The sequence below is a fragment of the Edaphobacter sp. FHG110511_03 genome (assembly GCF_059115365.1).
In genome coordinates this window covers 57672-113588 of sequence record NZ_JBZYWL010000007.1, presented here as the reverse complement: position 1 = coordinate 113588, position 55917 = coordinate 57672, and the positions used below count along the sequence as shown (strand labels likewise).

Here is a 55917-nt window from a genome sequence, read left to right as displayed (position 1 = left end):
CGACCGCCTCGGGAATACTGACCAATAGCTTTTCCACGTTGTCTCCTTGAGCGAAAAATATCTAACTTTTGTCGTACTCTATACGAGTACGTGTTGCAATGCAACACAATGTACGCTAGAGTCTTTTCAGGAGAGAAAAGATCATGGCCAGTAAGAAGAAGTTCGCCCCCACATCGCGTTCGGAAACCGTTACGGTCCGACTCGATCCAAAGATTCGCTACATCGCTGAACTGGCCGCAAGGGAGCAGCAGCGCACACTATCGAGCTTCATTGAGTGGGCTGTCAGACAAGCACTAGTAAAAGGCGAAATATTGGAGGAACCCGATTACGGCTCCAACCATGAAGGCAACCGGCAGACGCCGCCCTTATGGGGAGAAGGATTTTGGGATGTCGATGAAGCTGACCGCTTTTTCCTGCTCGCTACTAGGCGCCATGATCTTCTCGATATCACAGAACAGAGGCTTTGGAAGACACTATCCCAGAGCATCATAGAGAAGCATGGGAAGCTAACGATTGGACTATTTCGCGAATATTGGAATTTACCCTCCGAAGCAATTTCCAAGCCGACAACAGAAAAGACGAAAGGTAAGGCGAAATGAGCGAACCGATCACACCATCCGAACCAATCGCAGAGCTTGAAACGCTCAGGACAACGAACGCAGAGCTTGTGAAGAAGAGCGCCACGCGCAAGGCCAGAATTGCCGAGTTGGAAGCATCCATCGCTGAATTGCAAGGCAAGTTTGATACAGCGCAATCAACAATTCACGAATTGACAATTGCCTCACCTGTCAAAGCGCTCGCTGAATCCATCAGCACGGTTCCCGAATTGTTTCTCGAGCAATTCAACAAGTCCTATCGCGTCGAGTCGATCAACGGCGAGCTGACATTGCAAACTACCGATGGGCAGCGTGTCATGAAAGGGGGCAAAGCCGTTCCCTTCGAACGGTCTGCACTGGTTGAGTTGTTGACTGATGAAGCTCATGCACAGGCCAAGGTTTTCCGGTCTATCACCATTGCGAGTCGTGCATCAGGCGCGTCTGGGGGAAACAACGGACGTAGTTCTGATCGCTCGCGAGTTTTTGATAGTTCGATTCCGCTTCCAGGAAATAGCTTTGGCCTGAAGGGAAGATAAACTCGCGTTCCATTTGATACGGGGTGATGGCTTTAGGCTGTCACCCTTTTGCTTTATGAGTTGCGCTTCCAATCAACGCTGGAGCTTGGTCGAGCTGGCTCCATTGCAGGCGTGACGGTCTGAGCAAGAGGAACCCAGGTCGGAGCGGCAGCAAGAGCAGGGGGAACCCACGGAGGCACAGGAGCAGGCGCAGGAAGCGCAGGAGCGGCCTCTACCGTGATGGTCCTAGGACTAGCCGCGTCCATTGCCAGCCTCCTCTGGTGCTCTGCCGCCTTTGCTGCCCATTGATCATCAGTTCCATGATCTGTGACCACCATCACGTTTTGGACTTTCACATCGACATTCACATCAACCGTGCTGCCCTTGCGTGGATCGCGCCATCCATAGAGAGAATTGAGGATAGAAAGCGCTGCGAGGGAATCGCCCTTGGCCATAGCCTTTTCGTACAGCATTTGATGGAGAGCTTGCCGTTGCGCGTCTTTGCCAATTTCAAAGGCATCTTCCAGCAAAGGATATTTCTCAAGCCAATTTTTCAGGGTGTCCTTACTCACGCCAAAATGGGATGCGATTCCCACAAGGGAATGTCCCTTCGTCGCGAGTTCACGGATAGTTTGTGAGGCGTCCGCTGGTGGATTTTTTCTGACTGCTGGCATACTTCACTCCTGATGACAATGAGGGGGATGCGCCGACATCCCCCTCTGGCCGTCCCCTGTACTTGCTGAAGGTCAGGGAAAGTTCTATTTCGAGATCAAGAATGCGAGCGGTACTGCCTTGCGAGCAACCGAACGCGTCCAGTTAGCGGCAGTTGCAAGTTCCGCGATGGTCGGACTCTCACCGGCAACAGAAGCACCTGTAAAGTTTGCGCCCAGGGGATGCAGAGCGACGTTGAGACGTGAGTGAAGAACGCTCTGCCCACCGCCATTTCCGCTGTCAGGCACACGCTGAATTTCTGTTCCGTAGCCGGTACGAGGTTCGGCAATGGCAAAGCCGACAGCGCCCATACCCATCAGAATCGTCGTATAGATGCCAGATGCAGGAGACAGACTGTCATCCAAAATAACGGCCATCCCCTTGTATGTTGCGATCTCGATTCCGTTTTCAGAAGGCTTGAAGAAAGTGATTTCATCATTCTTCAATGCCTCCCCATAGATTGCGGAATGCATCGCGATGGCCTTCACATCGCCCAGGCGGTCGCCAAGGGTGAGTGCCGTATCGATGACAGCATTCCCATTGAACTTCGCTGCGTCTCCCGTGCCAGCGGAGATGTCGTTCACCATATCGCTGCTATTGTTCGCTACGTTGGAATAGAGAACACCTTTGAGAGTTGCGATAAGTCGCTTGTTTAGCTGCTGGTCCCAATATGCGCTTACGCGACTCTGAATGCGTGAAAGAGCATCATCGCCGCTCAGCTCTGATGCAAGCGACATCTCGGACCAACTTTGATGAAGAAACGATTTGCGAACGACCTGCTTTCCGGCCGTGAGCTTCAATGGGGTGCTGAGTACAGCCGGATCATCGCTTGTGATGTCCGCTTCGCTACCGTCAGCCGGATCATTCCAGAAGGGTACGGTGAAGGAGAGCGCACCAGCCTGAAGCTGTGAGGTCATCTCTCCATTGGTGACTGCCACGCCACTCTGAAAGAGTGCAGTATTTGTAAGAGTGTTTTGAACTTGAAAGGCGGTGAATTCCGCAGGAACGATAACATCGGCGATTCTTGTGACTGCCATGGGACTAACCTCGAATCAAAGTGTGTGAATTGATCCAGGTTTGGCCGACTGGCTAAGCCCGCTCGCTACTGCGAGGGTATTCATGAGGCAGGAGCGCGACTGCGCTGCTATGAAATTAACTTATATCTGATCAAATGACAAGGATTGATTACAAGAGAGAATAAAACGCTAGATCTGGGGTGGATCGTTTCGTTCAATGCCAATTGTTGCCGCGATAAACGAGCAGGCAACGTATACATACTCCAAACCAGTCGCGTCGCGGATTTGCCATGAGGCATTTGAAATATCCTGGTCCGGTCCATGGTCGGCTGCATTTCTTATAGCTCCAAGATAGTCGCCAATTTGAATCAGCTTCCTTGGCAGATGTCTCGGATTTGAGAATTTGGTTAGCTTAGAAATAATTCCCGTTGCAGTTCCGAGCGAGACGCCCATGCGACCAGCCATGGCGGTAACGTGCGATTCAACAGCGTTTCCGGCCGCCTGTACCGCTCCGGCACCATCTCGGTTGTTGGCCCTGATGAGAGCATCGGCTAATGGGAGGATTATTGTTTCGCGATAGGAGCTCAATGCAGATTCGGCCACTGGACCTAGCTGATCTCTGATTCGGCCTTCTGCGGCAGTCATGTCGGTGCAGGCAGCAGCAATCTTTTGTAGAGCGTTCAACAGAGATGATGCCTCGAGCTGGTAGTTTCCTCCACCCTCAGGAACAAGGGCTCGCGAATATGTGCCAAGGCTGATCAGAGTGTCTTTCACCTCATCCCGATGAGCTGTGAGAAGACACATTGTTTTGGTGGCCTGCGCTGCGCCTCGTAGATCGGCAGTCGAAAGAAGCCTCTCGCGGAAGATGGTGAAGGGCCTGTAGCTCTCTATCAAGATTCGAAGCACGGCTGCTTTCTGTTCGGGAATTGCTGTGAAGCGACACAGTGGACTAACCGCTAGAAAATCAGTGCCATTCTGTGAAACGAGCCCTAATTCCATGGCCATTTCCAACGCTGCTGTCGCGTTAGCGGGTGTTGTCTCCAAAAACTCTGCAATCTTGTCGAGAGTAGTAGGGCCAGCATTGACCACGATTGCTTCGACTGCACCCACCACGTGTTCAGCGGTTGTCTGTGACGCGAGAGGCATCTGGGTTCTAGCTCTGCAAGCCGTCTTGCGGCGTGGTGGCTTTGGAAGTGTCTTGTGACTTATTAAAATCTTCAATCACTTTTCGGAGTTTCAGTCCCAAGTCCTCGAGATCACCTGGGGTGCACTGAATTGTGACATCGATATTCAGTTGCACACTACCACCGAGCTGACTCGCCACAATTGGTCGGCTGTCACTGATGGATTCTTCAAAGAGGCGACCGGGTAGTCTCTGCTTAAGAAGGGAAAGCGAGCTGGAAACGGAGTCGGTTATCGAAGGAGGCTCGGGCGTCAGTGCCACTAGATTGCCACCGTCTTCCTTTAGCAGCGCAGCGGCTTTCAGAATATCGACGACAGCTCCTGCCCCAGTTGCGACAGTGGGTGTTTTAGGCTGCCCAGCTGAATAGGCAACGTGAGACTCGAGACTCGACTCGTCCATGCCTTTTCTAATGCGAACAGCTGCTACGACCTTTTGTAGGAAATCATTAGCTTCAACGATCGCTTGCCATTTCGTAGCTATCTCATCGGCTAGTTCATGCTGAAGTGCGATTGCTAGCTCAGCACCGGCAGGTGTGATCGCTTTCTTCTTGTCACCTTTTATTACGGCAATAGCTACTAGGAATTTATTGTTGCCGCTTACCCCGGTTTCGTTGATCGCGGTCATCTTCGCTACGTCAGTTAGGCTCGCTTCGCCACCGATTCTTCCGTAACCTTGAATGATCTTGATCAGCTCTTTATACGAAGAGCTGGGCAAAGGAAATCCTGCATCGGGCATCCCGAATTCTCCTAAGTTGCTGCGAATAAACGCTGAACGATAACTACTGTATTTGAATAGACCTAGAATTCAAAAGCGAATCTGAGTCAATCTATGATGACTACGTTATTGGGGTATGCCCCAACTTCATATACGACCTAAGAGGGACGGAGATGCCTCCCGGCGCAAGCCGCTCGCGATCTATTGGGGGGTGGGGGGCTAACGCTTGCTTATTCGACACGTAACTCGACACGTTGCGGCTTGTGGCGGCATGTCATCGAGTAAGTTGTTGATTTTATTTGGCGTCCCCGACGGGATTCGAACCCGTGTTATCGCCGTGAAAGGGCGGTGTCCTGGGCCGGGCTAGACGACGGGGACGTTCAGGAGAGACCGGCGTCTCCATCTCTCATGCTTAACAATATCATTGCTATTTTTGTCGAAGTAACCGCGCCTGATAGCGACATTCTAATGTTGCGAGGCATACTAAAAGTGCGCCCTCAATCAGCATGTCGATCCACATAGCCCGTTATAAATATCTTGACGCTCTTACGACTGCTTTTGTCGTTATCCTGCTCGTATCTAACCTCGTAGCTCAAAAGGTTTGTCGTATTGGGCCCTTCGACGTCAGCGGAGCGATCCTTCTTTTTCCAATTACATATATTTTTGGTGATGTCTTTACCGAAGTCTACGGTTTTGCCGCTTCGCGGAGAGCAATTTGGCTGGGATTCTTTGGAACGGCACTTCTTTACCTGATGGGAACTCTCACGATTGCCTTGCCCCCCGCTCCAGGCTGGCACAACCAGCAGGCCTTTGCGACTGTATTCGGGTTCATCCCCAGGATTCTTGCCGCGAGCCTCGTATCCTTCTGGGCAGGTGAATTTGCGAATTCCTATACGATGGCCAGGTTGAAGCTGCTTACAAACGGTCGCATGCTGTGGACACGTACGATTGGCTCGACAATTGTGGGGCAGGGAGTAGATACGACACTTGTCGTCTTTTTGACCTTCGTCGGGACTGTTCCATTAAAGGTTCTCGGGAATATGATAGCGACGGGTTATATGCTCAAAGTCGGTTACGAGATCCTGGCGACTCCCCTGACCTACGCCGTGATCGGTGGGCTTAAACGCGCCGAGGGAACCGAAGCCTTTGATCGGAATGAGAGCTTTAATCCATTTTCCTTTTCTCAGAGTCTGGATTCTGAAAAATAGGCCCTCCTGATATGATTTTTGCTTCCGCATTCTTTCGCATCTTTCCGGAATCCCGGGCATCTTAAGGGAATTCAAATAGTTAGTGTAGGTTGATATTTTTGAGCATCCTGCGCCACTCAACCTCGTCCAATCTTCCGAGGGTGGCAGTCACGGGAAATGCAGTTGTGCAGTTTTGTGAGGAGAAATACCTTGTCCGAGATCAGATCTTCAAATACTAAGTTCGTTTTTTCGATCGCCGCCTGTGCGATTTTCAGCCTGTCGCTTTCCGGTTGCAAGCATGAAGCCGTTGCTGCTGCTCCTCCGCAGGCAATGCCGGTCAAGGTGGCGTCTGTTACTCTTTCTCCGGTCCCAGCCTCCGATACTTATGTCGCGACGATCAAAGGCAGGCGTTCGGCGACGATGCAGCCACAAGTCGAAGGCAATCTAACCCGGATCTTTGTGAAGTCCGGGGATGTGGTCAAGGTAGGACAGCCATTGATGCAGATTGACCCGTTGAAGCAGTCCGCTGCCGTCCTGTCGCAGCAGGGAACCCAAGCGCAAAAGAAGGCGCTGTACGACTACAACAAGATCCAGGTAGAGCGTCAGAGAAAACTTTATGAGGCTGGTGTGGTCTCGCGCGACGCCTTCGATCAGGCGACCCAGGCCTTTGAAAATTCTAAGGCTGATTATGAGGCGAACTCTGCGCTGACCATTACGCAGCAACAGCAGTTGGGATATTTTCAGATTCGCGCCCCTTTTTCCGGTGTTGTGGGTGATGTTCCTGTCCACGTGGGCGATTTCGTATCTACCACAACGGTCTTGACGACGGTCGACGAGAATGTCGATCTGGAAGCTTACATCTATATTCCGACGGAACGAGCTGCCGAGGTTCGCACCGGGCTTCTAGTGGACATTGTCGATTCGGACGGGAACATTCTTACGAAATCGAAGGTCAACTTTCTTTCGCCCCAGGTGGATAATGGTCTGCAAAGCATCCTCGCGAAGGCACCTATACCGCGTGGAGCCAAGGGATTGCGCACAGAGCAGCTGGTCAAGGCGCGCGTAACCTGGAATACGAATCCTGCCCCCGTGGTTCCGATACTTGCGGTCACCCGCATCGGTGGTCAGAGCTTCGTCTTCGTAGCTGCGCAAAAGGATGGAAAATATGCTGCGCACCAGATTCCAGTCTCCCTTGGGGAGCCGGTCGGCAATAATTACCCCGTCCTGAAGGGTCTTAATCCCGACGATAAGGTCATCATCTCGGGACTTCAGTTCTTGCAGGATGGAGTTCCCGTCCAGCCTCTGGCCTAAGGCTGTATGAGACGCAACGTATCTCTTCGTCAGGCTCTCGGCTAACGGGTACTGCGAAGGCCTTTCGGATTCCCCCGGCGCCAGCCGCACCGGTAAGAGGTTCATCTTGGTAGATTTTTTCATTCGACGCCCGATCTTTGCTACGGTCTGCGCCCTGCTTATTGTTCTTGCCGGCGCTGTCGTCATCCCCACGTTGCCGATTTCACTTTATCCTCAGCTGGCACCGCCTCAGGTCGTCGTTACCAGCAACTACATCGGTGCTAACTCGCAGATTGTAGAGTCTGCCGTTACGATACCGCTCGAGACCGCGATCAACGGTGTCGAGGGCATGCGTTATATGAGCTCGACCAGCTCGAACGATGGAACCTCGTCAATCACGATTACCTTCCAGACGGGATATAACCTGTCCATCGCTGCTGTTGACGTACAGAATCGTGTGGCTTCCGCGCAAGGCCGTCTGCCCGCTACTGTCAATGCGACCGGTATCACCATCACCAAGGCGAACAGTAACTTCGTCTTCGCGGCGGGCTTCGCCGCACGCGATGGCAAATATTCGCAGGAGTTTATCTCCAATTACCTCGACGTTTACGTCAAGGATGCTCTCAAACGTGTTCCGGGCGTCGGCGACGTCATTATTTTTGGCGAGCGCAAGTATGCGATGCGCGTTTGGCTCGATCCGGCCCGCCTGGCTGCTCGCGGCCTTACTGCTCTCGACGTAACGAATGCGCTCTCCGAGCAGAACGTGGAAGTGGCCGCAGGTCAGCTTGGACGTCCTCCTTCGAGTAACACGCAGGAGTATCAGATGGCTGTGCGAGTCGTCGGCCGTCTCTCCGATCCGCAACAGTTTGAAAACATCATCCTGAAAAACTCACCCAACAATGGTGGGTTGGTGTTGCTTCGAGATGTCGGCCATGCCGAAGTCGGGGCGGAAAATTACGATACCAGCCTGAAATTTTCAGGAGGCGACGCGATCGGTGTAGGCGTCCAGCAACTCTCCAACGCGAACGCGCTTCAGGTAGATAAGCAGTGCAAAGCGGTTCTTACGGAGCTCGCCAAATCCTTCCCGCCTGGTCTTGAGTACGTCATTGCCTTCGATACCACGACTGTCGTAGGCGATTCGGTCACCGAGGTCGTCCACACCATCCTGGAAGCGATCATCATCGTTATCGTCGTCATCTTCTTCTTCCTCCAGGACTGGCGAGCGACGATCATTCCGGCAGCGACCATCCCGGTTTCGCTGGTAGGAACCTTCGCCTTTATTAAGATCTTCGGCTTCTCGATCAACTCCCTCACGCTCTTCGGGATTACGCTGGCGACGGGTCTGGTCGTTGACGATGCCATCGTCGTTATTGAGAACGTACAGCGTCATATCCACGAACAGCACTGCGACAGTCATCGCGCTACCTCGGACGCCATGGCCGAGGTGACCAGCGCCGTTATCGCAACTTCACTTGTTCTCATCTCGGTGTTTATTCCGGTCAGCTTCTTTCCCGGAACAACAGGAATTCTGTACAAGCAGTTCTCGCTCACAATCGCGTTCTCTATCGCCATCTCTGCCTTCAATGCGTTGACGCTCTCGCCTGCGCTGGCTGCAATCCTGCTTCGGCCTGAGACCAAGCATGGCGGCCTGCTTGGTCTCTTTGAGAAAGGTCTGCAGAAGGTTATCTCCGGATATGCCTACCTTGTGACCCACGTGGTCAAGCTGCGCGTGATCATGATGCTGCTCTTTGTGGTTGGCCTCGGCGCCACCGCATATATGTACAATCATGTGCCGACAGCCTTTGTTCCCTCCGAAGATCAGAACTACTTCATCAACATCGTGCAGACACCTCCAGGCGCCTCTCTCGCGTATACGACTGAGGTTGCAGATCGTGCGGCGGCAATCATTCGACAGAATGACGATGTCTTTGGCACCTTTTCGGTGATGGGCTTCTCGCTCACAGGCGGTAGCTCCCCGAATTCGGGCATCATCTTCGCTCCTCTCAAACCGATCGATGAGCGCAAGAAAAAAGGACCGGGCCACTCCGCACACGACATCGTAGCCGAAATTGCTCCGAAGCTGTTCCAGGTTCCTGGCGGGATCGTGGCCGCCTTCGAGCCCCCAGCCATTCAAGGTATCGGTTCTGTAGGCGGCTTCCAGTTCATGCTGCAGGATCAGGGCAGGAATTCCTTCGGCGATATCGACCGCATTGCCCATACGATGGTCGCCCAGAGCCGCGATCCGAAGTCCGGGCTCGTCGGCCTCTACACGCCTTACACGTCGAACGATCCTCAGCTCTTCGTCACCATCAATCGCGAAAAGGCAAAAGCCATCGGTGTCCCCCTGGCACAGATTACCTCCGCGCTTGGTACCTACATGGGCTCGAGCTACGTCAATGACTTCGACTTCAACAATCGCTCTTATCGTGTCTACGTCCAGGCTGATCAGAGCTTCCGTCGCAACTCGAAGGATCTGCGTGAGTTCTATGTTCGTTCCGACGGCGGCCAGATGATTCCTCTGGACAATCTCGTCAGCATCACCGAGACCTCCGGCCCGCAGGTGATCTATCACTACAACATCTTCCGCTCCGCCGAGATCGATGGGGCCGCCGCGCCCGGACTCAGTTCAGGGCAGGGCCTGGAGAAGATGCAGGAACTCTTCGAGAAGAACAAGATTCAGGGCATGATGTACTCCTGGACCGGCCTCGCTCTTGAAGAGGTTGAATCCAGTGGAAAGGCCGTCGTCATCTTCGGCCTCGGCCTGCTGGTCGTGTATCTCACACTCTCCGCTCAGTACGAGAGCTGGGTTCTGCCATTCATCATTCTGCTCGCTGTTCCAATGGCCGTTCTCGGCGCGCTTGCCCTGGTCTCAGCGCGTGGACTGGTAGACGACGTCTATGTCCAGATCGGTCTCGTCATGCTGATTGGTCTGTCCGCTAAAAACTCCATTCTTATTGTGGAGTTCGCGGAGCAGCAGATCGAACATGGAAAGGGAGTCATCGAGGCGGCCGTCGTCGCCGCCGAACTTCGACTTCGCCCCATCCTGATGACGTCGATCGCCTTTATTCTCGGTGTGCTACCGCTGTACTTTGCGTCCGGCGCCGGTGCTCTTGGCCGTCACTCGGTTGGTACAGCCATCGTTGGTGGAATGGTGCTCTCCACGGTCCTGAACTTGTTCTTCATTCCGGTTCTGTACGTCGTTGTGAAGAGTATTCTCATCCGTTTCAGCTCAAGACCCAAGTCGCGTCCTGAAGGTTGCGATGACGATGCAACTGCGCTGGAACAGCAACAGGTTACGATCGGTCAATAGTCAAGAGTCGAACTATGCAAAAGGCCTGCCATCACTGGCGGGCCTTTTGCATGGGGGCTTAAAAATCTCTGCATGATTATTCATCCTAAATATGCATAATCATTAGTGTTGACGCGGGTTTCCGCGTGCGCCATGCTCATGCTGGAGAAAACAGTATGAGTACGCAAGCCTTGGATGTAGCTCACCTCATCCCACCCTTGAGCTCGTCGCGCCCGACTTATCTGATGTGCAGACCGCAGTTCTACAGCGTCAACTACATCATCAATCCGTGGATGGCAGGCAATCTCCACGCTACCTCTCAGGGGCGCGCTGCTGCCCAATGGAAGCGTCTTAACGATGCACTCTCCGAGCTTGCAGATATCACACTGGTCGATCCGCAACCCGGCTTGCCGGATATGGTTTTTACGGCGAATGCAGGGCTTGAGCACAATGGCACTGTCGTCCTCAGCAGCTTTTACCATCCCGAACGGCAGGCAGAGGAACAGTACTTCGAGGATTGGTTCCGCAGATCCGGTTATACGGTCGTACGTCTGTCGCGAGACATCCCTTTCGAAGGCGAGGGCGACGCATTGTTTTCTTCAGATGGTTCACGCCTCTGGGCAGGGTACGGAATGCGCAGTACGAAGGAGAGTCATTCCTGTCTTGCGCAGGCGTGGAATGTGGAGGTCGTATCCCTTCGCCTCATCGATCCGCGTTTTTATCATCTCGACACTTGTTTCGCGCCATTGAAGGAGGGACATGTGATGTACTATCCGGGCGCCTTCGACGCCGCCTCCGTGGCCAGAATCGAGGCATTCTATCCCTCTCATAAACGGATCGTAGTCTCGGAGACGGATGCCGTCCGCTTCGCCTGCAATGCCGTCAATGTTGATCGCACCGTTCTGCTCAATGAGATCAGCAGGGAACTGACAGAGCGGTTGGAATCGGCCGGGTTCAACGTTATCCCGCTTGCGCTCGATGAATTTCTCAAGGCGGGAGGTGCGGCAAAATGCCTTGTTATGAGACTTAGTCCACCTATCGCTCCGACGTTTACTGATAAGGTTACAATTTGAGCCGCTGCCTGACAGTATCCATATCCTTCCATGGATCCTTCTTCAACCGCTGCTTCCATTCTGCAAAGTCAGCCACTTGGAACGAAGGCCGCTCGGTCATCTTCTTCAACTCCGCCCAGCTTAGCGGCATCGAAACCGCAGCCCCCGCTCGAGCTCGAGGGGAGTAGGCCGCGACGGAAGTAGCACCGCGCTCGTTTCGCAGGTAATCCAGATAAATCTTCCCCTTGCGCGCTGCCTTCGTCATCTTTGTCAGATATCGGTGCGGTGCGATTCGTTCCATCGCAACTACAAATTGTTGTGCAAACCCTTTGATCTCGGGCCACGCATGTTCTGCCTCGATGGGAGCGACGATGTGAAGTCCTTTTCCTCCTGTGGACTTCACGAAGCTTTCGAGGCCGAGTTTCTTCAACCCATCGCGAACCTCCATCGCCGCATCGGCAACCTCGGTCCACTGCAGCTCTTCATCAGGGTCGAGATCGAAGACCAGCCGATCGGGCTTCTCAAGCTCCTCATTACGGGACCCCCATGGATGCACCTCGAGTACTCCCAGCTGAGCCAGGGCCGCAAGCGCCTCAGCGGTGCCAAGAGTAATGTACGGCTCCACCTTTCCACGCTTGTCGGCGATATCCACGCTGCCAATCCCCTTGGGCAACATCGAGTTCACATGCTTTTGGAAGAAGCATGGCTTTCCCGCGCCCTCAGGGCATCGAACCAGACTCACAGGCCGGTCCACGATATGAGGCAGCATCCATTCCGCCACGGCCCAGTAATAACCCGCGAGCATCTGCTTTGTCATGCCCGACGTCTCATCCAGCACCTTCTGCGGATGGGTCAGGCGAACGGGGGCATGTTCGCCTGTCTCACGACTCTCCTTGCCTGCATTTGAACCCTTGAATGCAGTCGATTCAACTTCATCGCTGCGACGAGTTGTCGCTTTTGAACGCGATCGCCTCGGACCAATGGAGATCTCCTCTTCCTCACGCACGACCTCTTTGGCCGCTTTATCTTCACGCAGTCCAAGAAACGCTGCTTGGCGCACCAGATCGTCTGCTGTCCATGTGGCAAAGCGCACCTGGGCTACCATATCTGGCTTCACCCATCGCGCACCTTTTCCTGCGTCACCGGGAACCTTTTCAAAAGGACTCACCTGCTGTGCAAGTTCCTCGAGCCTGTCGCGCACGAGTCGATGCGTCTTCTGCGTGAATCCCGTCCCGGTCCGGCCAGCATAGATCAATGTGCCATCGCGATAGTAGCCCAATAGAAGTGCCCCCACTCCATGGATCTTGTTGGCTGGAAGCGTATACCCGCCGACGACAAACTCCTGTTCGTGCAGGCACTTCATCTTCAGCCAATCCCCGCTGCGTCCGGAGATGTATTTCCCCGAGGCTCGCTTCGAGACAATTCCCTCAGCCTTCAGCTTGCAGGCTTCGCGCAGAAGTTCTGCACCCCCGGATTCGATATGTTCGCTTATCCGCAGACGATCTCCATCCGCTCCCTGAAGTACATCGCTCAAAAGGTCCTTCCGTTTTTGAAGTGGAAGGTCACGGGGATTCTTTCCCTCCACATGCAGCAGGTCGAATGCAAAATAAGTCAATGCATGTTTCGCGCCTTCCTGCATCGAGGCTTGCAGATCGGCGAAGTTCGTTGTTCCATTCGGTGCGACCACCACCACCTCACCATCCAGCGTCACCTTGTCGATGGGAAGCTTCGCAATCTCATCGGCTAACGCTCGTACCCGGTGGGTCCAATCGAGTCCTGTCCGCGTCAGGATCTGTACCTTCTTTCCGTCCTTCCTCGCCTGCATCCGATAGCCATCGAGCTTGAGTTCGTGCAGCCACCCGGCGCCCGAAGGTGGTGTCTCGCCCATCAACGCAAGCTGTGGCGGAAGAAAGCCAGGCTGCTGCTCTTCAGGAAGCCCCTTCAGCTGCTTTCTAAGGTCGAGCGATGTAGGCTTTGGCTTCGCAGGCTCACTCGTTTTCTCACGAGTCTCTTGGCGAAACCACGCCTGGCTGCCCGAGCGTGTGTCCTTCGAGTTCCACACATGGTCTTCGTTCTTTGCGATCTCTTCGATCGATCGCTTCGTGACTACGCTGTCTGGTTCCGACTCCGTAACCGAAGTCTCATCCTGCTTCCGCTCGAACTCGTCATGCTCTTTGATCAGCAGCCAGTTAGGCTTCTTCTCCTTCGCCCATTTGCCGCCCATCCGGATCAGCGCCCACTTACCCTTGAGTTTTGTCCCATGCAGGATAAGCTTCAGGCTTCCATCACGCAGGCCGGCATCGACATCGGTGTATCCTGCCTGCGGTTCCCATACTCCCTGGTCCCACAGCATCACCGTGCCGCCCCCGTACTGTCCCGATGGAATGATTCCCTCAAAGCCTCCGTACTCCATCGGGTGGTCTTCTACCTGCACAGCCAGGCGCTTGTCGCCGGTAAAGTAGCTTGGCCCCTTGGCAACCGCCCAGCTCTTCAAGACTCCATTCCACCCAAGTCTGAAATCGTAGTGAAGGTGTGAGGCCGCATGCTTCTGCACGCAGAAGAGAAGTCCGCTCGCAGTACGTGTGCTTGTGTGTTTGCCGCTCGGTTCTTCGGTGATGTTGAAGTCGCGCATTGACCGGTAGCGCGCGAGCTGTTCGTCAATCGCGTTCGCAGCCACATCGCCAGCTTCTGTTGTCGGAGTCTTCTTTTCCTCTTTTTTCTTTGCCGCCTTCGCCGGCTTCTTCAAAGCTGCCTTTTTGGAACCCGCCATCGTCGCTCCTGCGTTAGTATCCGCCGAAGTCCCCTTCGCTCAGGCAGGCACTCTCTACGCCGACCGTCGCTTACTCGAAGCCTTTGCCGATTTCACTAACGAAATACCCTTCTTTTCCTTCGATGCAGCTGACTTCACCGAAGTCGATGGCTTCTTCTTGCTTGCAGAGCTCTCCGCAGCTGCGGCGCCACTGCTCACGCTCTTGCGAAGGGCATCCATAAGATTGATGACCTGGCCGCGCCGTGGTGCCTCCACTTCATCCTTCGGAATGGGCGCGTGCTGGACCTTGGCCTCAACCAGCTCCCGCACTGCGGCCTCGTACTGATCCTTGAACTTGCTGGGGTCGAACTTCGCCGCCTTGCGCTTGATCAGCTCCATCGCCAATTCGAGAGAATCTTCGTTGACCGCGACCTTCTTGATGTCCTTGAAATACTCAGCGGGGTCGCGAAGCTCTTCCTGATACCGCATCGTGTAGCCCATCATCCCGCCCAGCTTGTCGTCCTCGTCGGCGGTGACAGCGAAGACATGTTCCCGTCCTCCGAATGCAATCTTTCCAAGCGCTGCCTTCTTCGTCTTCTTCAGAGCAGCGCGCACCACGGCGAACGCCTCAGCCTGCACATCGTCTTCCGGGACGATGAAGTACGGCTTCTCCATGTACTCGGGCTCCAGTTCGTCAATGTCTACAAACTGCGATACCTCGATCGAGTGTTTGGAGGGGACGCGCAACTCCTCCAGCTCCTTGGGCTCGATCGTCACATACTCGCCCTTGCGATACTCATATCCCTTCACGATGTCGTTCTTTTCCAGCGCTGTGGCAGCTTCGCCAGGATTGTCCTCGAGCGCGCTCGCGGCAACCTTCTGGTGGCGCACTCGCTCACCGGTGGCTCGGCTTATCTGATGGAAGCGAATCTCGCTCTTTGCCTCAGTCGCCACAAACAGCTTCACACCGAAAGACACCAGGGAAATCTGTATCTGCCCAGACCAATACGGACGTGCCATTTCATAACCTCACGTTTTTGACGAAGATCGCAGCCCAATCTCCGGAGAGTTCAGGCGAAACCCGCCTGTTTTCATCAGATTCCCAACGATACCCTCAAAGATGCCAAATTTCATACAACATTTTGGGCTTCTGTGACGAACCACCACAAATATGGGGAGTATCTAAACCATCCCCGCTATACGGTGTTTGCAACGCAGCAACCTCGATTCGTCGTCAGCACAAATCAGCGAGTGGAGCCGCGAATGGCCGCCCTTCAGGCAAAACGAAGGACGACCTGACCTGCGCGCGCAAACCGTGTCTCCACAGACGCTCCGGCAGCGGCCAGAGTATTTCCGGTCCAACTCCCGGTTGTGATCCAGTCTCCTTTTTTCAGCCCTTCCGTCCGGCTCGCTCCCTCGTTGGCCAGCCAGGGCAACAAGCGCATCAGGTCGCCGGACGTGTTGGACCCGGTTCGTTCCACTCGCAGTGCGCCATCAATTGAGAGCGATACTGATTCCTTTGCAAAGTCGATGTTTTGCCAATCAGGTACAGGGTCGCCATAGACGAATCCGCCGTGCATCGACATGTCGGCTACAGACGTTAGCTTCGTCGCTTCATCGGGATTGAGGAGTGCGGTTTCGAGAACCTCGATAGCTGGGTGCATACTCGCAATCGCGGCGACGACCTCCTCGCGCGTGTACGACGTCTCTCTCTGGGGCAGATCCGAGCCCAATTTGAAGGCAATCTCCGCCTCTACCCCTCGATACCTGTGAGCGATGCCTCTCAGTCCGCATCCGCTGCTCGTCATCCAGTCCGCGGGCATCGGGGCAAAAGAGGGAGTGGCATCCGGTGTCGGTGCGCCAATCTTCCATCCGCCGATTCGCTCATAAGCCCACGACATCCTATCCTGGATGAAGTAAGCTTCCTCGAGTGTCGTTGGGCGCAGTTCTTTCGGCAGGTCGGCAATTGGTTTGCAAGTTCTACGGGCATCCAGCAGCATATCGGCTGCGCTGATCAGATCCTTTTCTCGGGCACCGGTCATCATGGCACACAGTTTGCTCCATCTTCATGTCTCTATGCAACTTCGTGTCCGGTTAGAGGCTAAAATCCATGCGCTGCGTTACCTTTAGCATTCATACTCGATCTAATGGTTAAGGGTGTTCTTTGTGTGCCGAAGCCCACCCCGGAAGGGAAATATCATGTTGGTCCGCGGCTCCGAAGGTCTTGACTCCACCATTCGCTCCTCTGAGATCACTCCACAGGGTGCCTTTGAGCGCTACCAGCGGCAACGCCGCTTCCTTATCGGTGGAGCGGCGACACTTACCGCAGGAGCTCTAGCTGCCGGCCACATCCCCGGCCTCTTTCTTCCATCCTCTACCGTTCACGCGCAGGCGCTCCCAGCTACCCCCGGTAAATACAACACCACCGAGAATCAGACTCCCCTCGCCAAGGCCTCCCACTACAACAATTTCTACGAGTTTGGAACCGATAAGAGCGACCCTGCCCGAAACGCCCATACCCTCAAAACCCGCCCCTGGACCGTCCAGGTGACCGGTATGGTCAAAAAGCCGCAGACGCTCGACATCGACAACATTCTCAAGTACAGGCCATTGGAGTCACGTGTTTACCGTCATCGCTGTGTCGAGGCATGGTCCATGGTCATTCCCTGGGACGGCTACTCTCTTTCAGAGTTTATTAACTATTGCGAGCCTCTTCCCAGCGCCAAGTTTGTGCAGTTTGTCACGCTCGTCGACAAAAAGCAGATGCCTGATCTTCCCGGTGGCTATGACTGGCCTTACAGTGAGGGGCTCCGCTTGGACGAAGCCATGAATCCACTCGCTCTTCTGACCTTCGGTTGCTATGGGCAGGTCCTTCCCAACCAGAACGGTGCTCCGATTCGCGTCGTTATGCCATGGAAGTATGGCTTCAAAAATGCCAAATCCATCGTCCGCTTCCATTTCACCGACAAGCAGCCGCACACTACCTGGAACGAGATCAACTCGCAGGAATACGGTTTTTACTCCAACGTCAACCCCGAGGTGAGTCATCCTCGTTGGAGTCAGGCGCACGAGCGCCGCATCGACAGCTCCGCTTTCCCGCGCACCATTCCCACACAGATGTTCAACGGATACGCCGACCAGGTGGCAAGCCTCTACAATGGAATGAACCTGAAGCGCTATTACTGATCGCGCAGCCAATCTTCACAATGTCAAAACGCACCATTCTTATCCTTAAAGCTGTCGCGCATCTGCTGTGCTTCGCGCCGTTTTTCTGGCTCATTCGCTTCTATACCTCAGGCGCCCTCGCGCTCGATCCCGATCCTGTCGCCTACATCACGCACTTCACCGGCGACTGGGCGCTCTGGATGCTTCTCGCCTCGCTCGCAATTACGCCTCTGCGCAGGCTCTCCCCTCGCATCTCCTGGCTTATCCGCTTTCGCCGCTTGATCGGCCTGTACGCTTTCTTCTACGCGTCCCTGCATCTGGCGACCTACATCTTTCTCTTCTCCGGCTACGATCTTCCAACAGTGCTTGCCGGCATCCGTGACGGTCACCCCGGCATCGCGATCGACCAGTGGAAGATGGTGTGGCCTACCATATGGGACGATGTCCTCAAACGGCGCTTCATCCAGGTTGGCTTTTTCGCCTGGGTTATTCTGCTGGCGCTCGCCGTAACCTCACCAGCCTTCATCATGCGCTCCATGGGAGGCAAAAACTGGCAACGTCTGCACCGCCTGGTCTACATCGCTGGAGTAGCGGGCGTCATCCACTATTGGTGGCTCGTCAAAACCGGTGTCCGCACCCCATGGAAAGTCACCGCGATACTTACCATCCTTCTGCTGGCACGCCTCGCCTACACCGCCAGCAAGCGTTTCAGTAAACCCCGGGCCGCATTTCAGACTACAAAAAGCTGAAGCAGCCTATCTGGATTTCGTGCCGCGAATCATCCGCCAGAGCGCCCGGATTCCCCATACCGCCAGAATTAGCAAAACCAGGAAACTGACAAACACGAGCGCCAGATGGATCACGACCGCCATCCCGCCATGCTTTCAGTCTTCCGCCGGCGATGCAACGCAAATCCCTGACAATCAGGCTTATAAGCGCGAAATCCAGCATCCCAACCACAACTTAGATCTCAGAAGCCTGTCTAACTTGGGGAGGCTTTATGCGCGCCATCCTTGCTGCACTCCTCGTCGTTGCTGCCTCTACGCTCCAGGCGCAGGAGAGCCCCTCTGTCAAACCAGCGCCAAAGCGAACTCCTTCCCACGCAAGATCGACAAAACCCAAAACTCCGCCGCCCACAAAAGCCCCTGCTCTTGTTCCGCTCGATCAACGTGAGCGCGCCGCGCAGATTCTCAATCGCTTCACCTTCGGGCCGCGTCCAGGAGATTTAGACCGTGTTCTCGCGATGGGACCCGACAAGTGGTTCGAACAGCAGCTGAATCCCGACAGCATCAGTGATGATGCCCTCAATAAACGTCTCGCAGATTACCCGACCCTTACCATGACCCCGGAGCAGGCCCTCACCGCCTTCCCGGATCGTGGCACCATTCAGGCCGTCGCAAACGAGAAGGTTCAGCCTCCTACGGACCCCGGCCTTGCCGCTGTCTACGAAATTCAGCTCGTAAAACTCAACCAGCGCCAAATGGGGAAGGCGGTTCAAGCTGAAGGCAAGCCTGAAGGCTCATCCCCCGAAGACTCCGAGCTTGCGGCGCAGCGTGACCGTGATCGGGCCACCGCTTCTCGAGTCGCAGGAGAGCTCTTCGCCTTGCCTCGCAATCAGCGGATGTCTACGCTGATCAAGCTGCCCACTGCGGACCGCATCGCCTTCACCACATACGTCTCCGGAGAGCAGCGCGGCCTCCTCCTCTCCCAATTCACCCCACGCGAACGCGAGCTCTTCAACGCCATGGCCGCGAATGTCAACTCTTCCTACCAGCTCGCTAGTGAGCTCTCCCAGGCCAAGCTCCTTCGCGCCATCCTCTCTGAGCGTCAGCTTCAGGAGGTGATGACCGACTTCTGGTTCAATCACTTCAACGTCTTCATCGGTAAAAACTCCGACCAGTGGTATACCACCAGCTACGAGCGCGACGTAATCCGCAAAAACGCGCTGGGAAAATTCCGCGATCTTCTTCTGGCAACGGCAACCTCACCTGCCATGATGGTCTACCTCGATAACTGGGAGTCCATCGGTCCCGACTCCATCGCCAACGGCGTCAATCCTGCCCGCCCCAAGGCCAAAAAAGGCAATCGCGGCCTCAACGAAAACTACGGCCGCGAGCTGATGGAGCTTCATACCGTCGGCGTGAATGGAGGCTATACCCAGGCCGACGTAACCGCGCTCTCTGCAATCCTCACCGGGTGGACCGTCGATCGTCCCCATCAGGCTGGTCCCTTCGTCTTTGAGCCCCGACGCCATCAACCCGGTCCGAAACAATGGTTCGGTCACACCATCGACTCCTCTACAGCATCGGTGCAGCCTGACGCAAATCCGGGGATGAGCGAAGGCATCCAGGCCCTCACGATCCTTGCGGCCAGCCCTAAGACCGCGCACTTTATCAGCTACAAATTAGCTCAGCGCTTTGTCGCCGACGAACCACCGCCTGCCCTGGTCGATCGCATGGCGAACACCTGGCTCTCAACCGATGGCGACATCAAGGCAATTCTCCGCACCCTGGTTGAATCGCCGGAGTTCAACTCCAGGCGATACTTCCACAACAAGGTCAAGACTCCCATCGAGTTTGTCGCCTCGGCATTTCGTACCACGGCCACCGATCCCGTCAATCCCGGGGCTCTTGTCCAGACCCTCAAAACCATGGGCATGCCGCCTTATTACGCTCTTCCGCCTACCGGGTACTACATCACCGCCGATCGCTGGATGAACTCCTCCGCCCTGGTGGATCGCCTCAACTTCGCCTACGCCCTTACCAGCAATAAGTTCGCAAACCAGAAATTCGACTCCGAGCATGTTCTCGCCCTCGGCCTGATGGGACAGTCGTCTATCGCTTCCACAGCCGCTGCCGCGCAACCAAAGCAGGCAGTCTATAAGGAAACGGCTCTCGCGCAAGCTTCCACTGCGTCCTCCCCCACCCTTACCGGTCAGAATCTCGCGCTTCACCTGATCGAAGCCTCCCTTGTCGGTGGGGAAGTCTCTACCCAGACCAACGATCTCGTCCACCAGCAGGCGGTAAAGCTTGTCACCACCTCATCGCCTCCCACCGAAACTCTGAACCTCCTCACAGCGCTCGTCATGGGCAGCCCAGAGTTTCAGATGCGATAAAAAACGCCTACACTGGTCACGCCCGGAGGTGTCTCATGTCATCGCAGGCCCTGGCCAATCACAGCGAACATCTCAGTCGCGTACGCAAAATCTGCGCATTGCTTCCCGCCACATCCGAAAAGCTCTCCCATGGCGAGCCGACATTCTTCGTCGACAAAAAAGTCTTCACGATGTTTGCCAACAACCATCACCACGACGGTCACGTCGCCGTCTGGATTCCCGCGCCGCCCGGAGCCCAACAAACGTTCATTCGCACCTCTCCCAGAAAATACTTCAAGCCTCCGTACGTTGGAGTGCGGGGCTGGATCGGCATCGAGCTTGGCGAAATCAGCGATGAGGAGTTAAGCCTCCACATCCTCGACGCCTGGCGTCGCATCGCTCCGAAAAAGTTCCTCGCCATTCTGGACAATCGCGCCGTCTAACAGGAGATGAAAGAGCCTATGGATCGCCGTACCTTCGCCGCTGGAATGGTCGCCGCCGGTATCGCAGGGAGAGCCGGATCTCCTCTGGCTTCCGCACCCGAGCAGCTTCACCTCAAGCCCAATGGCTGGATGCCAAACAACTCGCTTCCCGTGCTTCTCTATCGCAAGTCGCTCCCGGTCACACCCGGTCTTGCCGACGTCATAGAGCGCCTGTTCACAGAGAACGGTTGGCCCCCACAATGGCGTAACGTGTCTTCGACTTCCATCACTATCATTCAACCGCCCACGAGGTACTCGGCTTCGCAGCAGGAACCGCGGAAATCATGCTCGGCGGTGAGCAGGGAACCACCGTCACCGTACACGCCGGCGATGTAGCCGTCCTCCCCGCCGGCACAGGACACTGCCGTATCTCCGCCTCTGACGATTTCCTGGTCGTAGGTGCGTATCCGCCCAACGAACACTGGGACATCTGCCGTTCCGCCGCAACTCCTGAAGTCCTCGAGCGTATGCGCCGTGTCCGCTTTCCCGCATCCGATCCTGTCTCGGGAAAAGACGGAGCGTTGCCAAAGCTCTGGACAAGCTGATTCCATCGCCACTCATCGCAGAACAGGCAAAGCTGCGTTCGCCGTCAGCATCTCATCTCACGGAGTGAAAGACATCGTGTCGAGCCAGGACAACGCACCCGCAGGACAGCCCCATAAAGATCATTTCGGGCAATTCGCAAACACTTGCAGCACTTACCTTGGCTCCCGATGGGCCTTCGCGGCAGCCATCGGCATCATCATCGTCTGGGGAATCAGTGGGCCGATCTATCACTACTCGGATACCTGGCAGCTCGTCATCAACACGGGAACGACCATCGTTACGTTCCTGATGGTCTTCCTCATCCAGAACACCCAGAACCGCGATGCTCGCGCCATCAACCTCAAATTGAACGAGCTGATCGAATCCATCAAATCGGCAAGAAACGAGATGATAGACATCGAGCATCTTTCAGATGCCGAGCTCGACGTTCTCGCCCACCGCTACGAGGCGGTGCGAGCTGAAGCCGACGAGCGTGGCATTACTAAGACAGATCGCAACGCCAAATAAATCCCTAAACCCAGCTACTTTTCTCGAACGTATAAGGAGAGCGCTGAGGCCGCGACAGCATCGCATTCGCCGCATCGTCCCCTTTGAACTGTTCCCGCTCCGGATCCCAGTGCAGGTGCCTGTCTGTCTTCATCGCGATATGGTGCAGCAGGCAGGTCGAGCAGGCCCTGTGCCCAATCTCCACCGGAGCCGTCGGCTGCTTCCTCGTCTTGATGCAATCCAGCCAGTTCGCATGTTGCTCGCTCGCCGTGTACAGATGAATCTCGTCCGGCCCAATCACCGAGTCCAGAACCTTGGGATCGCTCGCCATCAGCGGCTCGATCTTCGTCACTTGCCCGGAGCCGGCCGTCGGCGTCGTCATCTCATCGCGCGTGACGAAGATCCATCCCTTCGTCCCATACCATTTAATGCCGTTCGGAAAGTCTCCGGAGATGTCCATCGTCATTCCGTTCGCATATCTCGCATGCGTCAGGAACTTCCCATGCACATCCCATAGTCCACTCTTGGGAAACTCCGCCGTCCCCCAGATCTCTACCGGCCCCGTGTACTCCGTATTCATTCCCCAGTGGGCCGTATCCACGTGGTGAGCGCCCCAGCCCGTGATCATCCCCGCGCCAAACTGCTCCATGCGCAGCCATCCTGGCCGGTCGAATCCCGTCTGTGGCATGACCCGATCCACGGTATATGCCGCCTCCGGGGTCGATCCCAGCCACGCGTCATAGTGGAAGCCCTTCGGTACCGGCATCGGCGTCGCATTGCCTCCTGCGGGATCGCCCGGAAGTCCCACTTCGACATGCTTCACCTCACCGATGCGCCCATTCCGCACCAGCTCACACGCCCTGTGAAACTGCTTCCACGATCTTTGTTGGCTTCCAATCTGCAGAATCCTTCCTGAGGCCTGCACGGCATTGCTCAGATAGCGGCCTTCCGCAATCGTCAGCGACGCTGGCTTTTGCAGATAGACATCCTTGCCCGCTCTCACCGCTGCCGCAGCAACAATTGCGTGCTGGTGGTCCGGTGTCGAAATCACAACCGCGTCGATCTCTTTATTCGCAAGAAGCTCGTGATAGTCGTGGTATGTCTTCACGGAGTTGTACGGCTGACCCAGCTTTTTCGTATACGACTCGCTCACAAACTGCTTGCCCAGTTCTGCGCGGGTCGTATCCAGATCACATACCGCGATCACTCGCGCGCCATCGTACTTGAAGATCGCCGGCAGATCGTGCCCACGCGAGATTCTGCCTACGCCGATGGCGCCCACGTTGATTCGTTCGCTGGGCGCCATCTGTCCAAAGACAGTCGCCGGTACGATGGTGGGAAAGCCGGCTACAGCCGCTGTTCCGGCTGCAGCCTTCAGAAATCTTCGTCGTGTTAGATCCGCCATTAGCCCAGCTCCTTTGTCGAGCAGAATTCTACCTCAGGATGGAGGTCCTTCAGCTCTTCAAGGTCGCATGTTGCGCCTTCATCTGTGCCCGTACCACCAACTCCGCTGCCAGAAGACACTGCGTCTGATCCTGCGCCGTATGCGTCCGATTGACGATGTCAGAGACGAACTGCGGTCCGAAGGGAAGCGACATGTTATTGCAGTCCATGTACCGTGCCTGATCTTTATCGACGATGAACAGGTTGTTCCCTTGCTTTCCGCGTGCTACATCAACGTACTTCCTGACCTCGATATATCCGTTCGTTCCTAAAATAAACAGCCGTCCATCGCCCCACGTCCCCAGGCCGTCCGGAGTAAACCAGTCCAGCCGCACATACCCGAATCCTCGGTCGCCTCGCAGCATCATGTCGCCAAAGTCCTGGAACTTCGGCTTCTGAGGATGATTCACGTTCGCAACCTGCGAGGCCACAACCTCCGCCTGCGTGGAGCCGGTGTAGAACAGGAACTGATCCACCTGGTGCGACCCGATATCCGTCAGAATGCCGCCGTAGCGAGCCGGATCCCAGAACCACTCCGGCCTTCCTCCTGATCCTCCCGCATAGGGGTCCGCGCCACGCTGCACGATCTGGTGCGGCGCGATGTTGATCGTCTGAATCACGCGCCCGATCGCTCCGGCCTTCACCAGCTCGCCTGCCTTCACTGCGGCCTTCACCTCGAAGCGTTCGCTGTAAAGAATCCCATAAATACGTTTCGTCGCCGCAATCGTCTTGCGAATCTCATCGATCTGTTCCAGAGAAGTCGCCCCGGGCTTATCGCTCAGATAATCTTTGCCCTTCTTCATCACCCGTATGCCCAGCGGAGCTCTTTGATCGGGAATCGTTGAGCTCATCACCAGCTGGATCGAAGGGTCATTGAGAATTTCGTCCTCCGATGCCACCATCTTCACATCGGGAAACTTCTTCTTGAAGTTCGCAACCTTGTCCGGCTCCGCTCCATAGGCGGCCACCAGCACGCCGCCGCCACGCTGAATCGCCCCCGCCATCCCGTAGATATGGTCGTGGCTCATTCCGCATACGGCAAATTTGATCGAGTGTTTCGGCCTCTCGTCTACGATCTCGCCGGGTGCAATCACCTCGTGAACCACTCGCGCCGGATCCAGCGCGTTCATCTCCGCCAACGCCGGAACCCCAGCCATTAATCCCGCCGAGCCCACCGCCCGCAGAAACTCCCGCCGACCAAACATCTCCGATCCCATAATCATCGCTCCCCTGAACTGCAATTTCGCTGCACCCCGAACTATATCAACCACGGGCCACCTTTGGCTCGGTTCATGGGGGAGGAAGACAAATCGCGTTTACTCGGACATAGCCTCAAGCAACTCCGGAGTCTCTTCTTTAATCTGCTTGTCGATCGAGAAGGGAAGCCTCAGAGTCGCGGCGAACAGCAGGGCATGCAGAAGGCAAAGCAGCAGAAAGGCGGCCCCAAATGCTCCCGGATTTGAACTGTGAACCCTATCCGCTGACCCCAGTCTCCAAGCCAGGAACGTCGCGCACAGAGTCGTCAAGGTTGGTCCGCCCAGCCGCTGCACAATATTGAGTGCTGTCGTTGCCATGGGAAGATCTCGTTTCGGAACCGAGGCATACGCCGCCGAGATCGACGGGATGCCGATCGCTCCCATCCCCATCCCCCTAATAAAGAGAGCAGGTGCAAGTACACCCAGCACCAGTCCATGTCGCGCCAGGTAAATAAGCGGGAGTGTTCCCGCCAGGGCGATCAAAGCTCCCCCGCTGGAGACCCTGCGAATGCCGAACCGTTGCGTCATCGCCCCCATCCACGGATAAGAACAAAGCATTCCTAGGCCCAGCGGAGCCAAAAGCCATCCGGTCGCGCTGGGCGAACGGCCGCAGGCGCGGATCAGATAGTAGGGAATCAGCATCTGCGCCGAGAACATGATGCCGTTCGAGAGGAACTGCGTCACGGCCGAGGCCGAAAAAGTTCGGCGCCTGAAGAGCCGCAAATCAATCAACGCCCGCGAGCCCTTCGGACCGGCTGTCCTCAGAAACACCACAAGCAGAACCACCGAGGCGATCAGGGTAACGACGCCCCCACGCTCCCTCAGGTGATCCGATCCATACAGAAAGAGCACGAGCCCCGGCGACAGCAGGAGCAGTCCGAACAAATCGAGATCTCGCGGTCTCACATCCTCGCGGTCTTCAGGAAGAAACAGTGCCGCCAACGTAATCGCGAGCACACCCACCGGCAGATTCACGAAGAAGAGCCATCGCCATGAGGCATGCTGCAGAATCGCTCCAGCGATCACCGGCCCAAGAATCGGTCCTAGCATCACCGGCAACGCTGCGTAACCCATCACGCGGGCCAGGTGTCTTCCGGCGGCGCGGGCCATCATCATCTGCGCCATCGGAGCCAGCAGGCCTCCGCTCATGCCCTGAAGAATTCGAAATCCAATCAGGGCATGCGCGGACCATGCCATTCCACACAACATCGACGACAGGGTAAAGACAGAGAAGCACCAGAGATAAAGCGACTTCGCTCCGATGCGATCCACCAGCCAGCCATTCAGCGGAAGCATCAGAGCCAGTGCCAACAGATAGCCGCTCGTCACCCACTGAATCACCGCCAGGCTGCTGTGCAACTCCACCGCCAGGCTCGAGAGCGATACGTTGACGACCGTAGCGTCGAGCTGCGCGAGGAACGAACCCAACGTAGCGACTGCGATGACCTTCCACACCGCCGCATCCAGTCGCTCCGTTGAGGAAGTCACCTCAGCCAAGCGCGGCAATTACTTCATCGGTCTTCCTCACTCTCGCGAGCCTCGGAAAGATGTTCTCAAAAGCAAAGCGGTGGAGATCGGCACTAAGGCTCGTGCAGGCATCCTCCACGACGACGAACGCGAAACCGAGGCCGGTCCCCTGGCGTGCAGTCGATTCAACGCCGATATTCGTAGCAATCCCCGCCAGAACCACCGTCTCGATGCCGCGCTTCTTCAACTCCTGCTCCAGCTCGGTTCCGGCAAAGGCGCCCCAGTGTCTCTTCGTGATCAGAAGATCACCCGCCTGGAACCCGGCCTCCGGCACAATCTCCGATGCGATGGCTGGTGGCGGCGGCGCGTTTGGATCGCGCATCGACTCATCAACCGGCAGCTGTAAAAATTCGTCCAGCTTCACCCGGACGAAGACGACTGTCGCTCCCTTCGCGCGAAAGTGGTCCACCAGCAGGCGAGACTTCTCCACGACTTCCGTAGGGGTGTAAGGACCGGCGTTTGGCCTCCCTGTGATCCCATGTTGCAGATCGATCAGCACAAGGGCGGTCTTCTCTGGCGCAAGCTGCAATGAACTCAAAGCTCCTCCTTAAATCGAGGATGTCCTCGACTTTCTAAATGTAGAATATGAGGATGCCCTCAACTTCGTCAAGTGCCATTCGCCGCGAGCCTCAGCAGGAGCGTTCTACCCGTCGACTGGGCAGCTTTCTGGACGCCGCTGCGGATCTCTTCGTCGAGGTTGGCTTCGAGTCTGCAACCATGACCGCGATCGCGGAGCGCAGCGGAGCCTCCATCGGTACCCTCTATCATTACTTTCCTGACAAGCGCTCTATCGCCTCCGCTCTTGTGAGCCAGTACGCGCAGGAGATTGAGGCACACTGGAAGCCGCTCATGGAGCAGGCCCACACCCTCGCGCATGAGCGGTTTGCGGACATGTTCATCGAGTGCATCCTTGACTTTGTGAACAAGCGCCCTGCCTACCTGGCATTGCTCGCCGCTCCCACCCGCTTCTCCCGCGATCCCGCCGCCCGCAAGGCTCTACGTCTGGCGATTGCCGATGCCTTCCGCGCGAAGAACCCACGGCTCTCGAACGAGAGAGCCCTGCTGGCCGCGAACGTTGCCCTCCAGATCGTGAAGGGAGTCCCCGCGCTCTACTCGGAAACAGGCACCCGGGAAAAACCCCTCCTCGTAGCGGAGTTCAAGAAAGCTCTGTCGTTATACCTCGGAACCGTCTTGTCTGAAGTAAAGGTCTAAGCACGGTAAAACAGATCCTTTGTCGGCTCTAAGGAAACAGCCGGCTCTTCACCCAGCTCTCACCTTCGCGCACGAACAGAAATCGATCGTGCAGTCGATGGTCTCCATTGATCCATAGCTCCACACGTTCGGGCCGCATCGCGTATCCCTTCCAGTGGGCGGGGCGGGGAACCTCCCTAGGATGGCTCGCGCCAAACTCCCTCACCATCTCTTCCAGCTGCTCGCGGCTCTCAAGCGGCCTGCTCTGCAGCGACACCGCTGAGCCAAGCTGGCTCTCTCTCGCCCGGCTATGAAAGTAAGCGTCCGCATCCGCAGGTGGCAGCTCGACCACCGGGCCCTCCACTCTCACCTGGCGTCTCAGGCTCTTCCAGTGAAAGCACAGCGCAGCCCTGGGATTCGCCGCAAGCTCCCGGCCCTTTCTACTGTCTGCATTCGTGTAGAAGCAGAAGCCTCTGTCGTCCACCTGCTTCACCAGCACCATCCGCACGCTCGGCGCGCCCTGCGCGGTGGCTGTAGCCAGCGCCGCCGCATTCGCGTCGTTTATCTCGCCAGCCTCTGCCTCACGCAACCACTCGCGAAACACCTCCACCGGGTCCGTCGCCGCTTCTAACTCTCGAGCATCCATGAATCCAGTCTACTCAGCCCGCAGCGCTTCCATCGGGTCGACGGAGGCTGCCCTCCGCGCCGGAATCGCGCTCGCCATGAGCGCCGCCCCACCTAGCACAATAGCAACGGCGATCAGCGTTGATCCGTCCCACGCGCTCACCCCAAACAGCAGTCCGCGCATCATCGTCGCCGCAATCACCGAACACGCCAGTCCTGCAGCAATCCCCACAGCAGTCAGCCACCCCGCTTCGCGCATCACCATCTTCATCACCCTGCTGCGTCCCGCACCCAGCGCCATCCGTACTCCAATCTCCCTCGTTCTCTGGCTCACCGAGTAAGCAATCACTCCATACAATCCCACTACTCCCAGCAGCAACGCCGTAGCCGCAAAACCTCCCACCAGCCACGCCGAGCCTCTGTGAATCGTCGCCGAAGGTGAATCATGAATCTTCCCGCTCATCGTCGACTCCGCATACACGGCGATCCCGGGATCGAGTTCATGAACAGCGGCACTCAAAGCTGGCAGCAGTCCCTCCTCCTGCTCCGCTCTCACCACCAATCCAAAATCCGTGTCCTGTCCCGCGCTGAACGGCAGATAAAACGCTGGCCGCACCTCCATCTCCAGCGGTCCTTCCCGGATGTCATCAATCACGCCGATAATTCTCGTCGGAGGCTTATTCCAGAATTTGATCTGCTGTCCGATCGCCTGCCCGCTCGCGAAGTACTTCCGCGCCATCGTCTGATTGATAATGACGACCGGCAGCTTCGTCGTCTCGTCCTCTTCCGTGAAGTAACGTCCCTCTCGCAACCGGGCCCCCAGCGTGCTGAAGTATCCCGGGCTTAAAAACCGGCCCACAACCTCGTCGTTCTTATGCAGTTCCGGCTTGCCTACCACCTGCACAATCGTCATTCCATCGCCCGATCCCACGGGCAAATCGCTGGCAACTCCAGCCGATATCACTCCAGGCAATCGCTCTACGCGCTGCAGCAGGTTCTTTTTCAGCAGCCATATTTGGTCATCCTTCGCATACTGCGCTCTCGGCAGCGAGATCATCGCCGTCGCCAGGTGTTCTGCGCGCATTCCCGTCTCCACATGCAGCAGCCTGTAGAAACTCTTCCCTAGCAGCCCGGCGCTCACCAGCAACACCACTGCGGTCGCCAGTTCCACAACCACCAGCTTCGAGCCGAACCGCCTCCATCCCGTTCCCGCTGCCGTGCGGCCGCCATCGTTCAGGCTCTCGTTCGACACGCCCTCCGGCATCCGCAGCACAGGGGCGATCCCAAAGACAATCCCGGCCAGCACCACAATGCCTGCGGTAAACAGCAGCACATGCCCGCTCATCCTCATTCCTGCCAGGTACGGCATCCGTGCCAGCATATCCGCTGGAACCAAATCTTCTGCTGCGCGCAAAGCGGCTGCGGCTAGCGCCGCTCCCACCAAGCTTCCCGTCGCCACCAGCAGCAGTCCCTCCGTCACGAACTGCCGCATCAGCCGCGCCCGGCTGGCCCCCAGGGCACCGCGCACCGCAACCTCTCGCCGCCTGGTCTCCGCGCGCGTCAACAGCAGGCTCACGACATTGACACAGGAAATCAGCAGCAGCAGGGCAGCGCCGCACAGCAGCATCACCAACACGGGACGAACATCCCCGCGAATCACCTCCGTTAGCGAAAGCACCGTAGACCCACGCCCGGGATTGTTATTCGGATACTGCCTCTCCAGCTGCGCCGTGACCGTCTTCATATCCGCAGCCGCCTGTTCCAGACTCACACCCTGCTTCATTCGGGCAACACCATAAAAGTTATGGGCGTCTCGGTTGTGGTATCTATCGTGAATCGTCGCCCAGAACTCCACTGGCTCTGCCGGAACGAAGTGAAACTCCTTTGGCAGCACACCGATGATTGTGTTCAACTCTCCATCCAGCGTCACCGTCTCTCCCAGCACCTCCTTGCGGCCGCCATACCTCTTCTGCCATGCCCCATAGCTCAGGATTACGGTGCGCGGAGCCGAGGCCAGGTCTTCTCCCGTCCTGAAATCCCGACCCAACACCGGAACAACGCCCAGAGTCTTGAAGAAGCCATCGCTTACATCAGCGCCGTCCACCTTCTGCGCTCCTTGCGGTGTCTTTTCCATGTATGGCTTTGCCTCATAGACGTCCAGGGAGTCAAAGCTCTTGTTCATCCGCTTCCAGTCCAGGTAATCCGGCCATGAGATGTGGAACAGCGGCCCCACCGAGATCGCTTCATACAGCGACACCAGCCGTGACGGTTCTCGATAGGGAAGCGGCCGTATCAGCGCCGCATCCACGACGGCGAAAAGCGCCACGCTCGCGCATATCCCCAGGGCCAGCGTGGTCACGGCCGTAGCGGTGAACCCCGGATTTCTCCTCAGCTGCCGCACCGCAAATCGCAGGTCCTGCGCCACCGTCTCGAACTGGAAGCCCACAACCTCCTGGCTGCGCTCGCGCACCCGCGTCTCGTTGCCGAAACGCCTCCGTGCTGCCCGCCCCGCCTCTTTGCCGCTCGCACCTTCGGCCTCGATCTCGCGTTCCACCTCCTCCCTGTGGAATCGCATCTCCTCCTCCAGCTCGTTGCGAAACCTGTCGCGCCGCAACAACAACTCAATCCGCCGAACTAGTCTCCCCGTCGCTCCCATAGCCTCACCTCATCGAAGAAAATCTCACCGAAGAAAATCGTCACTCGACCGAAAACCAACAAGAGAAAAACGTCATCTCGACCGAAGGCCCGCAGGGCCGGAGTGGAGAGATCCCTGTATTTTGAACATGCACAAAAGCCCCCATACATCCAAAGCAAGATTCGTGCCGTGTACGAGAAAACATCCCAACCAAAACTCTCACCCGGCTCCAGATCCCGCCAGAACCCGTCCAATCGCAGCAATCATCTGCTCGAACTCGCTCAACTCCACCCCAAGCTGCCGGTGTCCCTCCGGAGTCAGCGTGTAGAACCGGGCCCTCCGGTTCGTCTCCGTCTTCCCCCACTCTGCCTTCACCCAGCCCTCCAGCAACAGCCGTTGCAGGGCAGGGTATAGAGACCCCTCCTCCACCCTCAGCACATCCTCCGAAATCCGCCGAATCGAAAGCGCAATCCCATATCCATGCAGAGGTCCACGCTCCAGCGTCCTCAGGATCAGCATGTCCAGCGTTCCTGGCAAAAGCTCAGCTCGTTTCGTCATGGCCGATATATAGATTGTCTATGTATAGAAAGTCAAGGGATAGATAGGAGAGGGGTGGGGTTCTATCTGAGTTTTGTTATCCCGTGGCGGTTGACGCTGAATTCGTCATAGTGCTGGTTTGTCATTCCGTAGCAAAGCGGAGGAATCTGCTTTTGGCTTCTATAAAAATCTGTCAAGCCCCTCTCCCCATAACTGATGAATTATCAGCAGCTTGTATTTGCCGATCGGTTATAGCGGAATTGCTAAACTTGTATTAGGGAAATCAACCGCGGGAAAGATCATTCCGCATCAGTTCGCCATTCCAATCGAAGCCGTCGCCTATGGCGATGCCATAGAGAAGGAATTTGCTTCGGCACTCGGAATTGGGCGCTCAGTTCTCTTTTAGAATCTATAGTTTGGGTATAACTAGTTTATTTTGAAGACTTTGCCAGCGAAGTCCAAGTCTAAACTGTTTGTAATCAATACTTTGGCATTAAACCGGGGGAGGGGTGGCAAGGCCCTCGAACAGATCCGTCCAATGTCGAGCTGGCTGCGGATCGCTCGCGGCCATCAGGGTGTAGAACTCCTCCGAGCTGAGGCCATCAACTACGGCCTTGGTCAGCTTCATCAGATGAGACTGCGAACGGTGTTGCTCGAACGCCTTCAGCTTCCGCGCACCAGCAGCGCGGATGTCTAGCTGAACCGTCCAGGGGATCGGCCGGGGTGGCTGCCGATTCGGAAGGAAGAAGTTCGTCGTCAGGTGAAACAGTCGATCCGCAAGATGTGGAGCTCCCAGCTCGGGAAACCGCTTCGCCTGCCCGGCCCAATGAAACGCGGACGTTGTCCAGGACGAGACCATCATGTGGTCCGCGTGCGAATTCATTCCGCCGTCGCCGCCAAACGTGATCACCACATTCGGCTGGAACCGCCGCATCCGCTCGACCAGTCTCTCCACCGCAGCGATCGTCGGTACGTTCTCGAGCTGCGCGTCCTGGTAATCCAGCAGCTCATAATGCGTGACGCCAAGCACCTCGCAGGAGGCAGCGAACTCCGCCCGACGCATCGCACCAAGCTCCGCTCCCGTGCCCGCGGCTCCGCGGTTGGTTGCTGCTTGCCCATCGGTAAGGCAGACCACATAGGTCTCAATCCCTCGATCGGCGGCCAGCGCAAGCGCGCCGCCGAATCCATAGCACTCGTCATCCGGATGCGCGACGACGCACATCAATCGTTGGCCCAATCTGCCCCCTCTTGCACACCCTCTTCAAGGTCCAGATCGAACAACTCGCCTGAAACCAGATCCTCAATGACCGCGTCCGGATCGACAGCCTTCACAGGAGCGAACGTCCTGCGATGGAGCATCGAAGGCCCGCGCTCCACAAGCGCCCGACGATGCTCGGGCGTCCCGTAGCCTTTGTGAGAAGCCAGGCCATAACCCGGATGCGCAGCATCGAGCTCGCGCATCAGCGCATCGCGATGAACCTTCGCAATCACCGAAGCGGCAGCGATCGAAAGGCTCAGCGAGTCGCCGTAGATCAACTTGGTCTGCCTGCAAGGATGATCGATCCGCATCGCGTCGATCAGAAGATGATCCGGCTCGAGCGCAAGCCCCTGAACCGCTGCGAGCATCGCCATTCGCGTCGCCTGGTAGATATTCACCCGATCAATGGTCTCCGCATCCACCTCTGCCACGCTAAAGGCCAGAGCGATCTTCCGGATCCTGCGATCCAGTCTCTCCCGGTCCTCGCGCAGAAGCTGTTTGGAGTCTTTGAGTCCAGCGGATGCAAGTCCCTTGATCCGCTCCGGAAGAATCACGGCAGCAGCGACCACCGGCCCGAACAATGCGCCCCGACCGACCTCGTCGACACCTGCGATCACACGGAATCCGCAATAGCGCAGCGCCTGCTCCGGCGCATCGCTGCAGACCAGCTGCCGCAGCATCCGCTGCTTTGCAGTAGCGGCTGTAACGGTTCTCTGAATGCGTAGAGGAGTCGAAGAGGCCATATCCCTATGGCAAAGTTTATAACCTTCCGGGCAAGAGAAAGCCACGGCTGATGAGCCGTGGCTTCTGTGGAAATAGCGATGAAATTAGACGGCGCGCGCAACCTCGCGCAGACGGGCCGCCTTGCCGCGAAGACCGCGAAGATAGAAGAGCTTCGAACGACGAACTTCGTACGAACGAACCTTCTGGACCTTATCGACGACCTTGGAATTGTAAGGGAAGATGCGCTCGACACCCTGGCCGAAGCTCATCTTGCGAACGGTGAAGGTACCCTGCGGTCCCTTGCGGCAGGCAATGACAATGCCTTCGAACGCCTGCAGGCGTTCCTTTTCACCCTCACGGATCTTGACCTGAACGCGGACAGTGTCTCCGGGAGCGAAATCGGGAATATCGGTCCGCTCAAGTTTCGCGGCCAGTTTTTGCATGATGGGATGAATAGACATGACGACTTTTCCTGTATGAACTCGAGTCTTTAGTTTACACGATTTCAATCAATTAGGGAGATTAAACCGCACCCGAACGAGAGGTATCCCCCTCGATTCAACGGTCCCCGCCGGACTTATCCGCTCGTTCGGCCACAACCTCGCGCAGAAGCCTTTGATCCTGCTCACTGAGGTTGGCTCGTTCCAGCAGATCGGGCCTGTTTTCAAGTGTCTTGCGAATCGCCATCCTCCTTCGCCATAAACGGATCGCATCGTGATTTCCGCCCTGAAGGATCTCCGGCACGGCGATTCCCTCAAACTCAGCAGGCCGAGTGTAGTGCGGATAATCGAGGATTCCGCCCGCTCCATGGGTTGTTCTCGGAGGCCCGCCTGCAAGCTCGGCCTCCTCCAAAACGTCATCGGCACCGAAGCTCTCATAACGCGAAGAGTCAGGATGTCCCAGCGCTCCAGGCAACAGCCGAACGACGGCATCGACGATCACCGCGGCTCCAAGTTCTCCGCCTGAGAGGACATAGTCGCCGATGGAGAGTTCGCGGTCGCACAGCAGTTCACTGACACGCTCGTCCACGCCTTCGTAGCGTCCGCAGATCAACACGACCCTTTGTGTTTCAGCAAGCTCCTGTGCGACCCTTTGGGTAAAGGGGCGGCCCTGAGCCGAGAGCAGGATCACGGACTCAAGATGGGGATCACGCTGCCGCTTATGGGTGATGTTCAATGAAGAAAGGGCATCGTAAATTGGCTTCGGCTTGAGGACCATGCCTTCTCCACCGCCGAAGGGTCTGTCGTCAACCGTACGATGCCGATCGTGGGTATAAGCGCGCAAATCGTGAGTCGCAATATCCACCAGACCCGTCGAGCGAGCACGTTTGAGAATTCCGTACTCGAAGACGCTGGCAAAAAAATCCGGAAAGATGGAAACGAGGTCAAAACGCATTGGGAATAAAGTCGACGCTCTCTGAGCGAACAGGACGATGGGTTCGCGAACTTTCAGCTCTGAACTTCAGAGTAAACACAACACGAACAACATGCACGATACAAGTGAAAATGAGCCTCCGAGGGCTTTGCCTGAAAATGATTTCAGCGGCACTACCGCTGTTCCTGTTGCAAGCCGCTAACCCCTCTCTTTACGCAAAGGCCGCGCCAACACAGGAGACATCACAAAGCCAGTCTTCCAGCAGCACAGACAGCAGTACAGAATCTTCATCCGCGGCTGCCGGGGAGCAGGGCCATGGCCCGAATGACAGCGACAGCCCAGCCGCAGACTCGGCATCCGCGATGGTGACCGGAGGAGCAGCACCAACGCGCGAGGGCGGGCTCTTTCGGTCATGGCGCATCGATTTGATCGCCAATACACTGGGCGCCGGTTTCGATCTATCTACGCCTCTTGCCCGGCACTTCGACGTGCGTGGTGGAGCGAACTTCATGTCTTTCGGCTATGAATTCGACGTGGATGGTCTTCACTACGACTCCGATATGCGCCTGCGTTCAGGAAACCTCCGCCTGGATTGGTTTCCGCGACGAAGGAACTTCCATATCAGTCCAGGTCTGCTCTACGCCAACAACAACGTCACCGCTCTCTCTCACGTTCCTGCAGGGGCAAAGTTCACGCTTGGCGATGAGACGTTTATCAACAGCGTCGACGACCCGGTTCACGGCGACGCGAGACTGATCTTCCCGCGACGCGTTTCGCCTATGGTTACGTTTGGCTTTCGTAATCTGCTTCCGGGCGAACACAAACATATCTCCATCCCGCTCGAGTTTGGAGTTGCCTACACCGGAGCACCCAAGATCAACGTCACCCTTACCGGCAGTGCGTGCGCCGAAGATGGATGTTTCAGTTTCGCAGACAATGCAGAGGCACAGCAGAGCCTTCGCGATGAGATCAAGGATATCAACGATACCCTCAGCAACATTCCCGTCTATCCAGTTCTTTCGATCGGTTTCGGTTATCGGTTCTAGTCTTTGCGATTGACCTCGATCAAGCCGGGCGGCAGCATCATGACGATGCGTCTGGCCGGAAGATCGAGGGTTTTTATAAAGGCCTTGACGAACGGAACCAGGATTTCGCTGCCATCTTCCGCAAGTACGGTCAGCAGAGGCGCCGTTTCGGGAAGGCGGGTTCCATTGGGCGAGGCAGGGAACTGCACGTCAGAGATCTCTCCGACTGCAACAGCGTCATCGAAGAGAGTGCAACCCACCAGATCACTGATGTAGATCGATTCTTCATCGAGGGGCATTCGGCGGTCGTTGGGAACCGCGAGATCGAGCCCAGAGATCGTTTCGGCAGTGGCGATGGTATCGATTCCGGAAAATTGGAGTACGACTCGTCCTTTGTTTTTTCCAGTGGGAAGCCACGAGGAGGTGATATCGACGCGTCTGGCAGCCGAGCGGTCTCCTGCAAAGCCGAATGGAACGAGAAAGAGATCCTCACGCTCTGTGAAGCGATCCGGGAAGTCGGTAAACAGTTCTGCCAATACTTCCCCTTTGCGACCTTGCGGACGAAGCAAATGGGCAAGTATCGTCCATGCCGATGAATCTGGTTTCATAACGGAAGGATAACTGTGGAGTCTGCAGCCGGAAAAAGAAGACTAAGCCGGTGTCGAATGATCTTCAACGATATCAAGCGAAAAGCGGTGCTTCATCTTCATGCTGGCCGCTGCCAGGATGGTGCGCATGGAGCGCGCGGTTCTTCCTTGTTTGCCAATGACTTTGCCTATATCGCTGGGAGCCACATGGAGGCGAATTACAGTAGCCTCTTCTTCGTCAAACGTCTCAACTGAGACGTTTTCAGGGAAATCAACCAAGGCACGCGCAATATCGGTGACCAGTTCGATCATGTTTGTATAGCTGCCGTTTTCGCCCGCCCTTTGCGTGGACTGGGTCATCACACACCTCCTGGGGATCACAAAATGCGGGGTCTGCTCTACCGTTTAGCCTCGTCTATATTGCGAGATCAGGGGTGTACTGCACGAGCGTAGCCGCGGTTAGTCGATACGCCCGGGCTGCATCCATGGAGTTTTATCCATGGAGAAACCCGAGTTATACCGAATCGCAATACCTGAAGTCTACGTGATGAGTTCCCTTGTGGGACACGAGGAACCTTCGGCATTAGCAAATCTTTGGGAACTATTACCGGATTCCCAAAGATTGCAAAAGGTAACTAGGCTGCCGGAGCCGCTACTGCTGCAGGTGCGCTGGCTACGAGCTTCTCGACACGATCGGAGAGCTGAGCTCCCTTACTCGTCCAGTAGTCGATGCGCTCGCGCTTGAGTTCAACGCTGGCGGGATTGGTGCGCGGATTATAGGTGCCGACTACCTCGATCGAACGACCATTGCGAGCACGGTCCTTCTCGATTACAACAATGCGATAGTGGGGCTGCTTACGCGCTCCAACGCGCGCCAAACGAATCATCAACACGAGAAAAGCCTCTCAATACTTTATTTTGGGTGATTACATCAGAGCCGCCGAATCTCACGGATCAGGTAAGCGACAGAACCCAACACCTAAGTATGACGGAAATCCCCTGTTTTCGCAATGGAACCTGATCTTCCTGGCTCATTTTGCGCTTCAAAAGGGCTAGGTCACCGGGGTGGGTACTTCGGAGCGGATTTTATCGCAGAAAAAGATCTACGGTGGTTACTTTGTGCTGTAGACTCCTGTGTGTCAGTATCTAATCCGTTACCAAGCAGGAAAGGGAAAGGAGGGTTCATGGGCCACTGGATGAAGCTGAAAGAGGAGAATCCCGTTCGCACAGCGGTTCGGTTTCCCATGAAGCTTCCCTTGCAGATTCAGACCCCGCAAGGAATGTTTCACGCGGTTACTGAAAATATTTCAGCGAACGGTCTTCTCTTTGTAGGTGAACACACGCTTGAGGTGAATAGCAGGATTGAATTCACGATCGCCATGCCTTCGGCGGTTATGGGGTCGGCGACCGACGTGAAAATCCATTGTGTTGGCCGCGTCGTTCGCAGCTTTCAGCAGGACGGCGAGAAGAAGGCGGCAGCAGTAATTGACGAATATTTTTTAAAGGCTTGATCTTATGACTGTTGTTCATTTTGACCCTTCCGGGGATGCCGAAGACCATATTGAAGAGAATGGATCTCTTACAGGGATTCGTGTCATTCTCGCCGATTCCCAGGCAATCTATCGTGTTGGTATGCGGAAGGTCTTTGCCCTTGAAGATGATATCCGCGTGGTCGCGCAAGTTGAAACCCTTAGTAACCTGTATGCAGCACTTCAGCGTTATCCCACGGATGTGGTTGTTCTCGAGGGACAGCTGATTGCCGGGACAATTGACGCGATTCCGGAGTTGGTGCGGCGTGCTCCCGATGCAAAGCTGATCGTTCAGGTTACGGAGACCGATGAGTCCAATACGGTCGAGCTTTATCGCCGCGGGGTTCGCGGCGTGGTTCCGCGCTCGATCTCGCCCGACCTGCTGGTCAAATGTGTACGCAAGATCGCCGAAGGTGAAACCTGGATTGACAATCGGTCGATCAACTGGGTGATCGAAGCCTACCGCGCCCAGGCAACGACTCTGACCGATCCCAAGGTGCAGCCAAAGCTTTCCAAGAAGGAACTAGCCATCATCAGCTGCATTACGCGGGGAATGCGTAATAAAGAGATTGCCTATCAGATAGGAACGACCGAGCAGGTCATCAAAAACTACCTTCGCAAGGTCTATGACAAGCTTGGCGTCTCCGATCGTCTGGAGCTCGCGCTCTACTGCCTGCATCATGAGTTGCTGAAGAAATATACCCAGGAACTTGAGGGGATCCTGCTGCCCCAGACGGAACCGATGCAGCCGCTGCGCGCGAAGATGTAAGCGTTAACGATCAAAGAAAAATAAAAGAGGAGGGAAGGCGATTCGCTTTCCCTCCTCTTTTTGTCGCTTACTGTTTGTCGATCTCTACATCAATGGAGAACTTCACATCATCGCCGATGACCGCGCCCGGATATGACGAGCCGACGTTGAAGTCGCTTCGTTTTAACTTTCCTGAGGCGGAAAAGCCGCTGCGAGTCTTGCCGTTCTTATCGGTCTGCGAAGGAGCAGGGCCGTCGACGTCCAGGGTCACGGCCTTTGTTACGCCGTTCAGGGTCAGGTCTCCGGTTAGCGTAAGCTTTCCGCCCGCATTGGAAAGGGAGGTGGATTTAAAAGTGAGTTGCGGATACTTTTCCACGTCGAAAAACTTCGGAGACTTCAAGTCCTGGTCGCGTTTGGCATTATTGGTGTTGACGCTCGAAGTTTCCGCAGTCGCCTGCACGGACGATTTGGTGATGTCTTTTTCGTCATAGACAACGTTGCCTTTGAGCTCGTTGATGGAGCCATGAACGTTAGAGACGCTCAGGTGTCGAACCTCGAAATTGATGCTCGAGTGGGCGGGATCGATGCTCCATGTGGAGGTTTGAGCTTGCGCGCCGGTGCAGGCCAGGGAGGTAAAGGCTAAGGCGAGGGCCGTTAGGAATCGATTCCGCATGCAGATTTCCTCTTTCGAAAGATAAATATCGTTTGCGGCTCAGATTGATCAGCCCATTAAGAGTGGTTCGGCAGATTCTGATCCGTCCGTTTGGATATTCTGAATGTAACGACAGCGCGGCAGGCATGCTATCGAAATGTTTAATCGAAGTCCTTTTTGACAATTTGGAGACATCTGCGAAGCCGGATGCTAGCATCTCGCGATATGGGCTTTCGCAGTGAACTCAGGTCTCTAACCTCGTCCCAACGCAGCACCTTTGCGGCTTGCTTTCTTGGCTGGACGCTCGATGCCTTCGACTTCTTCCTGCTCACAGTTTGTTTAAGGGCGATTGCCGCGGATTTTCACGTTGGCATTCCTCAGATTGCGGAAGCGATCTTCTGGACTCTGGTGATGCGGCCCGTGGGAGCCTTGATCTTCGGCACGCTGGCGGAGCGATTTGGAAGACGTCCGACGCTGATCGCCAACATTATCGCGTTCTCGGTTTTTGAGCTGGCATCGGCCTTCGCGCCTACCCTGACCATCTTTCTTGTGTGCAGAGCACTGTTCGGAATCGCAATGGGAGGCGAATGGGGTGTGGGCGCGGCGTTAGCGCTGGAGTCGATGCCGGCTAAAGGAAGAGGTTTCTTCTCCGGACTCCTGCAGGAGGGATATGTCGTCGGCAACCTTCTGGCTGCGGCTCTCTATGGCACGGTATTTCCGCACCTGCATGGCACAGGAATGCTGACGGGATGGCGCGTGATGTTCATGATTGGTGCCCTTCCTGCGCTACTCGCGTTTTACATGCAGTACAAGGTGGAGGAGTCACCGATCTGGCTGGAAGCGCAAGAGCGGAGACGCGCTGAGGGACGGGCAAGATCCGGTGTCAACTTTCAAGACTTTCTCCGTTATCTGCCGACCTTCCTCTTTCTCGTGCTGCTGATGACGGCATTCAATTCCTTCAGCCACGGGACGCAGGACCTGTATCCCACCTTGTTGGAAAAGGATCATGGCCTAGATCCCAGCAGGGTTGGATTTATCGTGGTAATCAGCAATATCGGAGCGATGCTGGGAGGAATTGTCTGTGGCGCTCTCTCCGAACGGTTTGGGAGAAAGCGGATGATTATCATCGCGGCGCTTTCGTCCATTCCGATGATTCCCTTATGGGCATGGTCCCATACCGTCCCTATGCTGGCCCTGGGAGGGTTCCTGATGCAGTTTGCGGTGCAAGGAGCCTTTGGCGTAATTCCGGCCCATCTTAACGAGCTTGCACCGGCGCCAGTCCGCGCGGTCTTTCCTGGATTTACCTATCAATTGGGAAACCTGGTTTCGTCGCGCAATGGAGTCTTTCAGGCAAAACTTGCGCAGCATTTTTCCGGGGGAGTGCTCAACGTAGTCATGTCCTGGACTGTGGTGATAGGTGCCTTCGCGATCGCAATCGTTACTGGCCTCGGACGTGAGGCTCGAGGAGAGGACTGGTCTACGAGCGAGAACATGGTCAGCTCAAGCCGGGAAGGCGTGTAGGTCGGTTCTGAGGCATCACCGATCTGTTTGCGACGCAGATTTTCACAGAGAAGAACGACCCAGTCACGGGATGAGTTCTACGGGGCGCGACGGATATGGCCGGAGCGCTTGAAGTAAGTTGAAGATAGGCCGAGGGGGCGTACTCTGAGTAGAGGCCCCGACGGCTTCCCAGGTCTTGAAGAGCGAGGGTCTCGTGAAGTTCGACGTAGAGAAGGCAAAGCCACGTGAGATTTATAACCTTCTGATTGGCCTGGTTGCCCCGCGACCGATCGCGCTGATTACCAGCATGGATGAGAATGGTGGCTTGAATGCGGCTCCCTTTAGCGCATACAACTACCTTTGCACGGATCCTCCAATCGTCGGAATCGGCGTAGCGAATCGCCCGGAGCACCAGCCCAAGGACACGGCGCATAATATCCGGCGGACGGGTGAATTCGTCATCAATGTGGTTACCGAAGATATCGCGCCGCAGATGAACATCTGCGCGACAGATTTCCCAGCCGAAATCTCCGAGCTCGAGATGGCCAACCTTGAGACGGCTCCATCCGCCGTCGTGAAAGTTCCGAGAATCGCAAGTGCGCATGCGGCGCTGGAGTGCCGCGAGCATACCACGCTCGAGATAGGCCGCTCGCGCATTGTTCTAGGTCGCGTCGTCTCGATCTACGTTGAAGATCAATATGTCGATCCGGGCGGACCCTACATCCGTGCTGAGCAATTGCACGCGATCGGACGAATGAACGGCCTGGGATCCTATGTGCGCACCCGCGATAGCTTCATGAGCATTCCACGGATTCCGTATGAAGAATGGAAGAACGGGAAACGATAGGCTTATGCGAGATAGGCCCGAAGCCATGGGTCGGTCGAGCTGACAAGCTCGTGAGTGGTTCCGTCGAAGACCACTTTGCCCTCGTTCAGGACTAGAAATTTCGTACTTTCGTCGACGCCGCCATTGGGAATTGGCTGCATCTTTCCAGTCTCGGGATTGAAGCGATTCATGGCCAGCGTGAAGGCATCCTGCAGGCGATGCGTAATCATGAGCGAAGTAGTGTGGCTCACGTCGCGCTGTTTCATCACCAGCTCGATGATTGTGGTGGAAGTAATCGGATCCAGGCCACCCGTTGGGGAATCGTAGAGGATCAGGTCTGGCTTGGAGATAATGGCGCGGGCGATGGAGACGCGCCGCCGCATGCCCCCGGACAACTCAGGAGGGAACTTCTGAATCGCCTGTTCGAGCTCGACGAATTTCAGCGCTTCCACAACGCGGGTGTGGGCTTCTTCTTCAGACACGTGTTCTTCGTGTAGACGGTAGGCGACGTTGTCTTCGACGGAGAGGGAGTCAAACAGAGCGGACTCCTGAAAAACCATTCCGATCCTCGCGCGCAGCTTGTAGAGGTCGCGCTCAGGCATGGAGGTAATGTCCTCGCCGAAGACCCGGATGGTGCCGGAATCCGGCCGCAGCAGACCATTGGTCAGCTTCATCAGGACGGATTTGCCTCCTCCTGCGGGGCCGAGAATGATGCGGGTCTCGCCGGAAAACACTTTGAAGGAGATATCTTCAAGAACCGGCTTTAGATCGAATTTTATCGAGACATTGTCAAACTCAACCACGGTCGACTGTTCGCGGAGGTCGTGCTCCTGTGAGTCATCGTGGGTAAACACTGTTTCAGCCATGGCTTGTCCTCACCTGCCGAAGATGCCAATCATGGCGCGGCTAACGATGAAGTCGACAATAATGATGAAGACGGAAGAGATGACAACGGCTTGCGTGGTGGACCGGCCGACTCCCTGGGTTCCGCCCTTGGTGCTCATGCCGAAATAACAGCCCACAGTTGCGATAATGAAGGCCGAAAAGAGGGGTTTCGTGAGGCCCTGGACCACGTCTGCGTATTCGAGCGCACGATAGGAGGCATGGAAGTAGGAGGAGGCATTCAGGCCGAGAAGCGCCACACTGACCAGTGCGCCGCCTGCGATCCCCACAGCATCGGCGACGATGGTCAGAAAAAAAAGCATGAAGATGGTCGCATAGAGCCGGGGAGTGACCAGTTTTCGTACTGGGTCGGTTCCGAGTGCGCGCATAGCGTCGATCTGCTCGGTCACCCTCATAGAACCGATCTCGGAGGCCATTCCTGCGGCGTTGCGGCCGGAAACCATCAGGCCCGTCAGTACTGGCCCCAGTTCCTTGACCATCGAAAGCGCGACCAGATTCCCAGTCATGCTGATAGCGCCGAAGGCTTTGAGGGAGGTAGCGGATTGAAGCGCCAGAACGCAACCTGTAAAAAAGCCTGTAAGAACGATGATCGGCATGGACCCCACGCCGATGGAATCCATCTGGGTGTAGATGTCGGACCAGTAACGTGGCCGGGAGAAGAGGGCCGAGACCGCATGCCAGGAGAGGACAGAGTACTCCTGGATGGCGGCGACCTTCTGTTTTGCGAAATCTTCTGGAGAGACGAAGGGCATGTCGTATCTGTGGGTCAGAGTATCAGATGCAGGGGATAAATGAAGAGATTGCACCTTGTTGATGGATCAGGAGGGTAAGGGATAGGAATGTAACCCCATGAGATGAGAAGATAGTAAGGATGGTTCGTGAGATGATCGCGGCGGTTCTGTATGGCAAGGAAGACCTGCGTTTGGAGCGGATAGCGACTCCTCGCGCCGGTGCCGGTGAACTGGTGGTTCGTGTGGGAGCTGCGCTGACCTGCGGGACCGATCTAAAGGTATATCGGCGCGGTTATCACGCCATGATGTTAAAGCCGCCCATTCTATTCGGCCATGAGGTGGCCGGTATTGTGGCAGAGGTGGGCGAAGGCGTGACCGGTTTTTGCGAAGGCGATCGTGTCGTGGCGCTGAACTCCGCTCCCTGCGACCGATGCTTCTTTTGCCTGCGCAACCAGCAGAATCTGTGCGAGGACTTGTTGTTCAACAATGGGGCATACGCCGAGTACATTCGTATCCCCGGCCGCATCGTCGAAAAAAATACACTTCAGATTCCGAATCATGTCCCATTTGAGTATGCGGCGCTAACCGAGCCTCTGGCATGTGTTGTGCGCGGCCTGGAAGAGACAGGCGCATCGCCCGGCGACACCATGGTGGTGATCGGAGCGGGTCCCATTGGACTGATGTTTATGCACGTTGCCGAGCTCGCCGGAATGAGGGTCATTGCTGTGGTCAAGCGCGATGACCAGATTGCCACCGCGAAGCTGTTCGGCGCTGCCCATGTCGTGCAGACGACTACAGGTTCGGATGTTGTCGCCGCAACGAGGGCTCTTACGGCGAAAGGACGGGGTGCAGACGCGGTGATCGAAGCGGTCGCAACGCCGGCTACATGGGAGTGGGCGGTGGATATGGTGCGGAAGGGGGGCGTCGTCAATTTCTTTGGCGGGCCGCCGAGGGGCACCAGGGTGCAGTTGGATACCAACCGGTTGCACTACGGTGATATCACCCTGAAGGCCAGCTTCCATCACACGCCGGCGACATGCCGAGCCGCGTTCGAATTGATCACCAGCGGCCGTTTTCACTGCGAAGAGGCCATCACGGAGCGGGTTGGCCTCGAGAGGATTCCGGAGGTCTTTGCGCGCATGCTCACGCGCACCGGCGGTTCGCGAGAGATTAAAACCGCTGTTTTCCCCAAGGGAGTGTCTCGGTGAATGAGTTGAGTACGGCTGAGCACGCGCTTCTGGGAGCACCCCATCAATACCTTACGCCACTGGAACGGCCCAGCTTCGAAGAGGCCCATGCCTGGTGCCGAGAGCTGACCCGTACCCACTACGAGAACTTTCACGCGGCGACGATCTTTCTTCCTCGCAGGGTGCGGCCGCACCTCGAGAGTATCTATTCCTATTGCCGTGTGGCCGATGACCTGGGGGACGAAGTCGAGGATCCTATAACTGCGACGCGCTTGCTCGATGCCTGGGGTTCGATGCTGGATGAGTGTTACGACGCGCCGGAGCGCTCTATGCACCCAGTCTTTGTAGCGCTGCACGAGACAATCCGTTCCTGCGATCTTCCGCGGCATCTCTTTTCCGACCTGCTGATGGCGTTTCGCATGGACCAGGTGAAGCCCGAGTATGAGACATGGGAAGAGCTGATGGAATATTCCCATTACTCCGCCAATTCCGTAGGCAGGCTTGTGCTTTGTGCCTGCGGGTATCGCGACGAGAAGGTTGCCTTGCTCTCCGATAAGGTTTACACGGGGTTACAGCTTGCGAACTTCTGGCAGGATGTTGTGGAGGACAAGGAGAGAGGCCGACGCTATCTACCCGCTGAGTCAATGATGCGTTTCCAGGTTGACGAAGGACAGATCGAAGGCCGGGTCTTCACGCCTGAGTTTGGCGCGATGGTGCAGGATCTCGTAGTCCGGACGCGTGCGATGCTCGCAGAAGGTGGCGAAATCAGCCATCATGTTGATCGCGAGCTGGCCGTGACCTTGAACCTCCTTCGTAAGAGTGGCGATGCCATTCTGGACGGCATCGTGGCGGAGAACTATGACGTGCTGCGTGGCCGCCCCGTCGTATCGAAGGCCAAAAAAATGCGTCTGCTGGGCGGCGTCCTGGTTGAAAAGCTTCGAGCGGGGATGCTGCGGTGACCATTCCTGAGGCGTATGCGGCCTGTCGTGAGATTGCAAAGCGTGAGGCGAAGAACTTCTATTATTCCTTTCGCGTGCTTCCACAGCATAAAAGTGACGCCATGTGCGCAATTTACGCCTTCATGCGGCGCGCAGATGATATCTCTGACGATGAGTCGGTTTCGATAGAACAACGGCGGCTGGTCATGTCCCGGTGGGTCGCAGACTGGCGCGCGGCCCGTGCTGGAGCTCCCACGGAAGACGCGGTCTTTCTGGCGGTCAATGATTCTCAGAGGCGGTTTGAGATTCCTGATGCGCTCCTAGAGGAGCTGGTGCAGGGAACTACGATGGATCTTGAACCTCGGGCCCAGAATGCAGGTGAGGTTCAGACCTTCGCGACCTTCGACGATCTTTACCGTTACTGCTATTTGGTTGCGTCGGTCGTTGGATTGGTTTGCATCCGCGTCTTTGGGTACACAAATCCTGGAGCTGAAAAACTCGCTGAAGAGACGGGCGTAGCCTTCCAACTCACCAACATCCTGCGCGATGTGAAGGAAGACGCCGAACGCGGACGCGTCTATCTTCCTCTGGACATGCTGCGAGAACATGGCATGACGGTCGAGCGCGTGGAGGCGCTGGCGAAGGGCGCTGCGTTGGCACCTACGGATCGCGCGATGTTGTCTGCGCTTGGGGCGCGGGCGGAGCAGTACTACCAAGCTGCCGAGAAACTTCTGCCCATGATCGATGCCGACAGCAGGGCGGCGCTCTGGGTGCTGGTCTCGATCTATCACCGGTTATTAGGCAAGATCGGCGGGGCGAAGGGTGACGTGTTTTCCAGCCGTATCAGCGTGCCTACAGCCGAAAAGCTGTGGATCCTCGGCCGGGGAGCGGTAATGTCGTTTACCAATCGAGTGATTGGATGAACAGGACAAGACGTCTTGCTGCCGATGAGGCGCTGGGGAACAGGCTGCGGTTATGGCTCCTGAACTTCCGGCGACGGGGCTGATGAGGCTTCTCTAGGCTCCCCCCTCCCCCTATCTTATTGTGTCAAAGTCTTCAAAAATAAAAGGTTAGGTCCGGACCTCGAGATCAGATCCTTATACCAGCCATCCTTTTCGGCGTGTTCCTTCGTCTACTTCCATTCTATCGAGACAATTGTATCTATTCGGCATTAAAATAAAGAACGTAAGTATTTATTATTCTGCACTTTGCGCGATAAAAGCTAAAGCGATGGCTTGACAGTCTTTTTGCCCGGGTTTCCGGCAACTGAATCTTCGTACTATTTGGGCGTCATCTTGATGGTTTGAAGCCAAACATCTACAAGCTGCGGCCACTTCGTGGCGGGAAGCTCTGTGCGGCGGAGGCCAAATGCGTGGCCGCCCTGCGCGTAGAGGTGCATTTCTACCGGGACTCCGACTCGTTTGAGACCGGCGTAGTAAGACAGGGCTTGCTGAACCCCATCTACTTCGTCATCTTCGTTCTGCAGGATGAATGTGGGAGGAGTTGCCTTCGATAGATGAGCTTTGATATCGGAAGTGAGCGCGAAGCTGTTCTTGTCGACGGCTAAATGTCCCGGATAAATTGCGATGGCAAAGTCGGGACGGCAGCTTGTCCGGTCCGCAGCGTCAACGGCAGGATAGACGCGTTTGTCAAAATGCACGCTTGTGGCCGCAACGAGGTGCCCACCAGCGGAGAATCCAAGTACACCAATTTTATGAGGGTCGATATGCCATTCAGCGGCGTGGAAACGCACCAGGCTGATCGTCCTTTGAGCATCTTCCAGGGCTTGAGGCGTATGGGGATAGGCTCCGGATTTCGGCAACTTCTCTGAGCCGGGGACGCGGTACTTCAGCAAGATGCAGGTGAGGCCCTTCGATGTCAGCCAATCGCAGGCTTCCGTGCCCTCTAAATCCATCGCAAGGATCTGGTATCCCCCACCGGGAAAAACGACGACAGCAGCTCCTGTGTTTTTGCCCGTCGGCGCATAGACCGTCATCGTAGGAACGGAGACCCGTTCCTCCGATACCCACGGTTTTCCCGCGACGAGCTCGTTCTTTCGGTCAACCTTCACGGAATACTCCGGGCCGTCATACACGACTTTGTCGGGCGGCGTTCCGGGCCAGATTGGCACTTGCTTATGACCGAGAGTTGGTTCCCACGGGACCAGGTGCTGCTGTGCAAATGTTCTATGACCAAACGGAAGCATTAAAGCGAGGACGAAGAATTTTCGAGCGGGTTGCAGCACAGCATCACCTTGAGTAACGCTCCACTGCCGAAGCGCTGGATTTTTGTGGGGTTCGCAGGTCAATGCTAGCTTCGGACCCTGTGCAACCGGTCTGGAAGAACCTCAGGAGTAACCTGCACAAGCACTAGAGCGAGGAATCGGCTTCTTGTCAGTAATCTCTTACCCTGATTTCGCAGCAGCGGAGGCTTGGTTCGGAGTGATTTGCATGAGTGCGGATGCCTTGGGCGGTTTGGGTGATACAGGCGAAATACAGGGTATGATCAGCGACCCCAGTTGCCGGAACGAAGGGGCTTATCTGGATAAAGATTTAAAGAAGAGGGGGCATCTCCATTCTCCTGTCTCTCTTGGAGGATGGAGCTAACGCGTATCAGGCTAAGCAACGCGGGGAGGACAAGGGTGCCGAGCGCCGAGTTTCTCAAAGAGGTGACGATTCCGTAAAAGAACATGAAGGCGAATAATGCTCCGGCCCATATCCACACGACAGGATGCGAGGCTACCCGGCGAGGGAGTACGAGTTGAGCGTCGGACCAGCTTTTGGATTTTATTCCGTTCCGGAGGGCGGATTCGGTCATGATGCCTGCGATGGCAGCCAGAAGGATGAGTACGATTCCGCGAAAGGTGATGGAAGAAGGAATTGGATGGCCGTGTAAATGCCACTTAGAAAGGGCAAGCGTAAAGACAGTGACCGTTACGATCGCGTTCGAGAGGCCGGCCAGCCATAGCAACTGCAATGGACCCTGGTTTCGCAAGAGCGACCTCATGGGCAGAAGTCTAACACCTGTATTAAACCGGATGTAGGTGCATCGATACCAAAAGTGAATTTCACTTCTAATGCGGTTGCGGCTTGGTTCGGAGCGATTTGCTTGAGTGTGCCGATGCCCCGGGAGGTTTGGGTGGCATAGGCAAAATACAGGGATTCCTCGACTCCGCTGCGCTCCGCTCGGAATGACGATTGTGGGGGGATCGACTGGTCGATTGTGGGGTACTGACTGGCCGATTGTAGGAATACATTGCTGCTCAGTCGTGGGAGTATTGGCGGTTGTGGGGGATGATTTGAGGATCCGCCAGGCATCCTTCGATGTTCAGGCGGTCCTCTATGAGAGATGAGAAGTTCAGCGGTTCTCTTAGTGAGAGATGAGGATGACGCCGATGCAGACGAAGAGGACGGCGAGCCAGCGGCGGCGGTCGACGTTTTCGCCGAGGAAGAGCTTGGCGGCGATGGCGTTGCCGATGTAGGTGAGCGAGGCGATGGCGGGCGCGGCGAGCGAGAGATCGATGATGGAGAGCGCCCACAGCATGGCGAAGAAATTGAAGGCCATGCAGAATGCCCCGACGAGGAACATGGGGCTGGAGAGTATGGCACGGATGGGAGCGATGTAGCTGCGGAGTCCCTGTTGTCCGCTGCGTTCGCGAATACGATCGAGGTCGCCCAGTTCGCGCATGGCAGCAGCAATCAGGACTTCGCCTGCGATGGCGAGAGCGGCGACTCCGCCGATGGCGGACCAAGTGCGGAGGACAGAAGCGGTTGCGGTCATCAGCGTCCGGCTCCGGAGTCCATCAGGTCGAGCTCGTGATGAGACTCGGGATCTTCAGTGCGGGAGGGGCCTCCGGCGACGAAGCCGACGGCACAGACGATGAGGAAGATTCCGGTCCAGCGATAGAGTGAAAGATGCTCGTGCAGCCAGAAGCGGCTGAGCAGGGCGACGACGACGTAGCCGAACGCGGTGGCGGGCATGACGAAGGTGAGATCCGCCCAGCTAAGCGCGGTCATATAGCTGGCGAAGAATCCGATGAGCAGGACGATTCCTGAGATCACGAAGGGGTTGAAGAGGGCGTGCCAGAGAAGTGCGAGGTGATGAAGATCGACCTGACCGACCTGGGCCATGCCGCGGGAGAGGAGGGTGTCTCCTACGGATGCGGTGAGCATGATAGTGATGAGGATGGCGTACTGCGAGGGTCTGAGGGCGTGCTTCATGCGATGGTTACCGCACGGCATCTCCAAAAGAGACGACACGCAGTCTGGATTAAAGGTATCAAAATCATGAGGCACGTGCAGGGCGCGAGAAGAGAAGACAGGCGGCAGTGATTGCCTCAGCGTGAGCCGGCTGATGATTTTCCAAAGATCTTCTCGATGGCTTCGGTACGGTAATCGAAGATGCGATCGAGCGTGCGGCGGACCAGGAGCCATCGGACCATCGATCCCAACAGACCAAAAGGAAGAGCGTAATCCACGCGGTCTCGCATCTCTGTGCCTCCAGGCACGGAGTCGAACTCGTGGCGATGGCGCCACAGGCGATAGGGTCCACTGAGCTGGATGTCGACAAAGAGCGAGATCGGTTCGAAGGTTTCGATGCGGGTACGCCAGTGTAGGGGAATCCCAAAGAGTCCAATTTTGTACTCGATGAGGGTGCCCTCTTTCATTGGAATGGGTTGGGGAGTTAGGATACGAAAGTTCAGAGACGGTGGGGTGAGGAGTTGAAGATTTCCGGCGTCTGAAAAGAAGGCAAAGACTTCCTCTCGTGCTCGTGGAATGAAGGTCGTTCGTTCGAGGCGATAAGGCATCCCAACTCGTTTTTATGAACCTGAAAGATTGTTTAGATGCGAGCTTCACTCGGGCCGAGACCAAAAAAAGTCCGGCTGACGTTTTGTCAGCCGGACTCAGAGGCTTCGATCAGTGGGACAACTGACCGAAGACCGCAACGCCGGTTGGCGTTCCGATGTAAACTTTGCCGTTGACGATCATTGGGGTAATGAACTTGTTTCCATTTCCAAAGGCGTCGCGCCCGTTCGGGGCCTGATTGCTGTTGTAGAGTTCGTTGGCGAGATTGGTGGGATCATAGGCATGGAGAATGGCGGGACCGGATGTATTTGAGTCCAGTGCCCAGACGATTCCGTTCTGCGTGTCATTGGCCGAGATGGTTGGTGTGGGTCCCGGGTGTGAGAATTTGGTTGGCGATACGCTTGTGGGCGTCGTAGACATCTTTGCGTCGACCATGGGGTATGCCTTCAACATGTCGCCGTCTGCGGAGTAATAAAGAACTCCATTGAAATAGGCCGGCGACGAGTAGGCCAGGCCCAGGTTGGCGCCCACCAGCTCCTGGTAGATGTTGTTATCCGCCGGATTTGTAGCCGGGTTGAACTTGCCCAGATTGTCGCGGTCGGCAAGGTAGATGTTCTTGTCCTTTCCTGCCCCGACGATGAGGTGATGCACTGTCCCGTGTGAATCTGTCTGGTCTGGCAGAAGGAGCGGTCCGCCCGATCCCAGATCGAGATCCTGACTCGACAATGATTGCGTGTTGTACATGTTGAAGTAGTCGGCAACCGTCAGTTTGCCATTTGCGGTGGAGAGCTTCAGCATGGCGTTGCCGAAGTCACCCTTTGAGGGGAATCCGTTGTTGTCGAGGGTGGTGTCGAAGGTACCGTTGGCGTCGAGAACATAGAGAAAACCGTTGCTGTCCGCGGCCATGCCATTGCCGCTCCCCCAGACGGAGCCCATGCGGCCATTTGGTGTCACGTTCAGCAACTGTGTCTGCTGGAGGGTGGACTCGCTGTAGCCGATGATCCAGCCGGTGTAGAGTCCTCGGTCACAGTGGGAGGTCCAGCCGGTGTAGATGGTTCCGTTCAGCAGCAAGAGCGCCGATCGTTCTGCGTATTGCGCGGGATCGAAGACAACGTTGCCGTTCTGCGTGTTATCGCCGGTTCCAGGAAAACTGGCTGTGACTTCGGTTGGGCTACCGATCTCTGCTCCGGTGGTGAGATCAAGCGCGTGCAGGCGGTGATGATAGCCGCCACTTGCGTCCTTGCTGGTTCCGACGGCGAAGATGGTTCCATTGGGACCCTGCTTGCGATCGATAACTGGAGTGGCGCTGATTCCGATTTCGGGGCTGATCTGCGAGCAGCCGTGGTCGTCGCTGGGGGGTTCGCCGGTACCTAGAAGAGAGAGCTGCCAGAGCAGGGTGTTGTCGTCCGCGTCGAAGGCATACAGGGTGCCGTGTTCGCTCGCGGCATAGATCACGTTGTGAAACTTGTTGTTGATGGGCACATTGGCGAGATAGAGCGGCTGGGCATCGACCTTTCCATCCATGTTGTAGAAGGCGACTTTGCCGAACTGGGTGGAATTTACGTTGGCAGACGTGAGAATCGTCTCCTTAGAGTTAAGGCCGGTCCTCGCGAGGTCGTAATGATAGGTGGTGACGTCGGGAGCGTTTGTCATTGCGGCGGACAGAACGGTCAATGCAAGCGCGGAGTTGTGGGTCAGGCTTCCGGAGGTTCCGGTGAAGGTGAGAGTGGACGCTCCTGCTGGCGTGGTCACGATTGCGCTCAGGGTGGTGCTTTGTGCAACTCCAGGGGCGAGGCTGAGGGTTGCGGGATTTGCGGTGACTCCGGCTGGCAGACCTGTAATGGAGACGGTCACATTTCCTGAAAAAGCGTTCACGGGTGTGGCGGTCAGACTGACCTGCGAGCCTGATGTGCCCGCCGTAATCGTGAGCGACGTCGGAGCTACTGAGAGGGTGAAATCCGGCGGGGGAGCAGCGATGGTCGTCGTTACGGAAGAAGTATGCGAGAGGGCTCCCGAGGTTCCGGTAAGCGTTAGTGTCGCGCTGCCGGCGGCGGTGGCGGGGGCTGCGGATATGGCGACGTTCTGGGCGGTTCCGGGTGTGAGGGTGAGGGAAGCGGGCTGCGCGGTGACTCCGCTGGGCAAGCCGCTGATCGCTACTGCGACCATGCCGGTAAAGCCGTTTGCCGGCGTGGCATTGACGCTGATCTGCTGAGCTGGGCCGCCGGGAACGAGCGAGACGGTTCCGGGGTTGGAGGAGAGCATGAAATCGGCAGGAGGTTTAGAGGAACCGCTGCAGGAGACCAGCCCGAGACAGAGGACGAGGCCGGAACCTGCAAGAAACAACTTGGGGAAGGAAGCCATATGGAGTTCTCCGGTGCTACCAACAGGGATTTATCTCTGGCTTATCGTTCAGCCACTTATTGCAGGATCACGATATAACCGGGAGGTTCAGCCGTTTGTCACCGGGATGTCTTCAAGGGGTTAAATGCTTCGCTGGCAGGGAATATTTTGGTTGGAGGTTAAACGAACAAAGAGGCCCCTGTTTCGGCCTCTTTGTTTCCGACGTTTAATCGGGATAGTTAAAGTGTTTTATTAGCTATTTCCGCGGTTCCCAAAAAGCAGAAGGCTGCGAATGATGGGATCTCAAGGCTTTGTGATCTTGAGATTGCTGACTGTCGCATCCGTGTTGTGGGCGAAGCGGATGCCATAGATGCCATCGGTGGATTTGAGCTTACCGGCGGTGACCAGGTCCGCCTTCTCAAGTGTCTTGACGACGGTGCCGTTGATGATGCAGGAGACCTTGTCGCCTTTGACCTGCATGGCGATCTCCTGGGTGACGGGCTCGCCTACGCCTGCAGCCTTGTGTACGGCATCGTTGGCTTCGCGTCGGCCGTTGAGCTGGAAGGGCTCGGGGCCGAAGCCTCGGACGATGAAGTTACCGTTGCCATAGGCGGCGCAGTAGATGTAGCTCTGGTCAGCGGTGCCGAGGCCGTTGCCCGCGATGACGATTCCGTAGGGATGCGGGTGGGTGTTGAGGTTCTGAAACTTCGGCTCGTTGAAGGTGGCGGAGACGGTGTAGTCGCCTTTGGCCATGTTCTTCGGATTCCAGTAGGTGATGGCTGGGCCGGTGGTGACCTCGAGGGTCTTGCCCTCCTCCGACAACTTAGCGTCTTTCACGGTTTGACCGGCCTTCTCGGCATCGGCGTCGACTTTGCCTTCCCAACCTTTTACCGTGATGCCTCCGCCTGCGACCTTGCGGTTGGTTTCAGGGGATTCCTGGGCCCGGACTGGACCGGTGAGCAGACAGGCGATCGAGGCAAACATAAGGATTTGAGAGGTAGAGCGCATATCTTGAGTTCCTTTCAAGTGGAGGACGTGATCCCCGCCGTAGTATACGGCTATGAGTTTGCGCGGGAGGTAGAAAGCTTCTCCCCCTGGTTGCCTTGTGGCGGAAACCCGGATGTTAGAACTGAGTATCGCCTTTTGGGGAGGACCGGGAACTCGTGCAGGATCGAAGGTTGACTGATGAAGGGGCTGTCGACCCAATGCACCTTCGCATGCTGGGGTTGATCTGCACGGGTGTGGTGCTGTGTATGACGACGTGGTTCTCGGCAACTGCGATTACGCCGGAACTTATCCAGGTATGGCATCTGTCGGCGGCACAGGTTTCGTGGCTGACGAACGCGGTACAACTTGGCTTCGTCACCGGTGCCTTGTTGTCGAGCCTGGTCTGTCTCCCCGATCTTGTGCCCCTTCGCCAGCTGATGGGGATCAGCGCTCTTCTGGCGGCGGCGGCGAATCTGAGCCTGCTTTGGGCTCCCTCTACGACCGCTCTGCTTGCTGCCCGCTTTGTTACCGGCGTGGCACTTGCGGGAGTTTATCCTCCGGCCCTGAAGCTGGTCTCCACGTGGTTCGTACGAGGCCGGGGAGTAGCGCTCGGCTTTGTCATCGCAGCGTTGACGCTGGGGTCTGCCTCTCCGCACCTGGTGCGCTTTTTGACGGATCGTGTGGATTGGAGGGCAGTGGTGGTGGTCGCCTCTGCCTGTACTTTGGCGGGTGGCGGTGTGTTGTGGATCTTTGCTTTGGAAGGCCCATTTCCCTTTAGCAGGGCAGTGTTCGATCTGCGGCGCATGGGAGCGGTGATGAGGAACCGATCGCTGCTGCTGGCCAACCTTGGCTACTTCGGGCACATGTGGGAGCTGTATGCGATGTGGGGATGGTTGCTGGCGTACGTTCGCGCCGCCTCTCCCCATATGGGAGTGACCGGAGTGAAGACTGCATCTCTGATAACGTTCGGAGTGATCGCTTCGGGATCGGTGGGAGCGGTACTGGGCGGTGTGCTTGCCGATCGTACGAGCCGCACGTTTGCTGCAGGATTGATGATGACGCTTTCGGGCGCATGCGCCATGAGCATCGGGATCTTCTTCGATGGCCCTCTATGGCTTTTTGTGGTGGTTGCATGTGTGTGGGGCGTTACCGTGATCGGCGATTCGGCACAGTTCTCGGCGATGGCGACTGAGCTGAGCGATCCGAGCTATGTCGGCACGGCGCTGGCACTGCAACTGGGACTTGGTTTTGCACTGACGTTGGTCTCTATCCGTACGACGGCAGCGCTCGCGGAGCATATTGGATGGCGCTGGAGCTTTCTTCCTTTGGCGCTGGGGCCGTTCGCGGGGGTACTTTCGATGACAGCATTAAGCAGTCATCGAAAGCGGATGCAGTTATAGGCATGAGATACATGCGCTCGAGGCTAAAGATTAACCGCCTGTGGAAACGAGGATCGTGTTCTACTTCCGGAAATGAAATCCATCTCTACATGGTTTCGCCGCGTCTTATTCGCGGTGTTCATTCTTCTGGTTGCCGCCTGGATCTGGAGTGGGGGCAACCAATGGTTGTTGCGTTGGCGTGGCGAAAGATTGCTCGCCGATATTCAAGCATTAGAGGTGTCGAAGAGTTCGTGGACCGATGCAGAGGCGCTGAGAAAAAAGTGGGGTTTTCGCTACTCAGCCGATTTGTGCACTTCTGAAAAATGCGAGTACGGGATACAGATCGACCACAGTCTGACAGGTTGGTTTTGGGGCTATCCAGATATCGGAGTGATGAACTGGATGCCACGAATCGCCGACAACGTTGGACTTCGGTTTGCAGTAATCTCGGCGGGATTCACAGTGGAAAAGGGTATCGTGACATCGAAAAGCTTTGAGGAAATGGTCAGGTTGCCGGTTCGCGATTGGTTTACTCCCGGAACTATCCTTGGGCAGGAGCTTGTCGTTAGGTCTCGGGAGGCGGCAGATTTTTCCAGATACACTTGGCCCGGATATGAATATGACACAGAGATATCGAGAATATATCGGCGCAGCGCGATCACAGCAGATAAACGTGGCCTAGTCGTTACCTATTCGCCAGACGGAGATGTCTCTGAGCGAGCTAAATTGATGGATTTTCGCCTTGACTGTATCACTCGGTTCATTCCGTGTAAGAACGAACGAGAGATTTTACCGGAAGGCCAAGTGTTACTGGAAGAACACAGAGCGTTGGTCAAAGCGGCGTTCACGCCGTAGTATAAGCCGCTACTTGGCAGGCAGTGAATGATGCTCATGGACGATAAGCCAGCGGCCGTCCATCTTGCGAAATCCCATAGTAAGGCGGAAGTCGAGCGGGACGATCTGTCCGTCAGGCTCGATATTTCGGCAGTGTCCGATGGCGGTAGCAAAGGCGACTTTGTCGTCTGCGTGGATCTGAATGTCGTCGAAATCGAATTTAACGGGCGTGGGAGCGAATTTATAGAACAGCTGCCAGGTCTCCATATAGGCGTCGATTCCGCGAGAGAGGAAGGGCGGGGG

General features: G+C 56.3%; 57 protein-coding genes and 1 tRNA gene (2 of these 58 running past the window's edge). 24 read left to right on the top strand and 34 right to left on the bottom strand.

Going from position 1 to position 55917, the window contains the following annotated elements; translation table 11 throughout:
- Nucleotides 1-37, bottom strand: the start of a protein-coding gene (locus tag AC5S26_RS25155) for a helix-turn-helix domain-containing protein (protein ID WP_494187710.1). Its footprint begins 167 nt before the window's first position; 37 of the gene's 204 nt are visible here — the first part of the coding sequence; the start codon lies at nt 35-37; the stop codon falls past the left edge of the window.
- Nucleotides 38-143: 106 nt separating this feature from the next.
- Here AC5S26_RS25155 and AC5S26_RS25150 point away from each other — a divergent pair, with 106 nt between their 5' ends.
- Complete coding sequence (locus AC5S26_RS25150) at nt 144-599, top strand: hypothetical protein (RefSeq protein WP_494187709.1); 456 nt, start codon at nt 144-146, stop codon at nt 597-599.
- Nucleotides 596-1132, top strand: coding sequence for a hypothetical protein (locus tag AC5S26_RS25145; RefSeq protein ID WP_494187708.1), 537 nt, complete (start codon nt 596-598; stop codon nt 1130-1132). The genes AC5S26_RS25150 and AC5S26_RS25145 overlap by 4 nt, the downstream gene beginning before the upstream one ends.
- 53 nt (nt 1133-1185) lie before the next feature.
- On the opposite strand, the gene AC5S26_RS25140 is transcribed toward AC5S26_RS25145, so the two are convergent.
- The 5 genes from AC5S26_RS25140 to AC5S26_RS25120 form a co-directional block, all read right to left on the bottom strand.
- Nucleotides 1186-1785: a helix-turn-helix domain-containing protein gene (locus AC5S26_RS25140; protein ID WP_494187707.1), complete on the bottom strand. Its 600-nt coding sequence runs from the start codon at nt 1783-1785 to the stop codon at nt 1186-1188.
- An 84-nt stretch (nt 1786-1869) separates the two neighbouring features.
- On the bottom strand, nt 1870-2859 hold the full coding sequence (locus AC5S26_RS25135) for a major capsid protein (RefSeq protein ID WP_494187706.1): 990 nt from the start codon (nt 2857-2859) through the stop codon (nt 1870-1872).
- A gap of 168 nt (nt 2860-3027) precedes the next feature.
- Complete coding sequence (locus AC5S26_RS25130) at nt 3028-3984, bottom strand: hypothetical protein (protein WP_494187705.1); 957 nt, start codon at nt 3982-3984, stop codon at nt 3028-3030.
- A 7-nt stretch (nt 3985-3991) separates the two neighbouring features.
- On the bottom strand, nt 3992-4756 hold the full coding sequence (locus AC5S26_RS25125) for a hypothetical protein (RefSeq protein WP_494187704.1): 765 nt from the start codon (nt 4754-4756) through the stop codon (nt 3992-3994).
- A 279-nt stretch (nt 4757-5035) separates the two neighbouring features.
- Nucleotides 5036-5113, bottom strand: a tRNA-Glu gene (locus AC5S26_RS25120).
- A 128-nt stretch (nt 5114-5241) separates the two neighbouring features.
- On the opposite strand from AC5S26_RS25120, the gene AC5S26_RS25115 reads away from it, so the two are divergent.
- The 4 genes from AC5S26_RS25115 (at nt 5242) to AC5S26_RS25100 (ending at nt 11574) form a co-directional block, all read left to right on the top strand.
- Complete coding sequence (locus AC5S26_RS25115; RefSeq protein WP_494187703.1) at nt 5242-5943, top strand: queuosine precursor transporter; 702 nt, start codon at nt 5242-5244, stop codon at nt 5941-5943.
- A 189-nt stretch (nt 5944-6132) separates the two neighbouring features.
- Entirely contained in the window at nt 6133-7233 is a 1101-nt protein-coding gene (locus tag AC5S26_RS25110; RefSeq protein WP_494187702.1) for an efflux RND transporter periplasmic adaptor subunit, read from the top strand.
- A gap of 106 nt (nt 7234-7339) precedes the next feature.
- Nucleotides 7340-10522: an efflux RND transporter permease subunit gene (locus tag AC5S26_RS25105; RefSeq protein ID WP_494187701.1), complete on the top strand. Its 3183-nt coding sequence runs from the start codon at nt 7340-7342 to the stop codon at nt 10520-10522.
- A 155-nt stretch (nt 10523-10677) separates the two neighbouring features.
- A complete protein-coding gene (locus AC5S26_RS25100) occupies nt 10678-11574 on the top strand; it encodes a dimethylarginine dimethylaminohydrolase family protein (RefSeq protein WP_494187700.1) in 897 nt (298 codons plus the stop codon).
- Here AC5S26_RS25100 and ligD read toward each other — a convergent pair.
- The 3 genes from ligD to AC5S26_RS25085 form a co-directional block, all read right to left on the bottom strand.
- Nucleotides 11564-14323: a DNA ligase D gene (ligD, locus tag AC5S26_RS25095; RefSeq protein ID WP_494187699.1), complete on the bottom strand. Its 2760-nt coding sequence runs from the start codon at nt 14321-14323 to the stop codon at nt 11564-11566. The two genes, AC5S26_RS25100 and ligD, sit on opposite strands and share 11 nt — an antisense overlap.
- Nucleotides 14324-14377: 54 nt before the next feature.
- The gene (gene ku, locus AC5S26_RS25090; RefSeq protein ID WP_494187698.1) at nt 14378-15322 is read right to left on the bottom strand and encodes a non-homologous end joining protein Ku; all 945 of its coding nucleotides are present in this window, start codon (nt 15320-15322) and stop codon (nt 14378-14380) included.
- A gap of 254 nt (nt 15323-15576) precedes the next feature.
- Nucleotides 15577-16347: a 2-keto-4-pentenoate hydratase gene (locus AC5S26_RS25085; RefSeq protein ID WP_494187697.1), complete on the bottom strand. Its 771-nt coding sequence runs from the start codon at nt 16345-16347 to the stop codon at nt 15577-15579.
- Nucleotides 16348-16501: 154 nt separating this feature from the next.
- Between AC5S26_RS25085 and msrP the strand changes: the two genes are divergently transcribed.
- The 7 genes from msrP (at nt 16502) to AC5S26_RS25050 (ending at nt 22096) form a co-directional block, all read left to right on the top strand.
- Nucleotides 16502-17488 carry a protein-methionine-sulfoxide reductase catalytic subunit MsrP gene (msrP, locus tag AC5S26_RS25080; protein WP_494187696.1) on the top strand — a complete coding sequence of 329 codons (987 nt, stop codon included), beginning with the start codon at nt 16502-16504 and terminating at the stop codon, nt 17486-17488.
- A gap of 20 nt (nt 17489-17508) precedes the next feature.
- Nucleotides 17509-18216, top strand: coding sequence for a protein-methionine-sulfoxide reductase heme-binding subunit MsrQ (locus tag AC5S26_RS25075; protein ID WP_494187695.1), 708 nt, complete (start codon nt 17509-17511; stop codon nt 18214-18216).
- Between the two features lie 251 nt (nt 18217-18467).
- Complete coding sequence (locus AC5S26_RS25070) at nt 18468-20582, top strand: DUF1800 domain-containing protein (protein WP_494187694.1); 2115 nt, start codon at nt 18468-18470, stop codon at nt 20580-20582.
- Nucleotides 20583-20617: 35 nt separating this feature from the next.
- The gene (locus AC5S26_RS25065) at nt 20618-21004 is read left to right on the top strand and encodes an MmcQ/YjbR family DNA-binding protein (RefSeq protein ID WP_494187693.1); all 387 of its coding nucleotides are present in this window, start codon (nt 20618-20620) and stop codon (nt 21002-21004) included.
- Between the two features lie 18 nt (nt 21005-21022).
- A complete protein-coding gene (locus AC5S26_RS25060) occupies nt 21023-21379 on the top strand; it encodes a hypothetical protein (protein WP_494187692.1) in 357 nt (118 codons plus the stop codon).
- Nucleotides 21328-21588 (top strand): hypothetical protein, encoded by a 261-nt coding sequence (locus tag AC5S26_RS25055; RefSeq protein ID WP_494187691.1) that lies wholly within the window; start codon nt 21328-21330, stop codon nt 21586-21588. The genes AC5S26_RS25060 and AC5S26_RS25055 overlap by 52 nt, the downstream gene beginning before the upstream one ends.
- A gap of 76 nt (nt 21589-21664) precedes the next feature.
- Complete coding sequence (locus AC5S26_RS25050; protein WP_494187690.1) at nt 21665-22096, top strand: low affinity iron permease family protein; 432 nt, start codon at nt 21665-21667, stop codon at nt 22094-22096.
- 4 nt (nt 22097-22100) lie between these two features.
- Here AC5S26_RS25050 and AC5S26_RS25045 read toward each other — a convergent pair whose 3' ends face one another.
- From AC5S26_RS25045 to AC5S26_RS25030, 4 genes are all read right to left on the bottom strand, one after another.
- A complete protein-coding gene (locus AC5S26_RS25045) occupies nt 22101-23480 on the bottom strand; it encodes a Gfo/Idh/MocA family protein (protein ID WP_494187689.1) in 1380 nt (459 codons plus the stop codon).
- A gap of 49 nt (nt 23481-23529) precedes the next feature.
- Nucleotides 23530-24735 carry a Gfo/Idh/MocA family protein gene (locus AC5S26_RS25040; RefSeq protein WP_494187688.1) on the bottom strand — a complete coding sequence of 402 codons (1206 nt, stop codon included), beginning with the start codon at nt 24733-24735 and terminating at the stop codon, nt 23530-23532.
- Nucleotides 24736-24834: 99 nt separating this feature from the next.
- Nucleotides 24835-26280, bottom strand: a complete 1446-nt coding sequence (locus tag AC5S26_RS25035) for a DHA2 family efflux MFS transporter permease subunit (protein WP_494187687.1) — start codon at nt 26278-26280, stop codon at nt 24835-24837.
- Complete coding sequence (locus AC5S26_RS25030) at nt 26264-26839, bottom strand: isochorismatase family protein (RefSeq protein WP_494187686.1); 576 nt, start codon at nt 26837-26839, stop codon at nt 26264-26266. The genes AC5S26_RS25035 and AC5S26_RS25030 overlap by 17 nt, the downstream gene beginning before the upstream one ends.
- 53 nt (nt 26840-26892) lie before the next feature.
- Here AC5S26_RS25030 and AC5S26_RS25025 point away from each other — a divergent pair, with 53 nt between their 5' ends.
- On the top strand, nt 26893-27513 hold the full coding sequence (locus tag AC5S26_RS25025) for a TetR/AcrR family transcriptional regulator (RefSeq protein WP_494187685.1): 621 nt from the start codon (nt 26893-26895) through the stop codon (nt 27511-27513).
- A gap of 28 nt (nt 27514-27541) precedes the next feature.
- Here AC5S26_RS25025 and pdxH read toward each other — a convergent pair whose 3' ends face one another.
- The 7 genes from pdxH to trmD form a co-directional block, all read right to left on the bottom strand.
- On the bottom strand, nt 27542-28138 hold the full coding sequence (gene pdxH / locus AC5S26_RS25020) for a pyridoxamine 5'-phosphate oxidase (RefSeq protein ID WP_494187684.1): 597 nt from the start codon (nt 28136-28138) through the stop codon (nt 27542-27544).
- Between the two features lie 9 nt (nt 28139-28147).
- Nucleotides 28148-30772 (bottom strand): ABC transporter permease, encoded by a 2625-nt coding sequence (locus AC5S26_RS25015; RefSeq protein WP_494187683.1) that lies wholly within the window; start codon nt 30770-30772, stop codon nt 28148-28150.
- Nucleotides 30773-30970: 198 nt separating this feature from the next.
- Complete coding sequence (locus AC5S26_RS25010; protein WP_494187682.1) at nt 30971-31309, bottom strand: PadR family transcriptional regulator; 339 nt, start codon at nt 31307-31309, stop codon at nt 30971-30973.
- Between the two features lie 472 nt (nt 31310-31781).
- Nucleotides 31782-32525, bottom strand: coding sequence for a PIG-L deacetylase family protein (locus tag AC5S26_RS25005; protein WP_494187681.1), 744 nt, complete (start codon nt 32523-32525; stop codon nt 31782-31784).
- The gene (rnhB, locus tag AC5S26_RS25000) at nt 32510-33289 is read right to left on the bottom strand and encodes a ribonuclease HII (protein WP_494187680.1); all 780 of its coding nucleotides are present in this window, start codon (nt 33287-33289) and stop codon (nt 32510-32512) included. The genes AC5S26_RS25005 and rnhB overlap by 16 nt, the downstream gene beginning before the upstream one ends.
- 84 nt (nt 33290-33373) lie before the next feature.
- Entirely contained in the window at nt 33374-33730 is a 357-nt protein-coding gene (rplS, locus tag AC5S26_RS24995; protein WP_494187679.1) for a 50S ribosomal protein L19, read from the bottom strand.
- 97 nt (nt 33731-33827) lie between these two features.
- Nucleotides 33828-34664, bottom strand: coding sequence for a tRNA (guanosine(37)-N1)-methyltransferase TrmD (trmD, locus tag AC5S26_RS24990; RefSeq protein ID WP_494187678.1), 837 nt, complete (start codon nt 34662-34664; stop codon nt 33828-33830).
- 137 nt (nt 34665-34801) lie between these two features.
- On the opposite strand from trmD, the gene AC5S26_RS24985 reads away from it, so the two are divergent.
- Entirely contained in the window at nt 34802-35689 is an 888-nt protein-coding gene (locus AC5S26_RS24985; protein ID WP_494187677.1) for a hypothetical protein, read from the top strand.
- Here the strand turns inward: AC5S26_RS24985 and rimM are convergent.
- The 3 genes from rimM to rpsP form a co-directional block, all read right to left on the bottom strand.
- Nucleotides 35686-36276 carry a ribosome maturation factor RimM gene (rimM, locus tag AC5S26_RS24980; RefSeq protein ID WP_494187676.1) on the bottom strand — a complete coding sequence of 197 codons (591 nt, stop codon included), beginning with the start codon at nt 36274-36276 and terminating at the stop codon, nt 35686-35688. The two genes, AC5S26_RS24985 and rimM, sit on opposite strands and share 4 nt — an antisense overlap.
- Nucleotides 36277-36318: 42 nt before the next feature.
- Nucleotides 36319-36615, bottom strand: coding sequence for a KH domain-containing protein (locus AC5S26_RS24975; protein ID WP_494187675.1), 297 nt, complete (start codon nt 36613-36615; stop codon nt 36319-36321).
- A gap of 275 nt (nt 36616-36890) precedes the next feature.
- Nucleotides 36891-37142, bottom strand: coding sequence for a 30S ribosomal protein S16 (rpsP, locus tag AC5S26_RS24970; protein ID WP_494187674.1), 252 nt, complete (start codon nt 37140-37142; stop codon nt 36891-36893).
- Nucleotides 37143-37439: 297 nt separating this feature from the next.
- On the opposite strand from rpsP, the gene AC5S26_RS24965 reads away from it, so the two are divergent.
- Together AC5S26_RS24965 and AC5S26_RS24960 are read left to right on the top strand one after the other, a co-directional pair.
- Nucleotides 37440-37766, top strand: a complete 327-nt coding sequence (locus AC5S26_RS24965; protein WP_494187673.1) for a PilZ domain-containing protein — start codon at nt 37440-37442, stop codon at nt 37764-37766.
- Between the two features lie 4 nt (nt 37767-37770).
- Nucleotides 37771-38553: a response regulator transcription factor gene (locus AC5S26_RS24960; RefSeq protein WP_494187672.1), complete on the top strand. Its 783-nt coding sequence runs from the start codon at nt 37771-37773 to the stop codon at nt 38551-38553.
- A 67-nt stretch (nt 38554-38620) separates the two neighbouring features.
- On the opposite strand, the gene AC5S26_RS24955 is transcribed toward AC5S26_RS24960, so the two are convergent.
- On the bottom strand, nt 38621-39205 hold the full coding sequence (locus tag AC5S26_RS24955; protein ID WP_494187671.1) for a YceI family protein: 585 nt from the start codon (nt 39203-39205) through the stop codon (nt 38621-38623).
- A 186-nt stretch (nt 39206-39391) separates the two neighbouring features.
- Between AC5S26_RS24955 and AC5S26_RS24950 the strand changes: the two genes are divergently transcribed.
- Together AC5S26_RS24950 and AC5S26_RS24945 are read left to right on the top strand one after the other, a co-directional pair.
- On the top strand, nt 39392-40705 hold the full coding sequence (locus AC5S26_RS24950; protein WP_494187670.1) for an MFS transporter: 1314 nt from the start codon (nt 39392-39394) through the stop codon (nt 40703-40705).
- Nucleotides 40706-40898: 193 nt separating this feature from the next.
- Nucleotides 40899-41531 (top strand): flavin reductase family protein, encoded by a 633-nt coding sequence (locus tag AC5S26_RS24945; protein ID WP_494187669.1) that lies wholly within the window; start codon nt 40899-40901, stop codon nt 41529-41531.
- Between the two features lie 2 nt (nt 41532-41533).
- Here AC5S26_RS24945 and AC5S26_RS24940 read toward each other — a convergent pair whose 3' ends face one another.
- Nucleotides 41534-42376: an ABC transporter ATP-binding protein gene (locus AC5S26_RS24940; RefSeq protein ID WP_494187668.1), complete on the bottom strand. Its 843-nt coding sequence runs from the start codon at nt 42374-42376 to the stop codon at nt 41534-41536.
- Nucleotides 42377-42385: 9 nt separating this feature from the next.
- On the bottom strand, nt 42386-43165 hold the full coding sequence (locus tag AC5S26_RS24935; protein WP_494187667.1) for an MlaE family ABC transporter permease: 780 nt from the start codon (nt 43163-43165) through the stop codon (nt 42386-42388).
- Between the two features lie 119 nt (nt 43166-43284).
- On the opposite strand from AC5S26_RS24935, the gene AC5S26_RS24930 reads away from it, so the two are divergent.
- Genes AC5S26_RS24930 through AC5S26_RS24920 form a run of 3 tightly spaced genes read left to right on the top strand, consistent with a single transcriptional unit; the run spans nt 43285 to nt 46192 of the window.
- Nucleotides 43285-44352 carry a zinc-binding dehydrogenase gene (locus tag AC5S26_RS24930; protein ID WP_494187666.1) on the top strand — a complete coding sequence of 356 codons (1068 nt, stop codon included), beginning with the start codon at nt 43285-43287 and terminating at the stop codon, nt 44350-44352.
- Nucleotides 44349-45290 (top strand): squalene synthase HpnC, encoded by a 942-nt coding sequence (gene hpnC, locus AC5S26_RS24925; RefSeq protein ID WP_494187665.1) that lies wholly within the window; start codon nt 44349-44351, stop codon nt 45288-45290. The genes AC5S26_RS24930 and hpnC overlap by 4 nt, the downstream gene beginning before the upstream one ends.
- Nucleotides 45287-46192: a phytoene/squalene synthase family protein gene (locus tag AC5S26_RS24920; protein ID WP_494187664.1), complete on the top strand. Its 906-nt coding sequence runs from the start codon at nt 45287-45289 to the stop codon at nt 46190-46192. Before hpnC ends, AC5S26_RS24920 begins: the two co-directional genes overlap by 4 nt.
- 356 nt (nt 46193-46548) lie before the next feature.
- On the opposite strand, the gene AC5S26_RS24915 is transcribed toward AC5S26_RS24920, so the two are convergent.
- From AC5S26_RS24915 to AC5S26_RS24885, 7 genes are all read right to left on the bottom strand, one after another.
- The gene (locus AC5S26_RS24915) at nt 46549-47340 is read right to left on the bottom strand and encodes an alpha/beta hydrolase (RefSeq protein ID WP_494187663.1); all 792 of its coding nucleotides are present in this window, start codon (nt 47338-47340) and stop codon (nt 46549-46551) included.
- Nucleotides 47341-47774: 434 nt separating this feature from the next.
- Complete coding sequence (locus AC5S26_RS24910; protein WP_494187662.1) at nt 47775-48263, bottom strand: hypothetical protein; 489 nt, start codon at nt 48261-48263, stop codon at nt 47775-47777.
- A 375-nt stretch (nt 48264-48638) separates the two neighbouring features.
- A complete protein-coding gene (locus AC5S26_RS24905; protein ID WP_494187661.1) occupies nt 48639-49049 on the bottom strand; it encodes an EamA family transporter in 411 nt (136 codons plus the stop codon).
- Nucleotides 49049-49489 (bottom strand): EamA family transporter, encoded by a 441-nt coding sequence (locus tag AC5S26_RS24900; protein WP_494187660.1) that lies wholly within the window; start codon nt 49487-49489, stop codon nt 49049-49051. The genes AC5S26_RS24905 and AC5S26_RS24900 overlap by 1 nt, the downstream gene beginning before the upstream one ends.
- Nucleotides 49490-49605: 116 nt before the next feature.
- Nucleotides 49606-50076, bottom strand: coding sequence for an SRPBCC family protein (locus AC5S26_RS24895; RefSeq protein ID WP_494187659.1), 471 nt, complete (start codon nt 50074-50076; stop codon nt 49606-49608).
- A 109-nt stretch (nt 50077-50185) separates the two neighbouring features.
- Nucleotides 50186-52435 (bottom strand): hypothetical protein, encoded by a 2250-nt coding sequence (locus tag AC5S26_RS24890; protein WP_494187658.1) that lies wholly within the window; start codon nt 52433-52435, stop codon nt 50186-50188.
- 282 nt (nt 52436-52717) lie between these two features.
- Nucleotides 52718-53422 (bottom strand): hypothetical protein, encoded by a 705-nt coding sequence (locus AC5S26_RS24885; RefSeq protein ID WP_494187657.1) that lies wholly within the window; start codon nt 53420-53422, stop codon nt 52718-52720.
- A gap of 170 nt (nt 53423-53592) precedes the next feature.
- On the opposite strand from AC5S26_RS24885, the gene AC5S26_RS24880 reads away from it, so the two are divergent.
- On the top strand, nt 53593-54801 hold the full coding sequence (locus AC5S26_RS24880) for an MFS transporter (RefSeq protein ID WP_494187656.1): 1209 nt from the start codon (nt 53593-53595) through the stop codon (nt 54799-54801).
- A gap of 72 nt (nt 54802-54873) precedes the next feature.
- The gene (locus AC5S26_RS24875; protein ID WP_494187655.1) at nt 54874-55635 is read left to right on the top strand and encodes a hypothetical protein; all 762 of its coding nucleotides are present in this window, start codon (nt 54874-54876) and stop codon (nt 55633-55635) included.
- 9 nt (nt 55636-55644) lie between these two features.
- Here the strand turns inward: AC5S26_RS24875 and AC5S26_RS24870 are convergent, their stop codons facing one another.
- Nucleotides 55645-55917 carry the 3' portion of a YybH family protein gene (locus tag AC5S26_RS24870; protein WP_494187654.1) on the bottom strand. The gene runs 144 nt beyond the window's last position, so 273 of the gene's 417 nt are visible here — the last part of the coding sequence; the start codon falls outside the window, past its right edge — the gene reads right to left on this strand; the stop codon is at nt 55645-55647.

Coding starts and splice junctions, on each gene's coding strand:
- AC5S26_RS24950 (WP_494187670.1), top strand. CDS start 39,392: ATGCTAGCATCTCGCGATATGGGCTTTCGCAGTGAACTCAGGTCTCTA.
- AC5S26_RS24960 (WP_494187672.1), top strand. CDS start 37,771: ATGACTGTTGTTCATTTTGACCCTTCCGGGGATGCCGAAGACCATATT.
- AC5S26_RS24955 (WP_494187671.1), bottom strand. CDS start 39,205: ATGCGGAATCGATTCCTAACGGCCCTCGCCTTAGCCTTTACCTCCCTG.
- trmD (WP_494187678.1), bottom strand. CDS start 34,664: ATGCGTTTTGACCTCGTTTCCATCTTTCCGGATTTTTTTGCCAGCGTC.
- AC5S26_RS24930 (WP_494187666.1), top strand. CDS start 43,285: ATGGTTCGTGAGATGATCGCGGCGGTTCTGTATGGCAAGGAAGACCTG.
- AC5S26_RS25060 (WP_494187692.1), top strand. CDS start 21,023: ATGGATCGCCGTACCTTCGCCGCTGGAATGGTCGCCGCCGGTATCGCA.
- AC5S26_RS25130 (WP_494187705.1), bottom strand. CDS start 3,984: ATGCCTCTCGCGTCACAGACAACCGCTGAACACGTGGTGGGTGCAGTC.
- AC5S26_RS25085 (WP_494187697.1), bottom strand. CDS start 16,347: ATGATGACCGGTGCCCGAGAAAAGGATCTGATCAGCGCAGCCGATATG.
- AC5S26_RS25150 (WP_494187709.1), top strand. CDS start 144: ATGGCCAGTAAGAAGAAGTTCGCCCCCACATCGCGTTCGGAAACCGTT.
- AC5S26_RS25070 (WP_494187694.1), top strand. CDS start 18,468: ATGCGCGCCATCCTTGCTGCACTCCTCGTCGTTGCTGCCTCTACGCTC.
- AC5S26_RS24975 (WP_494187675.1), bottom strand. CDS start 36,615: ATGACCCAGTCCACGCAAAGGGCGGGCGAAAACGGCAGCTATACAAAC.
- AC5S26_RS25145 (WP_494187708.1), top strand. CDS start 596: ATGAGCGAACCGATCACACCATCCGAACCAATCGCAGAGCTTGAAACG.
- AC5S26_RS24890 (WP_494187658.1), bottom strand. CDS start 52,435: ATGGCTTCCTTCCCCAAGTTGTTTCTTGCAGGTTCCGGCCTCGTCCTC.
- AC5S26_RS25125 (WP_494187704.1), bottom strand. CDS start 4,756: ATGCCCGATGCAGGATTTCCTTTGCCCAGCTCTTCGTATAAAGAGCTG.
- AC5S26_RS25100 (WP_494187700.1), top strand. CDS start 10,678: ATGAGTACGCAAGCCTTGGATGTAGCTCACCTCATCCCACCCTTGAGC.
- ligD (WP_494187699.1), bottom strand. CDS start 14,323: ATGGCGGGTTCCAAAAAGGCAGCTTTGAAGAAGCCGGCGAAGGCGGCA.
- AC5S26_RS25115 (WP_494187703.1), top strand. CDS start 5,242: ATGTCGATCCACATAGCCCGTTATAAATATCTTGACGCTCTTACGACT.
- AC5S26_RS25025 (WP_494187685.1), top strand. CDS start 26,893: ATGCCCTCAACTTCGTCAAGTGCCATTCGCCGCGAGCCTCAGCAGGAG.
- AC5S26_RS24940 (WP_494187668.1), bottom strand. CDS start 42,376: ATGGCTGAAACAGTGTTTACCCACGATGACTCACAGGAGCACGACCTC.
- AC5S26_RS25010 (WP_494187682.1), bottom strand. CDS start 31,309: ATGACGAAACGAGCTGAGCTTTTGCCAGGAACGCTGGACATGCTGATC.
- AC5S26_RS24885 (WP_494187657.1), bottom strand. CDS start 53,422: ATGCGCTCTACCTCTCAAATCCTTATGTTTGCCTCGATCGCCTGTCTG.
- AC5S26_RS25075 (WP_494187695.1), top strand. CDS start 17,509: ATGTCAAAACGCACCATTCTTATCCTTAAAGCTGTCGCGCATCTGCTG.
- AC5S26_RS24900 (WP_494187660.1), bottom strand. CDS start 49,489: ATGAAGCACGCCCTCAGACCCTCGCAGTACGCCATCCTCATCACTATC.
- AC5S26_RS24965 (WP_494187673.1), top strand. CDS start 37,440: ATGGGCCACTGGATGAAGCTGAAAGAGGAGAATCCCGTTCGCACAGCG.
- AC5S26_RS25055 (WP_494187691.1), top strand. CDS start 21,328: ATGCTCGGCGGTGAGCAGGGAACCACCGTCACCGTACACGCCGGCGAT.
- pdxH (WP_494187684.1), bottom strand. CDS start 28,138: ATGGATGCTCGAGAGTTAGAAGCGGCGACGGACCCGGTGGAGGTGTTT.
- AC5S26_RS24985 (WP_494187677.1), top strand. CDS start 34,802: ATGATTTCAGCGGCACTACCGCTGTTCCTGTTGCAAGCCGCTAACCCC.
- ku (WP_494187698.1), bottom strand. CDS start 15,322: ATGGCACGTCCGTATTGGTCTGGGCAGATACAGATTTCCCTGGTGTCT.
- AC5S26_RS24905 (WP_494187661.1), bottom strand. CDS start 49,049: ATGACCGCAACCGCTTCTGTCCTCCGCACTTGGTCCGCCATCGGCGGA.
- AC5S26_RS25135 (WP_494187706.1), bottom strand. CDS start 2,859: ATGGCAGTCACAAGAATCGCCGATGTTATCGTTCCTGCGGAATTCACC.
- rplS (WP_494187679.1), bottom strand. CDS start 33,730: ATGTCTATTCATCCCATCATGCAAAAACTGGCCGCGAAACTTGAGCGG.
- AC5S26_RS24895 (WP_494187659.1), bottom strand. CDS start 50,076: ATGCCTTATCGCCTCGAACGAACGACCTTCATTCCACGAGCACGAGAG.
- rpsP (WP_494187674.1), bottom strand. CDS start 37,142: ATGATTCGTTTGGCGCGCGTTGGAGCGCGTAAGCAGCCCCACTATCGC.
- AC5S26_RS25140 (WP_494187707.1), bottom strand. CDS start 1,785: ATGCCAGCAGTCAGAAAAAATCCACCAGCGGACGCCTCACAAACTATC.
- AC5S26_RS25065 (WP_494187693.1), top strand. CDS start 20,618: ATGTCATCGCAGGCCCTGGCCAATCACAGCGAACATCTCAGTCGCGTA.
- rimM (WP_494187676.1), bottom strand. CDS start 36,276: ATGAAACCAGATTCATCGGCATGGACGATACTTGCCCATTTGCTTCGT.
- AC5S26_RS25015 (WP_494187683.1), bottom strand. CDS start 30,772: ATGGGAGCGACGGGGAGACTAGTTCGGCGGATTGAGTTGTTGTTGCGG.
- AC5S26_RS25040 (WP_494187688.1), bottom strand. CDS start 24,735: ATGGGATCGGAGATGTTTGGTCGGCGGGAGTTTCTGCGGGCGGTGGGC.
- AC5S26_RS25045 (WP_494187689.1), bottom strand. CDS start 23,480: ATGGCGGATCTAACACGACGAAGATTTCTGAAGGCTGCAGCCGGAACA.
- AC5S26_RS24875 (WP_494187655.1), top strand. CDS start 54,874: ATGAAATCCATCTCTACATGGTTTCGCCGCGTCTTATTCGCGGTGTTC.
- rnhB (WP_494187680.1), bottom strand. CDS start 33,289: ATGGCCTCTTCGACTCCTCTACGCATTCAGAGAACCGTTACAGCCGCT.
- msrP (WP_494187696.1), top strand. CDS start 16,502: ATGTTGGTCCGCGGCTCCGAAGGTCTTGACTCCACCATTCGCTCCTCT.
- AC5S26_RS24935 (WP_494187667.1), bottom strand. CDS start 43,165: ATGCCCTTCGTCTCTCCAGAAGATTTCGCAAAACAGAAGGTCGCCGCC.